The organism is Polynucleobacter sp. SHI8 (assembly GCF_027944005.1).
GTDB lineage: Bacteria > Pseudomonadota > Gammaproteobacteria > Burkholderiales > Burkholderiaceae > Polynucleobacter.
In genome coordinates this window covers 1843698-1901368 of sequence record NZ_AP027204.1, presented here as the reverse complement: position 1 = coordinate 1901368, position 57671 = coordinate 1843698, and the positions used below count along the sequence as shown (strand labels likewise).

The 57671-nt window shown below is 40.4% G+C and carries 60 protein-coding genes (2 of these 60 cut by a window edge); 21 read left to right on the top strand and 39 right to left on the bottom strand.

The genetic code is table 11. The features are described from left to right. The 7 genes from flhF to flgA all read right to left on the bottom strand — a co-directional run. On the bottom strand, window positions 1–108 hold the start of the coding sequence (gene flhF, locus QMN06_RS09555; protein ID WP_281969895.1) for a flagellar biosynthesis protein FlhF. It extends 1110 nt beyond the left edge of the window; 108 of the gene's 1218 nt are visible here — the first part of the coding sequence; its start codon is at window positions 106–108; the stop codon falls past the left edge of the window. Next, window positions 105–2180, bottom strand: a complete 2076-nt coding sequence (gene flhA / locus QMN06_RS09550) for a flagellar biosynthesis protein FlhA (protein ID WP_281969894.1) — start codon at window positions 2178–2180, stop codon at window positions 105–107. The genes flhF and flhA overlap by 4 nt, the downstream gene beginning before the upstream one ends. Beyond that, entirely contained in the window at window positions 2180–3349 is a 1170-nt protein-coding gene (flhB, locus tag QMN06_RS09545) for a flagellar biosynthesis protein FlhB (RefSeq protein WP_281969893.1), read from the bottom strand. The genes flhA and flhB overlap by 1 nt, the downstream gene beginning before the upstream one ends. Before the next feature lie 137 nt (window positions 3350–3486). Beyond that, window positions 3487–4131: a response regulator transcription factor gene (locus QMN06_RS09540; protein WP_281969892.1), complete on the bottom strand. Its 645-nt coding sequence runs from the start codon at window positions 4129–4131 to the stop codon at window positions 3487–3489. A 67-nt stretch (window positions 4132–4198) separates the two neighbouring features. Next, complete coding sequence (locus QMN06_RS09535) at window positions 4199–4666, bottom strand: flagellar protein FlgN (protein ID WP_281969891.1); 468 nt, start codon at window positions 4664–4666, stop codon at window positions 4199–4201. A 14-nt stretch (window positions 4667–4680) separates the two neighbouring features. Continuing rightward, window positions 4681–4989 carry a flagellar biosynthesis anti-sigma factor FlgM gene (gene flgM, locus QMN06_RS09530; protein ID WP_281969890.1) on the bottom strand — a complete coding sequence of 103 codons (309 nt, stop codon included), beginning with the start codon at window positions 4987–4989 and terminating at the stop codon, window positions 4681–4683. An 87-nt stretch (window positions 4990–5076) separates the two neighbouring features. Further along, on the bottom strand, window positions 5077–5790 hold the full coding sequence (gene flgA, locus QMN06_RS09525; RefSeq protein WP_281969889.1) for a flagellar basal body P-ring formation chaperone FlgA: 714 nt from the start codon (window positions 5788–5790) through the stop codon (window positions 5077–5079). Between the two features lie 165 nt (window positions 5791–5955). Here flgA and flgB point away from each other — a divergent pair, with 165 nt between their 5' ends. From flgB to flgL, 11 genes are all read left to right on the top strand, one after another. Beyond that, entirely contained in the window at window positions 5956–6351 is a 396-nt protein-coding gene (flgB, locus tag QMN06_RS09520; protein WP_281969888.1) for a flagellar basal body rod protein FlgB, read from the top strand. Window positions 6352–6356: 5 nt separating this feature from the next. Then, window positions 6357–6761, top strand: coding sequence for a flagellar basal body rod protein FlgC (gene flgC, locus QMN06_RS09515; protein WP_281969887.1), 405 nt, complete (start codon window positions 6357–6359; stop codon window positions 6759–6761). Between the two features lie 9 nt (window positions 6762–6770). Further along, window positions 6771–7460: a flagellar hook assembly protein FlgD gene (locus QMN06_RS09510; protein WP_281969886.1), complete on the top strand. Its 690-nt coding sequence runs from the start codon at window positions 6771–6773 to the stop codon at window positions 7458–7460. Window positions 7461–7485: 25 nt separating this feature from the next. Continuing rightward, window positions 7486–8889 carry a flagellar hook protein FlgE gene (locus tag QMN06_RS09505; protein WP_281969885.1) on the top strand — a complete coding sequence of 468 codons (1404 nt, stop codon included), beginning with the start codon at window positions 7486–7488 and terminating at the stop codon, window positions 8887–8889. A 21-nt stretch (window positions 8890–8910) separates the two neighbouring features. Continuing rightward, window positions 8911–9657, top strand: a complete 747-nt coding sequence (gene flgF / locus QMN06_RS09500; protein ID WP_281969884.1) for a flagellar basal-body rod protein FlgF — start codon at window positions 8911–8913, stop codon at window positions 9655–9657. Between the two features lie 14 nt (window positions 9658–9671). Next, on the top strand, window positions 9672–10454 hold the full coding sequence (gene flgG, locus QMN06_RS09495; protein WP_281969883.1) for a flagellar basal-body rod protein FlgG: 783 nt from the start codon (window positions 9672–9674) through the stop codon (window positions 10452–10454). Window positions 10455–10474: 20 nt separating this feature from the next. Continuing rightward, complete coding sequence (locus QMN06_RS09490; RefSeq protein ID WP_281969882.1) at window positions 10475–11170, top strand: flagellar basal body L-ring protein FlgH; 696 nt, start codon at window positions 10475–10477, stop codon at window positions 11168–11170. 76 nt (window positions 11171–11246) lie between these two features. Continuing rightward, the gene (locus QMN06_RS09485; protein WP_281969881.1) at window positions 11247–12308 is read left to right on the top strand and encodes a flagellar basal body P-ring protein FlgI; all 1062 of its coding nucleotides are present in this window, start codon (window positions 11247–11249) and stop codon (window positions 12306–12308) included. Between the two features lie 11 nt (window positions 12309–12319). Beyond that, complete coding sequence (gene flgJ / locus QMN06_RS09480; RefSeq protein WP_281969880.1) at window positions 12320–13264, top strand: flagellar assembly peptidoglycan hydrolase FlgJ; 945 nt, start codon at window positions 12320–12322, stop codon at window positions 13262–13264. A 63-nt stretch (window positions 13265–13327) separates the two neighbouring features. After that, window positions 13328–14986 (top strand): flagellar hook-associated protein FlgK, encoded by a 1659-nt coding sequence (gene flgK, locus QMN06_RS09475; RefSeq protein ID WP_281969879.1) that lies wholly within the window; start codon window positions 13328–13330, stop codon window positions 14984–14986. Between the two features lie 13 nt (window positions 14987–14999). After that, window positions 15000–15950: a flagellar hook-associated protein FlgL gene (flgL, locus tag QMN06_RS09470; protein ID WP_281969878.1), complete on the top strand. Its 951-nt coding sequence runs from the start codon at window positions 15000–15002 to the stop codon at window positions 15948–15950. Here flgL and fliR read toward each other — a convergent pair. From fliR to fliF, 13 genes are all read right to left on the bottom strand, one after another. Then, window positions 15943–16728 carry a flagellar biosynthetic protein FliR gene (gene fliR / locus QMN06_RS09465; protein ID WP_281969877.1) on the bottom strand — a complete coding sequence of 262 codons (786 nt, stop codon included), beginning with the start codon at window positions 16726–16728 and terminating at the stop codon, window positions 15943–15945. The two genes, flgL and fliR, sit on opposite strands and share 8 nt — an antisense overlap. A 12-nt stretch (window positions 16729–16740) precedes the next feature. Beyond that, entirely contained in the window at window positions 16741–17010 is a 270-nt protein-coding gene (gene fliQ, locus QMN06_RS09460) for a flagellar biosynthesis protein FliQ (protein WP_281969876.1), read from the bottom strand. Window positions 17011–17014: 4 nt separating this feature from the next. Beyond that, window positions 17015–17707 (bottom strand): flagellar type III secretion system pore protein FliP, encoded by a 693-nt coding sequence (gene fliP / locus QMN06_RS09455; RefSeq protein ID WP_281969875.1) that lies wholly within the window; start codon window positions 17705–17707, stop codon window positions 17015–17017. Between the two features lie 64 nt (window positions 17708–17771). Beyond that, window positions 17772–18098 carry a flagellar biosynthetic protein FliO gene (gene fliO, locus QMN06_RS09450; RefSeq protein WP_281969874.1) on the bottom strand — a complete coding sequence of 109 codons (327 nt, stop codon included), beginning with the start codon at window positions 18096–18098 and terminating at the stop codon, window positions 17772–17774. Then, complete coding sequence (gene fliN / locus QMN06_RS09445) at window positions 18098–18469, bottom strand: flagellar motor switch protein FliN (protein ID WP_281969873.1); 372 nt, start codon at window positions 18467–18469, stop codon at window positions 18098–18100. The genes fliO and fliN overlap by 1 nt, the downstream gene beginning before the upstream one ends. 27 nt (window positions 18470–18496) lie before the next feature. Further along, a complete protein-coding gene (gene fliM / locus QMN06_RS09440; RefSeq protein ID WP_281969872.1) occupies window positions 18497–19459 on the bottom strand; it encodes a flagellar motor switch protein FliM in 963 nt (320 codons plus the stop codon). Window positions 19460–19464: 5 nt separating this feature from the next. After that, the gene (gene fliL, locus QMN06_RS09435; protein WP_281969871.1) at window positions 19465–19968 is read right to left on the bottom strand and encodes a flagellar basal body-associated protein FliL; all 504 of its coding nucleotides are present in this window, start codon (window positions 19966–19968) and stop codon (window positions 19465–19467) included. A gap of 38 nt (window positions 19969–20006) precedes the next feature. Further along, window positions 20007–21623 carry a flagellar hook-length control protein FliK gene (locus tag QMN06_RS09430; RefSeq protein ID WP_281969870.1) on the bottom strand — a complete coding sequence of 539 codons (1617 nt, stop codon included), beginning with the start codon at window positions 21621–21623 and terminating at the stop codon, window positions 20007–20009. Then, window positions 21620–22063 carry a flagellar export protein FliJ gene (gene fliJ / locus QMN06_RS09425; protein ID WP_281969869.1) on the bottom strand — a complete coding sequence of 148 codons (444 nt, stop codon included), beginning with the start codon at window positions 22061–22063 and terminating at the stop codon, window positions 21620–21622. Before fliJ ends, QMN06_RS09430 begins: the two co-directional genes overlap by 4 nt. Window positions 22064–22102: 39 nt before the next feature. Beyond that, window positions 22103–23497: a flagellar protein export ATPase FliI gene (gene fliI, locus QMN06_RS09420; protein ID WP_281969868.1), complete on the bottom strand. Its 1395-nt coding sequence runs from the start codon at window positions 23495–23497 to the stop codon at window positions 22103–22105. Then, complete coding sequence (locus tag QMN06_RS09415) at window positions 23494–24171, bottom strand: FliH/SctL family protein (protein ID WP_281969867.1); 678 nt, start codon at window positions 24169–24171, stop codon at window positions 23494–23496. Before QMN06_RS09415 ends, fliI begins: the two co-directional genes overlap by 4 nt. Further along, the gene (fliG, locus tag QMN06_RS09410) at window positions 24164–25156 is read right to left on the bottom strand and encodes a flagellar motor switch protein FliG (RefSeq protein ID WP_281969866.1); all 993 of its coding nucleotides are present in this window, start codon (window positions 25154–25156) and stop codon (window positions 24164–24166) included. The genes QMN06_RS09415 and fliG overlap by 8 nt, the downstream gene beginning before the upstream one ends. Continuing rightward, entirely contained in the window at window positions 25149–26861 is a 1713-nt protein-coding gene (fliF, locus tag QMN06_RS09405; RefSeq protein ID WP_281969865.1) for a flagellar basal-body MS-ring/collar protein FliF, read from the bottom strand. Before fliF ends, fliG begins: the two co-directional genes overlap by 8 nt. A gap of 222 nt (window positions 26862–27083) precedes the next feature. Here fliF and fliE point away from each other — a divergent pair, with 222 nt between their 5' ends. Next, a complete protein-coding gene (fliE, locus tag QMN06_RS09400; protein WP_281969864.1) occupies window positions 27084–27443 on the top strand; it encodes a flagellar hook-basal body complex protein FliE in 360 nt (119 codons plus the stop codon). Between the two features lie 7 nt (window positions 27444–27450). On the opposite strand, the gene QMN06_RS09395 is transcribed toward fliE, so the two are convergent. The 15 genes from QMN06_RS09395 to QMN06_RS09325 form a co-directional block, all read right to left on the bottom strand. Next, window positions 27451–27747 carry an EscU/YscU/HrcU family type III secretion system export apparatus switch protein gene (locus QMN06_RS09395; RefSeq protein WP_281969863.1) on the bottom strand — a complete coding sequence of 99 codons (297 nt, stop codon included), beginning with the start codon at window positions 27745–27747 and terminating at the stop codon, window positions 27451–27453. Beyond that, the gene (locus QMN06_RS09390) at window positions 27731–28756 is read right to left on the bottom strand and encodes a flagellar hook-length control protein FliK (protein ID WP_281969862.1); all 1026 of its coding nucleotides are present in this window, start codon (window positions 28754–28756) and stop codon (window positions 27731–27733) included. Before QMN06_RS09390 ends, QMN06_RS09395 begins: the two co-directional genes overlap by 17 nt. 14 nt (window positions 28757–28770) lie before the next feature. Next, window positions 28771–29112: a flagellar protein FliT gene (locus tag QMN06_RS09385; protein WP_281969861.1), complete on the bottom strand. Its 342-nt coding sequence runs from the start codon at window positions 29110–29112 to the stop codon at window positions 28771–28773. Continuing rightward, window positions 29112–29585 carry a flagellar export chaperone FliS gene (fliS, locus tag QMN06_RS09380; RefSeq protein ID WP_281969860.1) on the bottom strand — a complete coding sequence of 158 codons (474 nt, stop codon included), beginning with the start codon at window positions 29583–29585 and terminating at the stop codon, window positions 29112–29114. The genes QMN06_RS09385 and fliS overlap by 1 nt, the downstream gene beginning before the upstream one ends. Before the next feature lie 33 nt (window positions 29586–29618). Next, window positions 29619–31655: a flagellar filament capping protein FliD gene (gene fliD, locus QMN06_RS09375; protein WP_281969859.1), complete on the bottom strand. Its 2037-nt coding sequence runs from the start codon at window positions 31653–31655 to the stop codon at window positions 29619–29621. 13 nt (window positions 31656–31668) lie between these two features. Next, window positions 31669–32046 carry a flagellar protein FlaG gene (locus QMN06_RS09370; protein WP_281969858.1) on the bottom strand — a complete coding sequence of 126 codons (378 nt, stop codon included), beginning with the start codon at window positions 32044–32046 and terminating at the stop codon, window positions 31669–31671. A gap of 179 nt (window positions 32047–32225) precedes the next feature. Further along, entirely contained in the window at window positions 32226–34448 is a 2223-nt protein-coding gene (locus tag QMN06_RS09365) for a flagellin (RefSeq protein ID WP_281969857.1), read from the bottom strand. Between the two features lie 115 nt (window positions 34449–34563). Further along, window positions 34564–35892 carry a flagellin gene (locus tag QMN06_RS09360; protein WP_281969856.1) on the bottom strand — a complete coding sequence of 443 codons (1329 nt, stop codon included), beginning with the start codon at window positions 35890–35892 and terminating at the stop codon, window positions 34564–34566. Between the two features lie 362 nt (window positions 35893–36254). Continuing rightward, window positions 36255–37538 carry a flagellin gene (locus QMN06_RS09355; RefSeq protein WP_281969855.1) on the bottom strand — a complete coding sequence of 428 codons (1284 nt, stop codon included), beginning with the start codon at window positions 37536–37538 and terminating at the stop codon, window positions 36255–36257. A 130-nt stretch (window positions 37539–37668) separates the two neighbouring features. Beyond that, a complete protein-coding gene (locus QMN06_RS09350) occupies window positions 37669–38982 on the bottom strand; it encodes a flagellin (protein WP_281969854.1) in 1314 nt (437 codons plus the stop codon). Window positions 38983–39008: 26 nt separating this feature from the next. Next, window positions 39009–40157: a flagellin gene (locus QMN06_RS09345; RefSeq protein WP_281969853.1), complete on the bottom strand. Its 1149-nt coding sequence runs from the start codon at window positions 40155–40157 to the stop codon at window positions 39009–39011. Window positions 40158–40389: 232 nt separating this feature from the next. Further along, complete coding sequence (locus QMN06_RS09340) at window positions 40390–41685, bottom strand: flagellin (RefSeq protein ID WP_281969852.1); 1296 nt, start codon at window positions 41683–41685, stop codon at window positions 40390–40392. 232 nt (window positions 41686–41917) lie between these two features. After that, complete coding sequence (locus QMN06_RS09335; RefSeq protein WP_281969851.1) at window positions 41918–43072, bottom strand: flagellin; 1155 nt, start codon at window positions 43070–43072, stop codon at window positions 41918–41920. A gap of 524 nt (window positions 43073–43596) precedes the next feature. Then, complete coding sequence (locus tag QMN06_RS09330; protein WP_281969850.1) at window positions 43597–44931, bottom strand: flagellin; 1335 nt, start codon at window positions 44929–44931, stop codon at window positions 43597–43599. Between the two features lie 252 nt (window positions 44932–45183). Further along, window positions 45184–46308 (bottom strand): flagellin, encoded by a 1125-nt coding sequence (locus QMN06_RS09325; protein WP_281969849.1) that lies wholly within the window; start codon window positions 46306–46308, stop codon window positions 45184–45186. A 602-nt stretch (window positions 46309–46910) separates the two neighbouring features. Between QMN06_RS09325 and flhD the strand changes: the two genes are divergently transcribed. The 8 genes from flhD (at window position 46911) to QMN06_RS09285 (ending at window position 53439) form a co-directional block, all read left to right on the top strand. Beyond that, window positions 46911–47228, top strand: coding sequence for a flagellar transcriptional regulator FlhD (flhD, locus tag QMN06_RS09320; RefSeq protein ID WP_281969848.1), 318 nt, complete (start codon window positions 46911–46913; stop codon window positions 47226–47228). Between the two features lie 66 nt (window positions 47229–47294). After that, window positions 47295–47861, top strand: coding sequence for a flagellar transcriptional regulator FlhC (gene flhC / locus QMN06_RS09315; RefSeq protein ID WP_281969847.1), 567 nt, complete (start codon window positions 47295–47297; stop codon window positions 47859–47861). A gap of 10 nt (window positions 47862–47871) precedes the next feature. Beyond that, window positions 47872–48696, top strand: a complete 825-nt coding sequence (locus QMN06_RS09310; RefSeq protein WP_281969846.1) for a class I SAM-dependent methyltransferase — start codon at window positions 47872–47874, stop codon at window positions 48694–48696. After that, on the top strand, window positions 48693–49127 hold the full coding sequence (locus QMN06_RS09305; protein WP_281969845.1) for a CBS domain-containing protein: 435 nt from the start codon (window positions 48693–48695) through the stop codon (window positions 49125–49127). Before QMN06_RS09310 ends, QMN06_RS09305 begins: the two co-directional genes overlap by 4 nt. A gap of 92 nt (window positions 49128–49219) precedes the next feature. Beyond that, on the top strand, window positions 49220–50092 hold the full coding sequence (motA, locus tag QMN06_RS09300) for a flagellar motor stator protein MotA (protein ID WP_281969844.1): 873 nt from the start codon (window positions 49220–49222) through the stop codon (window positions 50090–50092). 2 nt (window positions 50093–50094) lie between these two features. After that, window positions 50095–51309: a flagellar motor protein MotB gene (gene motB / locus QMN06_RS09295; RefSeq protein ID WP_281969843.1), complete on the top strand. Its 1215-nt coding sequence runs from the start codon at window positions 50095–50097 to the stop codon at window positions 51307–51309. 110 nt (window positions 51310–51419) lie between these two features. Beyond that, window positions 51420–52466: an amidohydrolase family protein gene (locus QMN06_RS09290; protein ID WP_281969842.1), complete on the top strand. Its 1047-nt coding sequence runs from the start codon at window positions 51420–51422 to the stop codon at window positions 52464–52466. Between the two features lie 94 nt (window positions 52467–52560). Then, window positions 52561–53439 carry an NAD(P)-dependent oxidoreductase gene (locus tag QMN06_RS09285; protein WP_281969841.1) on the top strand — a complete coding sequence of 293 codons (879 nt, stop codon included), beginning with the start codon at window positions 52561–52563 and terminating at the stop codon, window positions 53437–53439. Here the strand turns inward: QMN06_RS09285 and mnmH are convergent. Then, window positions 53427–54488 (bottom strand): tRNA 2-selenouridine(34) synthase MnmH, encoded by a 1062-nt coding sequence (gene mnmH / locus QMN06_RS09280; protein ID WP_281969840.1) that lies wholly within the window; start codon window positions 54486–54488, stop codon window positions 53427–53429. The two genes, QMN06_RS09285 and mnmH, sit on opposite strands and share 13 nt — an antisense overlap. Before the next feature lie 87 nt (window positions 54489–54575). On the opposite strand from mnmH, the gene selD reads away from it, so the two are divergent. Further along, window positions 54576–55640, top strand: coding sequence for a selenide, water dikinase SelD (selD, locus tag QMN06_RS09275; protein WP_281969839.1), 1065 nt, complete (start codon window positions 54576–54578; stop codon window positions 55638–55640). On the opposite strand, the gene QMN06_RS09270 is transcribed toward selD, so the two are convergent. The 3 genes from QMN06_RS09270 to ccmI all read right to left on the bottom strand — a co-directional run. Next, complete coding sequence (locus QMN06_RS09270) at window positions 55627–56826, bottom strand: MFS transporter (protein WP_281969838.1); 1200 nt, start codon at window positions 56824–56826, stop codon at window positions 55627–55629. The two genes, selD and QMN06_RS09270, sit on opposite strands and share 14 nt — an antisense overlap. Before the next feature lie 50 nt (window positions 56827–56876). Continuing rightward, a complete protein-coding gene (locus tag QMN06_RS09265) occupies window positions 56877–57428 on the bottom strand; it encodes a cupin domain-containing protein (protein ID WP_281969837.1) in 552 nt (183 codons plus the stop codon). Window positions 57429–57503: 75 nt separating this feature from the next. Further along, on the bottom strand, window positions 57504–57671 hold the final stretch of the coding sequence (gene ccmI / locus QMN06_RS09260; protein ID WP_281969836.1) for a c-type cytochrome biogenesis protein CcmI. The gene runs 1026 nt beyond the window's last position; the window shows 168 of its 1194 coding nt (coding positions 1027–1194); its start codon lies off the right edge, out of view; the stop codon is at window positions 57504–57506.

The following is a 57671-nucleotide window of genomic DNA, read 5'->3' as shown; positions in this document are numbered from 1 at the left end:
CTGAGCCACGGTTCGATTGGACAGTATCATGGCTTCAGGTCCTAGCGCCATTCTGACTAGTCCAAGCGCTTCGCGCCCATTGACACCTATAAAACGTTGAACTTTCATCCAAGTGCTCCTACAAGGTTAGTTACTTTAATTGATCGGTTATCAGGAAGTTCTGCTTGTGATAGAACACGTAATTGTGGAAGTGTTCTACGTAAAAACTTTGCTAAAGTGTTGCGCAATTGATGAGGCACTAAAAGGACAGGGGTATGCCCCAGCTGTTCTTGGATCTGAGCAGCCTCAATGGTTTGACGTACTAAGGTATCAGCTAGGCCAGGCTCTAAACCCGTATCTCCAGCATTATTCGTTTGCAGATTTTGCAGTAAAAGTTTTTCTAATCTGGTGTCTAGAGTCATTACTGGCAATTCTGAATTGCCAGGCGCTAATTGTTGGACGATTGATCTGCCTAAAGCAACACGCACTTGTGAAGTTAGGGCATTGGTGTCTTGACTTTGAGGAGCGTATTCAATCAAAGTTTCAACAATGGTGAACATATCGCGAATATTGACACCCTCAGCCAATAAGTTTTGCAATACTTTATGAACAACGGTTAATGGTAGAGCTTTTGGTGTAAGGTCATCTCCGAGCTTAGGTACTTCTTTATTGAGATGATCAAGTAAAGCTTGTAATTCTTGTCTTCCTAATAATTCAGAGGCGTGTATCGAAATTAAGTGATTCAGGTGTGTTGCAATCACAGATCCTGCATCAACGACCGTATAGCCTAAAGCTTGGGCTTGATCACGAATATTTGCATCAATCCATATCGCCGGTAAACCAAAGGCTGGATCAGTTGTTACAGTACCATCGAGTTCGCCAGAAACCATACCAGGATTAATCGCCATAAACTGACCCACGTGTGCTTCACCAGTCCCGATTTCAACACCCTTTAAAGTAATTCGATAAGCAGTCGGACGAAGTTCTAAATTGTCACGAATATGAACGGAAGGAGGAAGAAAGCCAATTTCTTGAGCAAATTTTTTCCGAATCCCTTTAATACGACTTAATAATTCACCATTTTGATTTTTATCAACGAGAGAAATTAAGCGATAACCCACTTCAAGTCCAAGAGTTTGGATGGGCGTGACATCTTTCCAAGTAGCTTCTTCTAACTCGGGGGATGCTACAGGAGCTTTAACGGGTGTTTCAGTTAACTTTTCAGCCGCCATTTTTTTCGCAAAGTAATAGGCAGATCCAGCCAAGATCAATGCTAACGAGAGGAAAGAAAAGTGGGGCATTTTAGGGATGAGACCCATGATGCCAATAATACCGGCAGTAATATAGAGAACTTGCGTGCGTTTAAAAATCTGGTTGACCAATTGGCTGCTGATATCTTGATCACTCGCTACTCTTGAAACTACCGCACCTGCCGCAAGAGAAATCACTAGAGAAGGAATTTGCGCCACTAAGCCATCACCAATTGCCAAAAGAGTATAGGTTTCAAGAGCACGAGAAAACTCTAAATTATGTTGCATCATACCGACTAACAGACCACCAATCATGTTCACGACAGTAATCACGATACCCGCAACTGCGTCACCACGAACGTATTTACTAGCACCGTCCATCGCGCCATAAAATTCAGCCTCTTGAGCAACTTCCGTTCTTCTTTTACGCGCATCAGCTTCACCGATTAAGCCCGCATTTAAGTCAGCATCAATCGCCATTTGTTTACCAGGCATCGCATCGAGTGCAAAACGAGCGCCTACTTCAGCAATACGACCAGCACCCTTAGTCACCACCACAAAGTTAATGATGGTCAGAATAATAAATACAATAAGACCAACCAAATAATTGCCGCCGATTAAGAAGTGACCAAAAGCCTCAATCACTTTACCTGCAGCATCAGGGCCGGTATGACCTTCAGTTAATACAATACGAGTAGATGCTACGTTTAGAGATAAACGTAGCATGGTTGTGACCAACAAGACAGATGGGAATGCCATAAAGTCTAGTGGTCGAACAGTATACAAAGCTGTTAAAAGAACAATGATGGATAAGCCTAAATTAAAGGTAAAGAAAATATCGAGTAAGAATGCTGGTATTGGTAAAACCATGAGCATCAAAATGATGATCACAATCAAAGGCGCTGTGAGCGCCTTTGCATTTAAATTCCTCATGACTTTATTAAAATCCATTATGCAGTCTCCGTCATGGTGGCTTCAGGCTTGATTGCATCGTATGGATCCAAACCGGTTGGTAGATCTAATAATTTCGGGAAATCAGGTACAGCCTCACCAGCGTCTTTCGACATACGCAGTTGAAACACATATGCCAATATTTGTGCGACGGCATTGTATAAAGTTGGGGGGATTTCTTCATCTAGATCAGTAATCGTATAAAGCGCACGAGCAAGTGGCGGTGCTTCCACAATCATTACTTGATGTTCTGTAGCAAGTTCACGAATGATCATCGCAATATCATCAACACCTTTTGCAACAACAATCGGTGCGCGATTCGAATTCTCAGGATATTGAAGCGCAACTGCATAGTGGGTTGGGTTGGTGATTACCACATCTGCCGTAGGAACTTTGGTCATCATACGACGACGCGCCATTTCACGTTGTTGTTGACGAATTTTTGCTTTAATTTCAGGATTACCTTCAGACTCTTTTGCCTCATCTTTAACCTCTTGCTTAGTCATCTTGAGTTTTTTGTTATAACTCCACAACTGATAGGGCACATCAATCATCGTAATCACAGCCAAGGTACCGACTAAGACAGAAAGACTCAGGAGGATTAATTCCATTTGATGTGCACCACCGATTTCAATTGGCATGGACATGAGAGACATGACTTCAATCAAGTGTGACTCAATTAAGTACCAAGCTGCGAAGCAAATAAAAATCACTTTTGCAATTGCCTTAATTAATTCCACTAAAGAATTGATTGAAATAATTTTTGCTAGACCGCTCATGGGATTTAATTTGCTAAATTTGGGAGCTAAATTACCTGCAGTAAATGACCATCCGCCAATCAGCATGGGGGTAACTAAGGCAGTGATCATCACGATGCCAATAAATGGGGCGAAAGTAACGACTAAGTCAAACATCATTTTTGCGTAATTGATGATGAGTTGTTCTGGGTCAAGCTGAGGGGCGCTTTTAAAGCTTAAACTTTCTCGCATGTGTTGACGTAAATGAATGAAGAGTGATTGCCCAACCATCCAAAATCCGGCAGTTGCCGCTGCAAGAATGGAGAAAGTAGCTAATTCTCGAGAGCGAGGGATATCTCCAGCTTCTCGAGCTTTTTCTATTTTTCGGGGCGAGGCCGATTCGGTTTTTTCCAAATCGCTTTCTTCAGCCAATTCTCTTTCCTCAAACTTTCTAATCGATTAAAACAATTACTAACAATTAGATTATTCAGGAAATTAGAACGATTTAAGCCTTGAAAAACTAGGTAAATTGACTGCAATTCAAGCCTTCAAGTTTGAAGGTGAAATATTCAGTCTAAGAGATTGTTTTTAATTGCAAAACTGATCAGCTCAGAATTATTTTTGAGCTTTAATTTTTGCAAAATACGACTACGATACATGCTGATAGTTTTGACAGAAAGAAACAATTTTTCAGCAATATCTGAAACAGTTAGACCTGATGCAAGCATTTTGAGCGTTTGAAACTCTCTAAATGACAATTTATCTTGCGGGCTTTCATCATCGCCGGAGTGGATACGATCAGCAATGAGCTGAACCATGGTTGGACTGAGGTATTTTTTACCTCCAAGAACTGTTTGAATCGCTTCAATATATTTCTCAAATGATTGATTTTTATGCAAATATCCGGCTGCTCCTGCTTTGATTGCGTGCATGGCATATAAATTTTCATCATGCATAGAAAAAATCAATACAGGCAGCTTGGGGATTTCTTTTTTAATTTGTTTGATGAGCTCAATACCATTGGTATTCGCCAAAGTTATATCCAACATCAGTAAGTCGGGTTTTGATTTAACACATAAATCAACAATATTATCGGAGCCGTCGCTTTCTGCAACGAGTTCTAGATGATCATGTGAGTTGATCAGTAATTTAAGACCTTGACGGACGATGGCATGATCATCAACTACAGCAATATTGTATGAATTATTTTGCATTTACAGCTAAATCCTTAAAGTTACTAATATCTGACAAAAGTATTAAATTTTGTATTAATTTAAATTATTAACCAAGAATATTAAATTTTGAAATATTTGAAGATTCACTTCCAGGACCATAAATACTTTGTGTTGGATCTTTACCAACTAAAATTTGCAAGGCCGCACGGTTCGATGAACTCAACATTTGAATCATCTTACCATTTTGGTTGTTGATTTGTTGGCAACTTTGGAGAATTTGGATTAATTTATCCCAAATTTGGTGCAATTCTGGTGAATTTTGTTCTTGAATCCAATGTGGAATTAGAGATTCATCCTTTGGAATAGAAAAGGAAGTCAGCCCTTGATTACGCTGGGTTTTTAATTGTAAGAAAGCTTGAACCAGAGTATTTTTCTTTACAGTAATATCAGGTAGCTCTTGTAAAAGCTGTTGTGTCAAAGCCCCTTCTTCCTCACTTAAGAGGGTAAGAAGTTCGTTTGACATTTCCAGTTCCTTCTTAAAATGCTCAAGAAGGGTATTACGATTTTCACCCAAGGGACACTAAATCCTTATGCTTTATTCGAGCGGGATTGAATTAAGTCCTTTACAGATGCGATTAAACCATCAGCGACCATTTCAGAGTTAACCTGAAAACGGCCTTCAGATATCGCTGCCTTGATATCAGCAACTTTTTTCGCATCAAATACAGCGCTAGATGAAGAAGCTGAAGCAATGCTTTTCGCATCTTCAGAAATCTGCACTGAGTCTGAACTCTGTGCGACATCATTTGCTCCATCAACAGATTTTGCCGATTTGGCATTACCCGATCCAACCTTTGCGCTAGGGATATTAGCAACTAATTGATCGATTTTCATCATATTCTCCAAAAAAACATTACGTCTTAATCACTTTAACGACCACCTTTAGAAAACCTTTAGCATTTATTTCATAAAAATTTAAAAAAACTACTTCAGGACCTCTACAAGGCCTCCAGAACGGGCAATTCCATTAATAATTTGTCCTGAGGCCATCTTCACCTGAACATTTTGCCCTAATGCGGCACTGTTCATGGCTTTTCCCTCAGCGTTAATTCGAAATCCAGATCCACCGATTGCTACTTTGACGGTTTGACCGAAATTGATGATGTATTCATTTTTTAGGCCGGTTCCTATCATCGGAGTTCCAGCTTCTATAGTACTGATCACGGCTTTACCGATGATTTGTTGAGGGTCACTGACCGTATTAAATGGAATATTTTCAGGAAAATCTTTTTTAGCCATCAAATCAGCCTCACCAATAATATGACCTGACTCTAATCTGACTTTATTGACGTAATAGATCTTTTTTTGCGAAACGCTAGCATTTAGATAAATTGTCCATGGTTGTGGTGAAAAACATTTTGCAGAGACACGCACATTACCATTTGCCCCAGGATTGCTAGAAGGGGTAAAAAATTCTAGCTTTTTACATTCAGGAAGGTTCAGATTTTCTTCTGGTACTTGAACCTGTACTTTGGAATCATTGTTATTACCAAACTTCATTTTTAAATATTGCTCTGCTTTCGAGACGAGGTCTCCCATATCTTGAGTGTCAGTGTTTACTCCGTAACCCACCTGTGAAGATAAGATTAGTACCGTAAAAAATACTAATTCTAAAAAATATTTATAAGTTCTATACATGCTTCCATTCTAAGGGAAAGAGTAGAAAATAGGGGAACATTAAAGCATTAAAGAAAGAACAAATTAGGGGTCTTATTACGCATTTAGTTCACAAAATTCAACATATGATTCAAGTTATGGAAATTCTTGTCGTTAACAAAAATTTTTTATTTTGGTAAATTGAAAATGCAAACTAGATTAGATCGAGAAATTGGATTCATGGAGCAGGGACTGAAGTTGCGTTCACAACGCCAACAAGTCTTAGCTACGAATATTGCCAATGCTGATACGCCTAATTATAAAGCACAAGATATCGACTTTAATCAAGCCTTGAAATCTGCCCTCAGTGGATCAAGCACAAGTTCTGGTTTAGTTGCTACTAACCCACGTCACGTTACAGATGCATCAAGCGGCAATGCTCAGGTTCAAGCAAGAAAGCAACTCCAAAGCAGTGCAGATGCTAATACAGTAGATATGGATGTCGAACAATCGCAGTTTGCTGAAAACGCATTGCAATATGAAACTTTAGTCACATTGATTAATAGTAATTTTAAAAACATTAACAGCGTCATGCAAGGATAAAAGTTATGTCATTACTTAATGTCTTTCAAATATCAGCTTCCGGAATGTCGGCACAGTCATTGCGTTTAAATACGACAGCTAGTAATTTAGCCAATGCGGATAGTGCAAGTGCGCCAGGTGGAGTACCTTACAAAGCTAAGCAAGTACAGTTTATGGCTGCGCAATTACCCAATAGCAATGCTCTCGGTGTAAAAGTAGATAGAGTGATTGAAGATACAGCACCACCTAAATTAGTTTATATGCCAGGTCATCCACAAGCTGATGAAAAAGGGTATGTTGCAATGCCTAACGTCAATCCTGTAGAAGAAATGGTCAATATGTTGTCCGCATCACGTTCATATCAAACCAACGTCGATACGATGAATGCAGCTAAGTCGATGTTGTTAAAAACATTAACGATCGGTCAATAAGGATAAATCATGCCTACATCTGTTATCACGAGTAATAATTACAACGTAACTCCTGCTTCAAAAGCACATAGTACAGTTTCTTCATCAAGTACCAATGATCCAAATAGTGTTGCAGCACAACAGGACACTTTTTTGAAGTTGCTAGTTACACAGATGCAAAATCAAGATCCATTAAATCCAATGGATAACTCTCAAATGACGAGTCAGATTGCGCAGTTAAATACAGTGCAGGGTATTAATAAACTTAATACGACAGTTGCAGCATTGCAAACACAATTGCAGGCATCTCAAAACTTACAATCTACAAGCTTTATTGGTAGAATAGTTTTGGCACCTGGATCAAGTTTAAGCCTAACAAATGGTAGTGCTCAAATGGGGGTAGATTTAGCCTCAGCCTCTGACTCAACCATGATTCAAATTAAAGACATTAATGGCAGTGTAGTGAGAACATTTGGAATTGGTGCTGGCGTTGCGGGCACTAATCAAATCACTTGGGATGGAAAAAATGATGCAGGTCAAACCATGCCCGATGGCCAATATAAATTTGCAGTATCTGCTTCGGCAAATAATCAACAAGTTCAAGCAGCGACTCTTGCTTACAGCTTAGTGAATAGCGTTTCGATGAGCAGTACAGGAGTTAAATTAAACACAAATCATTCTGGCGACGTTGATGTTAATAGCGTTCGTCTAGTTAAGTAATTTTTGAATATAAGGGAGCATTCAAATGGCATTTAAAATTGATCCATCAGTATTAAATTCAGCATCTTTAAGACTTGCTGTGATTGGTAATAATATTTCAAACTCAGGAGTTACGGGATTTAAAGGCTCTGACTTCTCGGATGTTTTAGCCAGCAGTTCACCATCAGGCGGGTCAAATGGAGTTCGTGTAGCGGGTTCACGTCAACTCTTTACTCAAGGAACGGTTCAAACATCTAGTAATAGTTTAGATATGGCAGTCAACGGTAAAGGTTTTTATCGTTTATTTAGACCCAGTGACAATAGTTATGGATACACAAGAGATGGCTCATTTAATTTAGATAAAAATGGATATATTACGAATCCATCTGGAGATATTCTGACTGGATATGGAGTTGATGCAAGTAGTAATGTGAGTGTTGGTACTCTGAAGCAATTGCAAGTAGACACGCGCAATTCTGCTCCTAAAGCCACTGAAAATGCAACTATGAATCTACTTTTGGATTCGCGTTACCCATCTATTTCAAATGCACAACACCCATTTAACCCAGCAAATGCTGATACTTATACTAGTACCACTATTAGTACAATTTACGATCAACAAGGTTCATCGCATACTTTGCAGTCTTATTATGTGAAGAGAAGTCCAGGTTCGTGGGATTTATACACAAGCATTCAAAGCACTGATGGTAGCGTCACTCAGTCAACTAACTCAATCTTTACGCCTGGCACTCCAGCTTCTGGAACGCTAGGACAACCAGGATATGTTCCTGCAGTTCCAGCGAGTACGGCGTATTCACCTACAGCGACGTTACAGTTTGGTCAATCAGGCACATTGAGCGGATACCAACTGTATCAACCAGGTGGAACTGGTTATGTTCCAGGAACGCTAGTACCGGTAAGCATAAATAATGAAAATCCCACGCGGATTCGCCTTGGACTTGAATATACGGATAGCTCAGTAGTAGTATCGCAAACATCACAACCTAATGCACAATTCAATCTTGATATCACAAGAACTCAACAATATGCTTCAGATTTCTTGGCATCGACGCAACAAGATGGCTTCCCAACTGGTCAATTTCAGAGTGTTTCTGTTGATAAAGACGGAACTTTATATGCAAATTACTCGAGTGGTCAATCGCGTATTGTTGGAGAGGTAGTATTAGCCACTTTTCCAAGTGAAACGAATTTAGCGCAAGATCGCAACAATCAGTTTGTTGAAACTGCCGCTTCAGGATCGCCAATTATTAATCAGCCGGGTAAAGGTGGTGCAGGTCAGGTATTAGGTTCATCGATTGAAACTGCTGGTGTTGATCTTACCTCAGAGATGATTAAGTTGATTTCTGCACAAAGAACTTATCAAGCAAACTCTGAAGTGGTCAAGCGTCAAGACCAAGTGATGCAGACCATTATTGGTATCGGTCAGTAATTTAAGAGCGCATAAGAAGCTATGGATAAGTTAATCTACACTGCAATGACTGGAGCCTCCCAGGCCATGGAACAGCAGGCTACGACATCACAAAATTTAGCGAATGCTAATACAAATGGATTTCGTGCGCAGATTGATTCATTTCAGGCGATACCTGTAATGGGACCGGGATCTTTAAAAACAAGAACTCAAGTATCTAATGCTACGGTTGGTACAAGCTTCTCTATGGGGCCGATATCGCAAACTGGTCGTGATCTAGATGTTGCCCTACAGGGGCCAGGCTGGATTGCCGTTCGATCAGAAGATGGCTCTGAAGCCTATACCAGAAATGGTTCATTTGAGGTGTCGCCAGCTGGCATTTTAATCACGCAGGCAGGATTGCAAGTGGTTGGGGATGGTGGTCCGATTACGATTCCACCTGACTCTAAGTTGATTGTTGGTAAAGATGGAACTTTATCCACATTAATACCTGGGATTGTGCCAGCGGCTGTAAATGCCTTAGGCCGTATCAAACTGGTTAATCCTCCCGAAGAAAATATGGTTCGTGGTGATGATGGATTGTTCCGTTTAAAACAAGGTGGTGTAGCTCCGTTAGATCCTAATTTGACATTAGTCGGTGGAGCATTAGAGGGTAGCAATGTCAATTTAGTAGATTCGATGGTAAGAATGGTGAATTTGGCAAGGTCATACGATACACAAATCACCATGATTAAAACTGCTCAAGATAACGCTGCAAAATCTTCGCAGATTATGAATTTGAACTCTTAATTTAGGAAAACGCAATGATACGATCATTATGGGTAGCTAGAACGGGAATGGAATCCCAGCAAGCACAAATGGATACAATTACCAATAATTTGGCGAACGTAAGTACCAATTCATTTAAAAAATCCAGAGCCGTTTTCCAGGATTTGCTTTATCAAAACGTACGTCAACCCGGTGGACTTTCTTCTCAGCAAACCATATTGCCTTCAGGTTTGCAAATGGGAACAGGATCAAGAGTAGTAGCCTCTGAGAGAATTTTTACGCAGGGTAATCTACAGCAAACTTCGAATGATTACGATATGGCTATTCAAGGTAATGGATTTTTCCAGGTACTGATGCCTGATGGTACATTGAACTATACGCGTGATGGAGCCTTTCAAAAAGACAACCAAGGGCAATTAACTACAGCTAGTGGATATATTGTTCAACCAGCAATCACTATTCCAATTGATGCCTTGTCATTAACTGTCTCTAGAGACGGAATTGTATCGGTTACACAACCCGGAACAACAACCCCAAATCAAATTGGGCAGTTGCAGTTAGTTTCTTTTTTAAATCCAGCTGGACTGCAAGCGAATGGTGAAAATTTATTCTCAGAAACTAATGCATCTGGAACACCGGTTGCTAATATTGCTGGCACGAATGGTTTAGGAACGATTTCTCAAGGTTATGTAGAAACATCGAATGTAAACGTGGTAGAAGAGATGGTCAATATGATTACTGCCCAACGCGCCTATGAACTGAATAGTAAAGCAGTAACCACCTCTGACCAAATGTTACAAAAATTAAACGACCTTTAATTGAATAAAAGGAGAAGCTAATGAAAATTTCAATACCAAATCAAAAAACAATTCAATGGATGAGTTTAGGACTTGTGATTGCTTCATTAGTTTCCTGTGCAGGTGTTACGCCGACCACTATTACAAATGGCCCATCTACTTCAAAACCAGTTCCTGAGATTGTGTATAAAAATAATACTGGTGGGATTTATCAAGAGAGAACTTTTAGACCTTTATTTGAAGATAAACGTGCGCGTTATGTTGGTGACACGATTACGATTATCATGACTGAAACCACATCTGCTAATAAAAAGAATAATGCAACCTTGAACAGTACGGGTAGTGTTGCTATTAAGACAACAAATTATCCTGGGGAAGGCAGTACGAATGATCTTGCCAATTTAAGCCCACAGGGTGGCGGTACTCGTAAGTTAACTGCGGAAGATTCGGGTATTGCGCAAAATGCCTTTAATACCACTTTAGCTGTAACAGTCAATGAAGTTTTACCTAATGGAAATCTAATTGTGAGTGGTGAAAAGCAAATTGGCTTTGATAAGAGTACTGAGTTCATCCGCTTCTCTGGCGTGATTTCTCCCGCTTTTATTTCAGTTGGCAATACCGTGGCTTCAACTCAAGTTGCGGATGTGCGTGTTGAATATCGTACCAATACGAATGTAGACAAGTCTGTCATTGCTAACATGATTAATCGTTTCTTCTTCAGTATGTTCCCACTCTAATATGAAGATAAATAAACCCTTTTTTCAATCCCGACAACTCACGACGAATGGTTTCGTTGGGATTCTTTTCTTTCTGATGTTATGTGTGCTTCCCGTCGGTTCACATGCTGAACGTATCAAGGATATTTCGAATATTCAGGGTATACGTGATAACCAATTAATGGGTTATGGTGTAGTAGTTGGTTTAGACGGTACAGGCGATGTTAGTCCATTAACTACACAGGGAATTATCAGTGCGATGATTCAGTTGGGTGTTAAGTTACCACAAGGCGTGAACTTAAATGCCAAGAATATTGCTGGTGTTGCAGTCACTGCAACATTACCCCCATTCGCCCAGACTGGACAAACCATGGACGTAACAGTTTCTTCATTGGGTAGTGCAAAAAGTCTGCGCGGTGGAACATTATTATTGACAGCATTAAAAGGTGCTGATGGTCAAATTTATGCAGTTGCTCAAGGTAACTTATTAGTGGGGGGCGCTGGCGCTTCTGCTGGTGGCAGTTCAGTTACTGTGAATCATTTGAATGCTGGACGTATTGCTGGTGGTGCAACTGTTGAAAAAACGGTTGAAGTTGCTGTTGGTCAGGGTGATACCGTTACTCTAGAGCTTAAGGATGCTGACTTTACAACTGCCAGTCGAGTGGTAGCAGCCATCAATAATCGATTTGGACAAAGTACAGCTGCTGCAATTAATAGTCGTGTGGTTGCCGTAAGAGCCCCGATGGATTATGACAGTCGAGTCAGTTTTATGAGTGATTTGCAATCACTCAATGTGAAATCTGCGGATGTTTTAGCAAAGGTTATTTTGAATGGCCGAACTGGTTCAGTCGTCATGAATTCATCAGTAACAGTTAAAGAATGCGCAATTGCCCATGGTAATTTATCCATCGTCATTAGTGCAACGAATGAAGTTAGCCAGCCAGGAGCATTTTCTGGTGGACAAACTGCCGGTGTGAGTAATGCACAGATTGATATTACTAGTCAGCCTGGTTTGGTTGTGCGCTTACCAAATTCAGTCATGTTGGCAGATGTCGTTAAAGCTTTAAATTCAATTGGTGCAACACCACAAGATTTGTTAGCAATCTTGCAGGCTATGAAAGCTTCGGGTTCTTTAAATGCTGAATTAGAGATTATTTAAGGATTTAGACCATGTCAAGTTATCCAATGAGTCCTGACCAAAGTAATTCTTTAGCTATTGACGTCAAGAATTTAAGAGGCATTAAGACTGCTGCAAAGCAAAATTCTCCTGAAGCCCTAAAAGCAGCCGCAAAGCAGTTTGAGGGTTTGTTTATCAATATGATGCTGAAGTCGATGCGTGATGCAGTGCCAAAAAGTGGTATGAATGAAGGCCCAGCACAAAAAACATACACTTCCATGTTGGATCAGCAATTAAGTCAAAACATTGCCCAACGAGGTATTGGCATTGCAGACATGATGATTAAGCAGTTAAAAGCGCGTGAAAATACGATTGCACCCCCTGATGCGTCTAATTTAGGAAAAACCCCACAAGCCCAAGTGAGTGCAATTACGAATGAACAAAGTCCCATTGCGCAGATGGCTAAATACCAGGAGCAATTGGCGATTCAAGCAGCAAAAGAAGCTTCTGAGCGACCATCTTTGGGACAGCGTTTCTTTAATGGAGTTCAAGATTTTGTGAATGGTGTTGCCGATGGGGCGCGGGTTGCCAGTCAATTGACAGGCATTCCAGCATCATTTATTACAGCCCAAGCAGCATTGGAAAGTGGTTGGGGAAAGCGTCAAATTTTGAACCAAGATGGATCTACTAGTCATAATTTGTTTGGTATCAAAGCTGGTGGTTCATGGACAGGAAAAGTTGCTAAAGTATGGACAACCGAGTTTATTAATGGATCATATCAAAAAGTTTTAGCGGATTTTCGTAGTTATGACTCTTATGAAGAGTCTTTTAAAGATTATGCTTCATTATTGACGAATAGCCCAAGGTACAGGGGCGTCATCGCTAATGGCGCAAATCCAGCAGGATTTGCTGAGGGCTTGCAAAGTGCCGGATATGCAACTGATCCGAATTACGCTTCCAAATTAAAGAGCATTATTCAGAATATTAGGGTATCTTAAATGCTAATTAGCCCTTATGTTTTCATTCAGTTTGCCGTAAATAGTATTACTGAGGAGTAAAAAATGCCAGATCTTTTATCGATTGCTAGTACTGGGATTGCTGTTTCACAAACAGCGATTAATGTAACTGGTCAAAATATTGCTAATGTTTCGAGCACGGGATACACTCGTGAAAAATTAGATCAGACTTCTGCAACAGTTGGTCAAGGTGCTCAAATCCTTGGAATTTCTAGAGTTTATAACCAATTTTTAGCTGCTCAAGCTAATGCCGCAACAACCGCCAATAGCTCATCTAGCATTCAGTACAATCAAATACAGTCACTGAACGGTATTTTGACTGATCCAAATGCAGGTATATCACCTGCAATGTCGAATTTTTTTAATTCTTTACAAGATGTTTCCAATAGTCCTTCAGATATAGCTCCTCGTCAAAGCGCCATTGGCTCAGCGCAAAATTTAGTTAGTTCAATGAACTATCTTCAAAGCACAATTGATAATATCAATATAGATATCAATACCCAACTAGCACAAAGTGTTTCAAGAATCAATCAATATGCTGATCAAATTGTGACATTAAATAAAGAGATTGTTGGTATAAAAGATCAGTCCACCCTAAATTCTTTAAAAGATCAACGTGATACAGTAGTTAATTTGTTAAGTAAAGAAGTCAGCGTATCAGTTTCGAATCAAAATTCAGAGTATTTTGTTTCTATTGGAAGCGGTGTGCCTTTATTGGATTCTACGAAAAGCTTTCCTGTTAAATTAAGCAGTAATCCCTTAAATTCTTCCCAGTCAGAGGTTGTTATTAGTGGTACTAGTAACTCTATTTTTACATCTAAAAATTCTCCAGGTGGGATTATTGGTGGCTTGATTAATTTTCGCTCGAATATCCTGAACCCAGCTACAAATAATATTGGTCTTGTTGCGTTGGGTTTAACTACCGAAATTAATAACGCACAAACACAGGGTAGTTCCTTAAAATCAGTTACGCCCCCAACGGGAACCGCATTATTCGATGTAGGTGATATTCTTGTTAAAGGCAATTTGAATAACACATCTACCAACTCTATTACTGTTGTGTTTAATTCTTCATTAGCGGCAAATCCTGGGAATCCTTTAGCATATTTGAAGAATGTCACTACTAGCGACTATACATTTGCGTTTGATGGCACAAGTTATTCACTTACAAGAAATTCCGATGGTAATGTGATTACCCAATCTACAACTGCAGATATGGTGGCAGATGGTATGAAAATTTCGATTCCAAATGGAATCGCAGCTGGCGACTCATTCAGGATTAGTCCAACTGCCAACGCAGCAAGGAATTTTAGTTTACTTACAAATGACCCTTTATCTTTTGCAGCCGCTGCAAGTGGTGCGGCAACCCCTAGTGATGTGAAGAGTGGCGATAACACGAATATGATTAATTTATTACGTGCGCAAACCAACACCAATTTAAATAGTGGTTCAAACACAATAACTACTTTGTTTAATCAGTTTGTAAGTAATATTGGAAGTCAATCTCATGCACTTAAGGTACAAAATGCCTTTGATGAGAGCGTTGCACAAAAATCTTCACAAGCGCTAGAGAATGATTCAGGCGTTAACTTGGATGAGGAGGCTGCCAATTTGATTCGCTTTCAACAGGCTTATCAAGCCTCAGGAAAAGTCATCCAAATTGCTAAGCAAATGTTTGATTCCATCTTAAATATCGCTCAATAAATTAGGATAAATCATGAGAATCAGTACCTCTAATTTTTACAACAATACAACCACACAGTTGAACGAATTACAAAGTTCGATTTCAGATTTGTCTACGCAAGTATCTACTGGAAAAAAAGGTATTACACCTCAAGATGATCCAGCAGCCTCTGTGCAAATATTAAGTCTTTCTCAAGTGTCGTCTGCTGATGCTCAGTTTACAAAAAACCGTATTGCCTTGAAAAGTACGATAGGAAGTGCTTCTTCTGCCTTAAATGGGATGGTTGAAACCTTGCAAGGAGTAAATGAGCAGGTGGTTTATGGTAGTACAGGATCTTTATCCAATCAAGATCGAGCAACAATTGCCACTTCATTAAAAGGTCAGTTGAATCAGTTAGTGTCATTAGCAAACTCGAATGATGGAGCTGGCCATTACTTATTTGCAGGTTTTAATGTGGCAAGCAATCCATCAGCCGTAAGTCTTTCTACTGGCTCAGTGAGTATTAATGGAACACCGGTTACCTATGACGAATACACCTATCAAGGAACTACTAGCACAGCACAAATTCAGGTTGATGTGGGGAGAACAGCAGGGCTTGATGTGACTATCCAAGATTTATTTGGCTCTGATGCGAATAATTTCATGAATAAATTAAACAAGGCTATCACTGTTTTAAGTAACCCAAATCAAACGGCTACTGATGTAACAAGCGCATTAAATGATTTAGCAGGTTCTTTCAAAACAACATTTGATAATGTCTTAAAAGCTCAGTCTAAGGTTGGTATCACCCAGAATCAGTTGGAAAGTATTGATACTTTGAGTGTTAATAAAGGCAATAGTACTGCGAAGGTTTTATCTGCACTTCAAGATACAGACTATAACAAGACTTTATCTGACTTAGCGCGTCAGCAAGTTCAATTACAAGCTGCCCAAAAATCATTTCAGCAGATCAGTAGCTTATCTTTATTTAACTATATTAATTAACCATTGCCGAAGTGATCATTCTGATAGTTTCAATACCATCAGCTAAGGTTTTAATAAATGGTTTAATCATATAAGGTAGGCTAACGAACATCATCCCGAGTCCTACAGCCATTGTTATTGGAAAACCAATCCCGAAAATATTCAGTTGTGGAGCAGCTTTGGTTAAAACCCCAAGAGCGATATTGGTAATGAGTAGAGCAGTGACGATAGGAAGAGAGATTTGTAGACCAATGCTAAATATTTTGCCACCTAAAAAAGCGATGTCTTTAAAACTCTTGATGTTGAGACTCACTTGATCCATGGGGACGATATAAAAACTTTGGATTAGACTATCAATCATCAGTAAGTGTAAATCGGTAGTAACAAATAAAAGAATTAACACAGCAGAGAAAAATTGACTAATGACCTGAGTTTGAGACTGTGTAAGGGGGTCAAAAAAACTAGCAAAACTCATACCCATCGACATACCAATTAAATCACCTGTCATTTCAATAGCCGTAAAAAATATCCGCATGACAAAGCCAATCGAAATACCTATGATGAATTGGTTCACCAAACTGGCAAGTCCCGCGAATGAAAAAGGATCAGTAATTGATTGAGGAGGCAAAATGGGCGCAACTAAGATCGTAATTGCAAGTGCCAGACCAACTCTGGCCATCATTGGAAAGTTAGTTGTGCTGAATAAAGGAGAACTGCTAAAAAGTCCTAATATGCGGGAAAGTGGCCACATAAAGGCAATGACCCAGCCCATCAATTGATCCGTCGTAAATTGCACCATCAGATAAGCTCTTTAACCGCCAAAGTTGGCAATGCTACTGATGGTGGCTCGAAAGTAATCAGAAAATATCGAAAGCATCCAGGGGCCGACTACAACTAAAGTGACCATGATGCCGAGTAATTTAGGAATGAAAGAAAGGGTGGCCTCATTAATTTGCGTTGCGGCTTGAAAAATACTCACAATCAAACCAATGACTAGAGCAACTAACAAAAGAGGTCCTGCCATGTAGATAGCAATCTCCAAAGCATGACTAGAAAGGGCGAGTGTTTGTTCAGGCGTCATTTGGTTATGTAAAGCTTTGTGCTAAAGATCCAAGTAAAAGCTGCCAGCCATCGACTAAAACAAAAAGCATCAGTTTAAAGGGTAAGGAAACAATTGAAGGAGGAACCATCATCATCCCCATCGCCATTAAGACACTGGCAACCACCATATCAATAATTAAAAAAGGAATAAAGATCGTAAAGCCAATTTGAAAGGCGGTTTTAAGCTCACTCGTGACAAATGCTGGTACCAAGATGGTAAAGGGCACATCATTTGCATCCTTGATATCTGCCGAATTTGACATTTTGATATAAAGCGCCAAATCTGTTTGGCGAGTTTGTTTGAGCATAAAATCTTTTAAAGGAACAGCCGCTCTTTCCATTGCTTCCGTTGTAGAGATTTGATTCGCAGAGAGAGGTTGATACGATTTTGAATAGATTTCATTTAAGACTGGGCTCATAATGAAAAAAGTCATAAATAAGGCAAGACCAATTAATACTTGATTAGGTGGAGAGCCTTGGGTTCCAAGAGCAGAGCGCAGTAAAGAAAGAACAATGATGATGCGAGTAAAACTGGTCATCATTAAAATAATGGATGGTAAAAACGTTAAAGACGTCAGAAGAATCAGTAGTTCAATCGATAAACTATATGTTTGACCACCGCCTGGACCTTTGCCTACATTCAGACCTGGAATACCTTGAGCAAAACTTTCAGGCATGAAAAATATCAGACAGACAAAGAGTAACGCGATATATTTGAGACGACTTAATCTTTGCATCGTATTAACCATTGGTATTCTTTTTTGTCGTTAAGTACGTCTGTAGCCATGATGGATTTACAGTATTTATCTCTTCGTTGATGTTAGGCGGATTTTGTAAAGTCAAAATATGATTGATGGATGAGCCAGTAATGCCGATGAGAATCCACTCACCATTGACTTCGATAAGAGCTAGGCGTTCTTTAGAGCCCAGTGCAATCGAGGATTTGATATGAATCAAACTTTGATTGCCTGGTAGCTTTAATTGCACACGGCGAATCACATAGGCAAAGCCAACAATGACGCCTAAAACCACTAAAAGCGAGAGACTCGTTTGAATGAGGGGATTCATTAACGATTGAGCTTCCTAATACGTTCAGCAGGCGTAATAATATCTGTTAAACGAATACCAAATTTATCGTTAATTACAACAACTTCCCCTTTAGCAATTAAGGTGCCATTTACTAAAACGTCTAATGCTTCTCCAGCTAAGCCATTGAGACCCACAACAGATCCTTGAGAGAGTTGCAGGAGATTTTTAATTAGAATTTTAGTCCGACCTAATTCAACAGTTAATTGAACCGGAATATCTAAAATAAAATTGATATCTTGAGCACTTTGATTTTGGCTTGCATCAGCAGAAAAATCCTGAAACACATTTGCTCCAGCTGCTTCAGGCGCTTGACCATTTTCCGTTTCGTTTGCAGTTTCTTCAGCCATCATTTTTCCTTTTCAAACCTATCAGATTACTTATTCATTAATTTTGATTAAATTTTCAACACGTATTGCGTACTGATCTTCAAATTGACCATAACTTCCATTGAGAATTGGAACACCATCTATCTTGAGCTCTATGAGCGAATTTAAATTCACAGGAATGATATCTCCCACCTTCATGTTCATCACTTTTCGTAAACTAGTATTCACTGTACAAAGATCAACAATTGCTTCAACTTCAGCAGATTTTAATTGTTGTTGCATGAGCATTGTCCAACTATCATCGACATTTTCAGGTTGACCTTGAAGATCATTTGAGAGTAATTCTCTGATCGGTTCAATCATGGAGTAGGGAAAGCAAAAATTCACCAAGCCACCAATGGCACCAATGTCGATACGGAATGTCGTAATAGCTACTAATTCTGTGGGACCGGCAATGTTCGCGAATTGCGTATTAATTTCTGAGCGCAGGAACGACATACTGATCTTATAAACTGGATCCCAGGCCTTGGAGTAGCTATCAAAGATAATATTGAGAACTCGCTGAATAGTCCGTTGTTCAGTTGGAGTAAATTCTCGACCAGTACCCTTAACTTGGAAACGGCCATCACCACCGAAAAAGTTATCCACAAAGAGGAAAATGAGATCAGGGTCAATTACAATTAAAGCCGTACCGCGTAAAGGCTTAATTTGAATCAAATTAATATTGGTTGGTTGAGCCAAGGTTTTTAAAAATTCACCATACTCCGTCACCTTAATCGCACCAGAAGAAACCTCTGATGAACGTCTTAAAAAGTTAAATAGTCCAATACGGAGAAGACGTGTAAAACGTTCATTAATGAGCTCTAGAGTCGGTAATCGACCACGACCAATATATTGCTGTTCCGCAAGATTAAACTCGCGAACTTCACCATCGTATAGTTTGTCATCGCCTGAAGTAGAGATACCCTCTAAGAGGGCATCTACTTCATTTTGGGACAATATACTTTCAGCCATGGCAATTATTGAATGACGAAAGCCGTAATGAGAACTTCAGCTAATTCTGGAGGAGTAGCTCCCTCAGCTAACGGCTTTTCGATTGCTTCTTTAACTTGTAGTTTTAGAGCTTCTTTACCTTCTTCCGTGCCAAGCTCTTCAGCGGTTTTGCTACTGAGTATTGAAAGTACCCGACTTCTGACGGAGGGTAAATAAGTTTTCAGGCGTGCGCCATCTTTGTCGCCTTTCATTTGTAAGGTAATGGCCGTTTGTAAATACTGACCACCACCACTGAGATTCACGGTGAAAGGGTCTAGAACGACATAAATCGGATCTTTTGGCTCCGCAGCTTTTTTTACTTCTTCCCCTTGCGGAGCCTCTTTTTTCATTCCAAGGAAGTAGTAACCTGCACCACCGCCAATGAGTAAAACAAGAACACCAATAATGATAAATAACATCTTTTTTGATTTTTTTGGAGCTTCATCTCCATCAGCAGCTTTTGGATCTTCTTTTGGTTTTGCGTTTGCCATTTGTATAAATTCTCTAATAAAAGGTTAATAAAATTCTGTTAAGCGTAGGTATTTATTAAACCAATTCCTTGTGACGATTCTGTGGAAGTGATCTCGGGAAGTGAGAAATCTTGGCTATTTCCTTTTTTATTGGCTGTAGAGCCATATTGCTCTGAACTAGATTGGTTTCTAGCGCCAACATCGGCTTGACCTAATTGCAAACCGCTTTGCGACATCATTTCACGTAAAGTGCCTAGATGGTCCGTAATGGCTTGTCTAACTTCCGGATTATTTGACATAAATTGTACGGAAGTTTGTTGTGCTTGATCCGTTTGTAATTTGACCTCAATTTGACCCAGATGAGGAGGATTAATTGTGATCGTGGCATTTTGCATCTGATCTTTAATCATCCAAGTGACACGTTGATTGAGGGCTGGGCCCCAATCAGGACTTTGAAACGGTGTTTGAATGTGATTCTCTGAAGCAGTAGAAGCCTGATTCGCTGAAACCTCATGATTTTTCTGGGTAAGATGCTCAGCAAATTGCATCCCAGTACTTGAATTATTGACTAATGAGGCATTCTCGAGCCCATTAGTAATCGTGGATGATTGATCTTTCGCTAAAAATGAAAAGTTATTTTCTGAGATTGTTGAGTTGGATACTTGATTCACGACATTCGGGGTAATTGGTGATATGAATGGACTAGAAGTATCGCGATTTGCTCCTGAATTACCCAAATCATATTTAGACTGTAATTGTGAGAGTTGTTTAGTAATTTCTTGATTTTTAGTTTCAGATAAACGCGCTTGTATCTGGGCGGGATCGAGAGTCAAATCTGCATTCTTTACAGATACATCTTGTGAATTTTGATTTTCAATCTTATTTAAAGCATCTTTCTGAAAAGAGTTCATTTGGTCAGACGATTGCTTATTTAATGAAGAATTGAATGACTTAGCAGGTAAAAGCGTTTCGTCTTCAGAAAGTTGTTGGGGAGTATTGTTTATTGTTTGAGCATTGGATTGTGACATTAATGAAGCGAGCATCATTTGCGCACTTGTAACATTACTTGGATCTGCTGCCTGAAGATCTTTTTCTGTCCTGATTTCTATTGGGTTGAAAACATTGGACAGAGTTGGATCAATCGTATTTTTTGAGCTTACATCATTCAAAAGAATGGGTTGTGACTTACTTGCAATGAGTAAATCTTTGTTAAGAGGTTCCTTAGTAGTTAGTTCTTTCGTTTGATTATTTTGATTCGAAAGATCCTTAGTAATTAATTGTTTTAATGATTCAACTTCGTTTTGTGCCGCAGGTGCTTTATTACTTGATTGGGTTAAAGCATTTAATAAATCGTTCATATTCAATGTATTACTTGCAGGCGCTTGGGCACTGATTGAATTATTTTTTACCAATAATGACGGAATAGTTTCATTTGCCACAACTAGAGAAGGCATATCAGATTTAGTACCAACTACAGGGGCAACTGCAGGAGTAACTACAGGAGAAGCTATAGGTGTGACTGCAGTAGAAGCTGAAGGCGTCTTATCCATACTTTGCATGGCATTACTTAAAATATTCCCAAATGAACTCGCACCATCTGAAGCAATTTCAGTAGTCGCCTTAGGAGAGATCATTTGTGTAGCAGCAGAAACAGCGGTTGAGATTATTGGGGTCATAGCATCCTTGCTGAAGCAAATTTTCTTGCGGCAAATTCATCAGTATTTTTTTGGTCAAGACGCGCTTCGATAAGAGCCGTTTTTGCTTGCGATCTTTTAATTAGGGCCTCAAATGTGACAGACTTTCTTTCACATTCTTGCCAATGTTTTTTGGCCAGTTCAACTTGATTTTCAGAATGAATAATACTGTTTTCTTGTTGCTTGATAGCAAGTTCAATCTGTTGCATGAAGTTTTGACTATTAATTAATTGTGCAACCTTCAAGCCCATTAACATTTGTTGTTGAAGCTTAGCTCGATAGTCATCGAGGTAATTTGTTAAAAGATCCGCCTTCCCGCGTGCCTCATTTAGAGCGGCGATTTCCTTGGCTAAAGCAGTTGCTGCAGCAGTCGATTGCTGGCGCGCTAAATTTTCGAGGGTTTGAAGGACATTGAGATTCATCGTGAATCTATTATGGTGGAACTTTAGGGTATTTAAAGCTTAGAAAAGAGAGGAAAGTTCCCCTAAACTCTGAGGAATGGTTACCTTTTCTAAAATACCTTGCTGTAAAAATGCCTCAATTTGGCTATTTTTGGCAATTGCTTCATCTAAAACGGGGTCGCTACCAGCGCTGTAGGCCCCAACATTGATTAAATCCCTATTTCTTTGATAACGTGAGACCAGTTGTTTTAACTTGCGCATGAGTTTTTGTTGATCTTCACCCGTAATCGTGTGCATGCTACGACTAATTGATTTCTCAATATCGATAGCGGGGTAGTGCCCAGCATCCGCCAATTCTCTACTTAAAACGATGTGACCATCCAAAATCGCCCTTGCAGAGTCTGCAATCGGATCTTGCAGGTCATCACCTTCAGTCAGAACCGTATAAAAAGCAGTAATCGAACCCCCACCTTCTGAGCCATTGCCCGCACGCTCGATCAGAACCGGGATTTTTGCAAAAACGGATGGCGGGTAACCTTTTGTAGCTGGAGGTTCACCAATCGCTAGAGCAATTTCACGTTGAGCCATACCATAACGGGTTAGTGAGTCCATAATTAATAAAACGTTTTTACCTTGATCCCGAAAATATTCAGCAATCGCCGTTGCATAAAAAGCGCCTTGTAAACGCAATAGGGGAGGATTATCTGCTGGGGCGGCGACCACTACAGACCTTGCTAAACCATCCTCTCCTAAAATATCCTCGATAAACTCCTTCACCTCTCGACCCCGCTCACCGATTAAGCCGACGACTACGATATCTGCTGTGGTGTATCTGGCCATCATGCCAAGTAGCACGCTTTTGCCAACACCCGATCCTGCAAATAAACCCATGCGTTGCCCTTTACCCACCGTCAAACAAGAATTAATGGCACGGATTCCGACATCTAACACCTCTTTAATTGGCGCTCTTCGAAGTGGGTTGATGGGAGGAGAATACATCGGGGCGGTTACAGACCCATCAATTGGAGGGCCTAAATCAAGGGGTTTGCCAGTAGCATCTAGAACACGCCCGAGAAGGTGATCGCCAACGGGTAATCCCCTTCCTTTAACACTCGCACTTTGGATCTCTTGAGTGATTTGATCAAAATGAATGGGTGTTGGTGGGGGTTCAGAGGGAACAACTACTGCCCCTGGTTTGACACCTTCTACATCACCAAGAGGCATTAAAAATAATCGACCACCTTCAAATCCTACAACTTCAGCTTCAACACGCTTTCCATTGGGTAAAGGGATATGGCAAGGACTGCCGATTGGTAACTGCAGTCCAACCGTCTCCATCACCAAACCCGCTACCCGAACGATCCTACCATTGACCTGAAATAAGTTCGTTTGAGCAACTTTGCGTTGACAATAATTGAGGAAAGATTTGAGTTCAAACTCATCTTCAGCGATCATTGCTCTGAACCCGAGAGTAGGGAGGGGTCTTTACCCAGTGCTGCCATCATTTTTTCGAAACGTTTTTCAATCGTGGCATCCACATCATGACTACCTGTTTCCAGACGACAACCACCACGAGAAATACCATGATCGTGCACAATGCGCCATCCAGCATCACTTAAAGATCGCCCCTGATTTGCTTCAATGAGAAGAGCATCTTGAGGATTTAAGAGAAGTTTTGCTGGCAATTGAAGGATAGGGACTTGCTCGAGCGCTTTTTCTACCACATCGAAAATGATATCGGGCTGTTTTTCAATGGATCGTAGTGTTACTGCCCGCGCTAAATCAATCGAAAGGTCAATGATTTCTTGAGAGATATGCTCTCTTGAATACGCATATAGCTTTTGTAAGTTAAACGTGATTTCAGATAAATAATTAACCGCTTCTTGAATGTGTTGTTGACCCTCCAACATGGCAGTATTCAAACCCTCAGAATGACCTGCTTGTTTGCCATCTTCATAGCCTTTAGAAAAACCTTCTTGGACAGCTTTTTCTTTACTATCAATCAGCTCTTGAGCCAATTTAGCAATCAGAGGATTTTTGGATAAATCCTGCTTATTTTCTTTTAAAGTGTTGAGTTCCCAGCGTGTTGCTATGAATGGTGGATTTTTTTCTAATGGCGTATTAGACATAATCATCATCTGTTACTTTGAGGTTGATTTTACCTTCCTCAATCATGCGATTAATGACTTGTAAAATCTCCCGTTGTTGCGCTTCTACCTCAGCCACACGTACAGGACCTTTTGTTTCTAAATCTTCCCTTAAAGTTTCTGCAGCGCGTTGCGACATATTATTTAGAATTTTCTCTTGTAACTCATCTTTAACGCCTTTGAGAGCGATCACCAATACATCAGAAGAAACCTCTGCCAAAATCGATTGAACATTTTTATCATCTAAAGTCATAATGTCTTCAAAGACGAACATATTATCTTTGACCAACTGGGCAAGTTCTGGATTAAATTCTTTGAGACCATTCATCACTGATGATTCTGTGTCGCCATTTAAAAAGTTCATGATTTCAGCAGTTACACGAACGCCACCAAGGTCACGTTTTTGCGAGTTATCGCTAATGGTAAGTAATTTAGTTAATACGTCATTGAGCTCGTTCAGAGCAGCAGGTTGTACACCATCTAGGGTAGCAATTCGTAGAACTACATCATTACGCACATGCAAGGGTAACTCTGCCAAAATAGCACTCGCTTGGAAGCGAGGTAAGTGAACTAAGATAGTAGCGATAATTTGCGGATGTTCATTTTCAATCAAATCGGCAACTGCTTTACTTTCCATTGATTTCAAACTGTCAATACCAGTAGATCCCCGACGATCTAAAATTCGGCCAATCAAAAATCCAGCATCTTCTTCACCTAATGCTGAAGTCAAAACCCCACGAATATATTCCTCTGAGTTGATCCCCAAGGCTGTGGTTTTTGACATTTCATCACTAAATGAGTCTAGGACATCATTCAGAGTGTCTTCACTGATATTGGACATCACCGCCATTGCAGAACCGACCTTCTGTACTTCACGGCTATCTAAGTATTTCATGACCTCGGCAGCACGATCCTGACCAAGAGCGAGCATCAAAACAGCAGCTTTATTGATTCCGTTTTCACTCATTTTCGTTTACCCAATTTTTGATGATTCCAGCAACAATCTTCGGATCTTGAGAGGCCATTTCTTGAGCAAGTTCTAAACTATCTTTACTTTGTTTGACAAAATTACGTCTTGAACGTTGAGGAGTTACCTCATTGCCACTCGCATCAAATTGAGGGTTTTGAGAAGGCTCATTTGGTTCATTGTTACCCATTGACTCAGTATTCGTAACACCAGGAGCACCACCTGCAGTAGCTAGTTGAGTCGAACCTGCCGACGTACCAATCCCGTCTTCATTAATTCTCTTTAGTAATGGTTTTAGTACCTTACTGTACAGAATGAATAACACAATTGCCGTAATTAAATACTGAAAAATTGATTTTGCATTAGACATCGTTGCATATGGCTTCCAGATTGGATCAGGTTTTACTTCTTCTTTTTCTGGTTCGGTAAATAAACTGTTGACGACATTTAAAGAGTCACCACGATCCTGATTAAAGCCCATAGCATCTTTAACAAGAAGGGTGATTTGATTCTTTTCATCATCATTGAGAGCGCGATATGTGGCTTTGCCTTGGTCATCCACCTCTTTTTTATGGTTTACTAAAACTGCAACACTTAAACGGTTGATACCACCCATCGATTTAGAAACATAGTTGACGGTTTTATCAAGCTCGTAATTAACCGTATTATCTTTTTGTGTGTTCGTTGGAGTTGGTTGGGCGGTGGTTACCGGTGCAGTACTTGCTTTATTTGCAGGGGCTTTACCCGCTTGATTTGATGCCGCACCTGGAATGCCAGCTGCAGTAACAGGCTCCATACTTGCAGCTTCTTTCGTTTGCAGACTTCTAACCGAACTCGTTTCAGGAGTAGCATTTGGTTTATAAGATTCAGTAGCTTGTTCACTTCTCGTGAAATCAATTTCCGCAGTTGCTTGAGCATGGACATTACCATCCCCCACCATTGGAATTAAGATGGATTCAACTCGTTTTCTAATACTATCCTGAATCTCTTTGACGTATTTCATTTGTTCGGGGTCAAGTTGGGCGGTATCGTTCGCTGATTTATCATTTCCCGATAGAAGTTTGCCGGTTTGATCCACAACGGTCACTGCATTGGAAGTGAGTTCAGGTACGCTACTAGAAACCAGGTGAATGACCGCATTGACTTGTTGTTTATCGAGCGTTCTGCCGGAGTTGAGGTTCACTAATACAGAAGCCGTAGGGGTTTGTTTCTCCCGCACAAAAACTGACTGTTTTGGGATAGCAAGATGAACACGAGCCCCTTGCACGACCCCAATTGAAGAAATCGTTCTTGCTAACTCACCTTCTAAAGCACGTTGATAATTCACCTGCTCAATGAACTGAGAAGTACCCATTTTTTGGTTCTCCATCAGTTCAAACCCAACATTACCTCCACGCGGTAAACCCTGTGCAGCTAATTTAAGACGAGCATCATAGACCATCTCTGCAGGCACTAAGATTGCATTACCACCTTCAGAGAACTGATAAGGAACGTTCATGGTCTGAAGGGAGGCGATGATGGCACCACCATCTTTATCTGAGAAGTTGGTAAGCAAAATACCATAGGTAGGTTTTTGACCCCACAGAAACACCCCCGCCATGATCGACAAGACCAATGCAAGGCCTGCCCCTAAGGCAAGATTTCTACCTAACGCCGATTGAAAAAATCCCATAAAGCTATTGGGTGATGGAGGATTTGTAGCCATTTATAATGTTCTAGTTCAAAATATAAGTTAGTTCAAAAAGCGTAAATCATTCAAGAAAATAGAAAGATTTAATTTTCAGACCCTATTTTGCCTAATTTGCATGAACTTGTTGAGATGAATAAGGGGCAGAAAAGGCCTTTAATCGTTGACTTAAATCTAGAATGCTTGGCTATGATGATATCCATTGGAGAGTAATGACTTATTTGATATGAGGAAATCAAGATGGTGACAGCAATTGGAAGTGCGGCGATTCAAGAAATGCTTGCGCAGATTCGCTCTACTGTTGATCAAACTAAAAATGCAAGACCCATTAACCCTATGGGTAATGGTGATTTAGGTGGAGTTTCCAATGCTCCCCGCGCAGATTTTGCACAAGCACTCAAAGCACATCTTAGTGAAGTCTCCAGCATGGAGAAGAACTCCAATGATTTAGGAAAGCGTTTTGCCCTAGGCGACAACAATGTCAATTTATCAGATGTCATGATCTCAAGTCAAAAGGCCAATATCGCTTTGCAATCAACGGTTCAAGTCAGAAATAAGTTGGCTTCTGCATATCAAACCATCATGAATATGCAAATTTAAGCAGGCTTTATTTTGAACCTGCTTTGAGAGCTGGGGGAATCGCAGCTTCAATTTGATAGAGCCAAGCAAGAAGTTCTGCAACTACTAGATATAGATTTGCTGGAATTTCTTGGTCAAGATCAATATCCATCAAGAGTGCAACTAGTTCTTTTGATTCATGGACATAAACCCCATTCTCTTTGGCGAGTTGAATAATTTGTTCAGCAATGACGCCTTTACCTGAGGCAACCACAACCGGAGCTTTAGAGCCTGCGCCATAAGCCAGTGCCACCGCATTTTTTAAGTTTTTAGGACTTTGATCCATCTTTTTCAACTAAGAATTGGGTCATTTGAGTTCCTGTGGCTTCTAATGAGAGATGTAATTGATCTTTTGCTTGGATGAGAAGATTGGCTGAATCTGGTTGTTGAGCTGAAATCCTAAAACCAGCAGAGTTACCCGCTAAGTTAATCACCGCATGTATTTGTCCGAGTTGTGGCAGATGAAACTTCACCGAAGTTTGCCAAGATTTTTCCTCTGGAGCAACTGTATTGGAGGATTGCTTGGGAGTGTCATCCTTAATTTGCCATTCAAAAGCTTGCCCTGGAATTAATTCCCCACGCCAAATAAATTGCCGATTTTCTTGGGCATTGAGTTGTGCTGGAATGAGTTGCGTTTGGGGTGATTCAATGGGTTGATCAGGCGAGTTTTTGAGGAGCGCTTTAGTTTGGTTTTGTGGTTCTTGTTTGACGAGTTCGAGTGAGCGTTCACCGTTTGCCCATTCTTTTAGGTGAGACTCATAAAAAGCCCCGCTGAGTTGGACTGCTTGATGTAAATGGCCTGGTAAATCACTCGCCATTTGTTTGATATCAGTAGGCGTCATAGGCAGTAGTGATTGATTGCCCTTGATGTGATTCGTTTGAGGATTATTTGGATCCGCAGTTTGGAGTAATTGGTTTAACAGTTTTGCACCTGAGCTTAAATCAACACTTTCAGGATTGGAGGATAAGCTTGGATTGTTCAGTTGAAATGCAACATCGGGAGCGGGCTTGACTAATTTTAATTGGATCGTATCTCCAACACCAAGTCCAGGAGGAAGCTGCATTTGTAACTGTGTACCCTGAGTTTGGGGAGGTATAGGGCTAAATTGCACAGTTGCCTTACCATCTTGCATCATGGAAGTAATGACTGCTTGGAAAGATTTGCCAACTTCGAGTTGGTCAAAACGCATTTGCCCTTCAATCCTTGCGTCGCCAATAACAGCGGTACTCCGCAGGATTGCAGTAGAAGAAACGCTTGGAGCACTTACCAGATTCAAATTTGGCAAGTCAGCCATATGAACTCCTTAAATTAGTATGCTCCTGAATTGTAAGCGATGTCTAATTTCATGGATGATGAGTTATTTTTAAGAAGCGATTCAATTTGTTGCATCCATGGCTCCGTTATTTTCCGAATCGCACGGTCAGTTCCTAGAATACTTTGTACCAACTCAAATTTACGATCGAGTAACTGACCAGAGAGCTTTGCAACTGCGTCGAAGCTTTTAAGAGTATTGACCTCTTGATCGCATTGTTTACCTAAGAGATAAAACTCTTCCCAGTTTTTCATCTGAGCAGCTAAGAGCATTTCATGGGTAATCGTTTGGACGTTTTCGTACAAATGAATCACAGTTTCTTCGTTCATTACGTTCATTACGCGCTCGCAGGAGTAAAGGTACTTGTTTGAGGAGCGCTGCCAGCAGCAAATGCATTTGCTGAGAGAGATTTACTTTCTGCCCGAGGAGCAATGGCATCCCAAGTATTTTTCAACTCTAGTAAAAGAGCGTAGATTTCTTTTAACTTGTTCACATCATTATGTAAATTACACATGATCAGTTGTTGACACATATAGGAGTAAAGGGCGTGTAAATTTTGACCAATTTCACCACCTTCTTCCATATTTAAACTAGCATCCAGACCCATCAAAATAATATCGCTAGCTTTGGAGATGGCAGCACTTTTTTCCATCACATTATTTTTTTTCATATGATGTTCAGCTTGAAGGATCGCGATTAAGGCGCCTTCATACAACATGGCAATTAATTTATGCGGGTTTCCTGCAATCGCATTCGACTCGATATTGGTCGAGGCATACGCTTTAGCGGGATTTTTATAAGTGTTAAACATGTCTAATTTCCTTAGTTAGTCATATGAATTAATTTATTTTCTAGATGCTATCGAATTCGATGTTGCAGCAATTGAACTTAACTGACCAGTTAAATAAGTCGACGTTGAGTTCAAGGTTGCCATCGTAGTGTCAAGAGCTGAATAAATGGATTGATACTGTTTTTGTAATATGTTTAGATGCGCTTGCATTTGAGTCTTTTGAGACTCAATTTGTTTAATGGTTGTATTTAAACCAGTTGTACGAGTAGTAATTAAGCCATTCGTACCTGAGAGAGAGTTTATTAATTGGTTTAATTGATACGCTACACCCTTGGTATAGGTAACGCTTCCTCGGGCACCAGTTGTCCCACCGATGACTTGTAATTTAAGACCGGATTGCGGCGTATTCAGAGGACCTAATAAGAATTGACCAGAGGTAAGTGCAGAAGCACCGTTGAGAGTTGCCACCATATCTAAACCAGTAGTCGAAGTGCCAGAAGTTCCACCTAATAAGTTAGATGAAGCATCACCACTGAGGGCTACTGAAGAAGCTCCACCATAACGATTGGATACAAAATTTAACTTACCAGTTCCATCAGCAGTCACACTAATTGACGCGCCTAGATTAGTAAATGCTGATGTACCGTTAATTTGCGCTTGAACGGAGGCAGCCAAATCAGAGATATTGGCATATGTAGCATTCGTTAACTGAATCGTTGAAGCAGTACCATTTAATGTTATGGCTAAAGAATTATTCCCTGCCCCAATCGTGAGACTAGACGGAGCTGCGCCAGCAATTAGTTTTCCTTGGGTGGGCATCGTGCTGACATTTACAGGGTAAGAGCCTGGAGCAGTATCTGATGTCGAGCTAGTAAATTGTATGAGAGAGTCTGAAGCCGTTGCATTTGCCGCAAATAAATTAGCAACTGCGCTGTAATTTGAGCTAATTGCATTGTTGAGCTTCATGTTATCGACCGCTAAAGAACCGTCTTTTTGAAAAGTAATACCGATGTTATTAAGTACCGTATAGCTATTGGAGCCAGCGGGTAAGGCTGATAAAACGACATTTTTAATTTGACGTTGTATCGCGGTAATCGTTGTCTCACCATAAAGATCTGCACCTTTTCGGGTAGTGAGATCATAGCTTGTTAAGCTCTTTAATGATGTATTAAGAGAGTTATACGAGGAAACTAAGTTGGTGATGGAAGTTCCAAGCCCACTTGAATTATTGGTGAGATTGAGATTGACAGTGCTACCAACATTGGTTTTATTCAAAGTCATCGTCACACCTGAGATTGCGTCGGTAATGACATTCGACGCTTTGGTAACAGCAACCCCAGAAATTGTTAAATTTGCATTTTGTGCTGCAGTTGTTTCTTGGAAATTTTGACCAGTAGGATTTGCAGGGTCTTCAGACAGAAGACTTGATACAGAGGCATTCCCACTAACCGAGATGCGCATACTGTTGGCAACGCCAGTTTGGTTATTCGTTAACAGTAAGCGATAGGGGGAGGTGCTACCATCATTAATAATAGAAGCTGTTACACCCATACCTGCGGCATTAATTGCATCGCGGATACCACTGAGCGTATTGTTGCTCGAGTCAATGGTGATTGACTTACTGGCAATACCATTGGAAGTAAACGTTGTCCCAGTGTCATACTTAGAGTTGGTTTTAGTGCCGGAGATGGTGCCAAAATCGAAAGTTACTGTTGAAGACCCAGAACCAATCGCGGCTGTGGAGCTAGACTGACCGTTGCTGACCAATTGCTGTGACTGGGCTAATTGATTTACCGTAATCGCATAATTGCCAGCTACAGCACCAACGCTCGTGGTGGCACTCAGAATCGAGGTATCGGAAGATGTGGCGTTAACCGTCTTTAGAGTATTAATATTACTAAGACTTAGAACACTAGACTGAAATTGAGATAAGCTACTTTGAACTTGGCCATAGGCAGTGATTTTGGTTTGATAACTATCTTGGGATTTAGTCAGTTGGTTGAGGGGAGTCGCCTCAACCGCCATTAGCTTGCTGACAATACCTGCAGTATCTAAACCAGAACCAATACCTGGAGATGAAATAGTGGCCATGTATCCCTAAGACTTAAGCTGTCGTATTAATTGATTGAGCAGCAGCAGGTTGGGCGTCCAATTGTTTGACCTGTGTTACTGAAATCGGCGAACGAATTTGACGAATAACCGTATTATCATCTTTTGAAATGACGCTTACAACTGCTTTTCCTGACTCAGGATCTGCGTCAAATTGAACACTCGTCAAACCAGTAGCCTGGATAGACTGAGCCTTTGGAGAGAGATTCACTTGTGAAGAAGGAGCCTCATCTTTTGGTTTTGCTTCTAAAGGCGTGGAGAGACTATTCTTGACCTTATTTTCGATATTCGACACTACGGGCTGCACAGTTGCTGTAGTTGCCCCCATTGTTTTAACAATCGCATCCATATCATCCTCCCAGTAAAAAAACATTTATATATATTCTTTTACGGTATTTAATTACGTTTCTTTAATCTTATGAAGATTTGATGACAATTCAATCTATCAGGGGATATTGCTTCAATTCTCATCTGTACTTCAGATAAGAATCATTCTGACAGATATAACGACTATTAATAGCCTAATTAAAGGGTAAAAATGACTTAATTTGATCAGTTCAATTGCATGCCATTTGACATCAGGTTACCCGAGCCTCCTAAATTACCAGAGGGGAACAATTCCGGCAAAAGTGAGTTGGCTGCGATCGAGTCACTTGGTACCCCACTTTGTAAGAGTGAAATCACTGCTTGAGGAGTAGAGTTAGCCTGAGCTAACATCGCAGACCCGGTATCGGACAATATCAAATTTTTCGCTAAATCAGTTGTTTCTTTTGCAAAATCAACATCTTGAATCCGACTTTGGGCTGCCGATTGTGAAAGGCTGAAAGTTCTGAGATCATTAATCACTGCCGTTAATCGATTTTGGAAAGCGCCTTGTTGCGCACTCGCAATATTGATTTCATTTAAAGCGCTATCAATAGTGTTGACTGCTGTCGTGCCATTTTGTGTGGAAGTGACACCTGTTGGAACTACGCGAAGTTGAGAGTTCGTGCCACCAGTAACTTGGTAAGAAGTGGTGGTACTAAATGGTCCAACTGATCCTGTAGCTCCTATACCAAAAAGTTTCTGCATGTCTGAATTAAATTGTGGGACAGTGGTATTTGCTCCCGAAGGGTAATTCGATTGATTATATAAATTGGTAATTTCGGTATTTAAATTCGATTGCACACTGCTTGAAATAATTCCTGAACTAGCTAAATTAGTAATTTGCATCATTGCTGCGGTATATATTGCTGAATAGGTAGGCGTTGCACTGTTAATGGCATTACCAATCAAAGTATTTGGCGTTGAGCCAGCCGTACCCGCGATAGCGCTGATTCCTGCGGCACTTAAAGTTACCGATGTGCCAGATGGAGAAACTGTTCCATTGGTAATCAAATTTTGTAGATTTGTTTTGTAATTCCCAAAACTCATTCCCACATTCGTAGCAAAAGTAGACAAATTACCAACGGCTGTAACTAAAGATGTTTTTGTGGCGCTATCTAGGGTTGAGGAGTTAATTGAACTCACAAAAGCAGTTTGCAATAAGCTAACCGTATTTTTACTTGCATCGTTCATGACTGATTGCATCGTATTTGGTGTTGCATCCGTGTACCATGCATTTGCTTGTTCAATCGCGCGATTACCAGAGGTCAGGCCGTCTATCATCGTTACAGAGCTTGGAGTAACAGTATTGGAACCAAGTAAAACGTTTTGTACATTACTGACAAATCCTGAAACATTAGTCGAGTTCTGATATTGTGTATAGAGCGAAGTGACCGCATTCGCAATAGAAGTTTTGCCAGTCGTGGAAATATAAGGATTGTTCTGGATGCCATCGATGATAGTCTTTGCAGCACCTACCGATCCAGCTGATTGTGCTGAGGTCAAGACATTCGAAATACTTCCACTAATAGATGGAATGGAATTTATAGTACTTAGAGAAGCTCCTGAAATCGATGCATTAACCGGACTTGCCGGAACAAAAGCTGCGCCAGAGATGCTAGCGCCCATTAATCGATTTAAATCATTTGCATATGTTGAAACACCGGCGTTAATCGATAGTTCAGTTGTGTATAAATTATTAACAATATTTGTTAATTCAGCTTTTTGCGAAGTGTTAATCTTGTCCGCAGAATTAAGTGCCTGAAGAGTTGCGTCGCGCACAGATTCATAGGTGGCGGTAGATTGACCAGATCCATCGACTGTAGTTTTGGCAGCATTAATTACTAGCCCTAAATCATAGGCCTCTGTCGTTGTTGGGGTTTCCGTAAGACGCGTTGTACTTACAGCAGTTGTATTTGTTAAAGCTAAGCTATTTAGAGAGATACGATCTTGGAGGTTATTTCTGTACCCTACTTGAATGGTTGTGCAAGTAGTATTAAAAACAGCTTTATTGTTAAAAGAGGTCGTTGCTTGAATCCGCACATTTTCAGCGAGCAGTTGGTTGTATTCTTGTTCGAGCAAACCCTTGTCAGCATTGGAGTAATCGCCATTTAGTGATTGAATCGCAAGTTCGCGCATTCTTTGTAAGTTATCACTCAATGAACCCAGGGCGCCAGTCACAGTTTGTGAGTAGGATATCCCGTCATTTGCATTGCGAACAGAAGTCGAAAGGCCACTAATAATGGACGACATCCGATTAGAGATTGCATAGCCCGACGCATCATCAGCCGCCGAATTAATCCTTAGGCCCGATGATAATCTTTGAATCGAAGCTTGTAGTGAGTTATCCGTTTTGTTCAGTTGATACTGAGCAAGTAACGAAGTCACATTGGTATTTACAGATAAGGTCATCAATAACCTCTTATAGTTAATTCTTCAAACATGCAATACAACTTGCATATCTGGATATTAAAAAATGGGGGGAGGTTATCCCCCCTAAACTCTTAGGTAAAACTTTTCAAACCAATTACTTCAGTAGTGTCAAAACAAAACTTGGTGATTGGTTTGCTTGCGCCAACATCGCTGTACCAGCTTGCTGCAAAATTTGATTCTTTGCAAGTTTGGAGGTTTCAGCGGCAAAGTCAGCATCAACAATACGACTTCTTGCAGCTGACTGGCTCAAGCTAAATGCAGACAAATTACTAATAACAGCAGAGAAGCGATTTTGAATCGCACCCTGAATTGCACTCGCATTATTCGCTTCTGTAAGAGCATTATCAATCGCAGAAATGGCAGCTAATGCATTCGTTTGACCGTTAGCAGCTGTATTACTTGTGTAATTTAAAGTACCTGCAGTCGCAGCCACTGAAGCAGCATTGACATTAATGGATAAAGCTGCAGAGCTTACAGCTTGCGTAACAGGGTTAGTTCCAAGAGAATCTGTGGCAAATGTTGTGCTTGGAATGCTTGTGCCGTTAGCAACTGCTAATGTGATATTCAATGTCTTTGCACCTGCAGTAGCAACTGTACCAACACCAGCAGCTACAGAACCAACGACTTTGCCTGTATCAGCATAAAAATTTGCCGTAGTAACTGTTGCAGCAGTGAGGCCAGAAGAGTTATAAGCACTGTTGATTGCAGACAATGTATTGAGGATATCGTTTTTTGCTGTAAATGAAAGCTTCTGATTGGAGTTCACTGCGTCAACTGTAGCGTTATAAACATATGCAATTTGGTTAGCAGTTCCTGTAACCGATGCTGCGGCATAAGTATTTGCAATGGAAACAGCAGATCCAATATCCAAATAAGATGCGGTTGCAGAACTGTCTGTAATGGTAGTAGTGCCTAATGCTTGAGAACTAACTAATGCATTACTAACCATATTAACGCGATCATTTGATGATGTACCAAAACCGATTTGAAATACTGTATCTCTGTTTTGGAAAACGTTTACACCATTAAATGTTGTGCTTTGTTGAATACGATTTACTTCCGTCTGCAATTGGTTAAATTCTTGATTGAGTAACGATGTATCTGATGAAGAATTTGATCCGTTTGCAGCTTGTACAGCCAGTTCACGCATACGTTGTAAATTATTCGTAATTTGTGAAAGAGCCCCAGTAGTAGTTTGTGAGTATGAAATACCATCATTGGCATTTCTGGAGGCAACTGCCATACCGCGAATGAGTGCGTCCATGCGGTTTGAAATTGCATATCCAGATGCATCATCGGCTGCAGTGTTAACCCTGAGTCCTGATGATAAGCGTTGAATGGTAAGTTGTAATGCATCTTGCGTCTTTGATAAATTATTCTGCGCAATTAATGATGTGATGTTAGTACTGATGACAGCTGGCATAGTAAATCTCCTTCATTACTGGTACTTCGACGAATGGATGAGGCTTACTAACATTAACGACAGGATGCATGGGAACTTTAGTAAAAATATAAACTTTTTTAAAAGTATTAAGTTTTTTTCTTTAGGGCTAAACCCTTTATTTATATAGATATTTTGGAGAAAAATTGTCAAAGAATTAGACAAGTAGTAAGGCTTACTTACTATTACGGCAAAGCATAAGAAAACTTTAGGTTAAATAAACTAAATAAATAAAAATATAGTTAAGTCGCATTAAAAGATTATTCGAGATGAACATATAAAGAAGTCTAAAAATAAAAAAAGAGACCCGTAGGTCTCTTTCAAATCATATTGATGGATAGGGCTTATAGTCCTTTGAGTAATGCAAGTACGTTAGAAGATGATTGATTAGCTTTAGTGAGCATGGCAGACCCAGATTGCTGCAAGATTGAATTTGAGGAAAGCTTGGCAATTTCTGTAGCAAAGTCGGCATCAACAATTCTGCTCTTGGCGGCTATCTGACTTTGTGAGAAAGCTGTTAGGTTACTAATAACGGCTGATAATCTATTTTGTACTGCGCCGTGTTGGGCATTTGCTGTATTAACTTCTGTTAGAGCTAAATCAATCGCCGCTATGGTAGATAGCGCATTAGATTGTCCAGTGGTGATGGAGCTTGCGGCCGCTTGATTCAGGCATCCGATACCAATGCCCGCTTCAACACCATTTAATATCTCAGAACTGCCATCAGTAGCCCAAATACGTACATTGGGCGCCTCAGGTACATTGCCTGTCGTTAAATAAGATTTAACTGCAAGACTAGTCCAAGTCCCTGGATTACGTTGTACAACAAAAATATTTCGAGCATCATTTACAAAAAGTGCCAGACTTACTGTGGATTGTCGGACAGATGCACTAAAGTATGCATTTTTCAAGTTTTCAAGTTTGTAGAGTGCGGCATCCTTTGAACTTAATGATAGTTTTTGACTGGAGTTAATGGCATCTGTAATTGTGTTGTACATAAAGTTAATCTTATTGGATTCACTTCCTGCGGCAATGGAATTAGCGGCATTGATTGCATCATTGATATCACTGGCGGTGTTTGTGGTTGTGCCATCCGTTATTGTTTTGCTAACTAATGCCTTGGTGCTATTTAGTGCAGTACCCTGAATATTGACACGGTCATTAGCAGTTGTGTTCGCACCAATCTGGAATACTGTATCTGAAGCAGTAAAGACGCTCACGTTGTTGAACGTTGTGCTGCCTTGAATACGAGAAACTTCAGTTTGCAACTGGCTAAATTCTTGGTTCAGTAAAGAGGTATCTGAAGCAGAGTTAGAGCCGTTAGCAGCTTGAACAGCAAGTTCACGCATACGCTGCAAGTTATTGGAGATCTGTGAAAGAGCGCCAGAAGCTGTTTGTGAAAAAGAGATCGCATCGTTTGCATTACGTGTGGCTACAGCCATACCGCGGATTTGCGCATCCATACGGTTTGCAATTGCAAAACCAGAAGCATCATCAGCAGCATTGTTCACACGTAAGCCAGAAGACAAGCGTTCAATGTTCACTTGAAGTGCATCGCTCGTTTTTGTTAAATTACTTTGAGCAATAATTGAGGAGATATTTGTGTTAATCACTGATGGTATGATCAATTTCTCTAGATATTCATTAGTACATTCATTAGTTATGTCAAATTTAAATTTAAATTAAAAAAATAAAAAATAGGCTTTTAAAAAAAGGGGTCCGAAGACCCCTATCAACTAACTACTAAGGATTCTGATATTACTTAAGTAAAGAAAGTACGCTAGAAGGCAACTGGTTCGCTTGAGCAAGCATTGCAGTACCAGCCTGTTGCAAGATTTGATTCTTTGATAACTTCGCAGTTTCTGCAGCAAAGTCAGCATCCACGATACGGCTTTTCGCAGCTGTTTGGCTTTGTGAGAAAGCTGTTAAGTTACTAATGACTGCTGAGAATCTATTTTGCAAAGCACCTTGGGTTGCACTGGCTGTATTGACTTCAGTTAAAGCATTGTCAATTGCGCTGATTGCTGACAAAGCTAAAGACTGACCAGAAGTAGCAGTTTGTGTGGCTAATAAAGTACCTGCTGTACCAGTCGCTCCAACGGATATCGCATTGACGTTAATTTTTAATGATTGAGAAGCATTCGTGTAAGTTACAGGGTTGGTTCCTAATGAATCCGCCTGATAGGTTGCTCCAGTCGCACCACCCCAAGCACTTGGTAACAATACTGATAAAGTTATTGGACCCGCCGCGGCAGTTGCACCAACTACCTTTGAAATATCTGTAAAGTAGTTTGCTGATGTGGCACTTACAGTTGTAACTCCAGAACTGTTATAAGCGCTCGTAATTGCATTCAGTGTATTGATGGCATCATTTTCAGCAGCAAAAGATAGTTTTTGGCTACCTAAAATAGCACCAATAGCAGCATTACTGATGTAATTAATTCTGGCGGAATCTGTTGAAAATCCATTACCTGCTGTAGCGTATGCACTAGCGGCTGCAAGAGCAGTACTAATATCATTTTGAGCTGTGGTTGCCGCACGATCAGTAATGGTTTGAGTACCTAAGGACATTGTTGTTGTCAAAGCAGTACCCTGCATATTGACACGGTCATTAGCAGTTGTGTTCGCACCAATCTGGAATACTGTATCTGAAGCAGTAAAGACGCTCACGTTGTTGAACGTTGTGCTGCCTTGAATACGAGAAACTTCAGTTTGCAACTGGCTAAATTCTTGGTTCAGTAAAGAGGTATCTGAAGCAGAGTTAGAGCCGTTAGCAGCTTGAACAGCAAGTTCACGCATACGCTGCAAGTTATTGGAGATCTGTGAAAGAGCGCCAGAAGCTGTTTGTGAAAAAGAGATCGCATCGTTTGCATTACGTGTGGCTACAGCCATACCGCGGATTTGCGCATCCATACGGTTTGCAATTGCAAAACCAGAAGCATCATCAGCAGCATTGTTCACACGTAAGCCAGAAGATAAACGTTGAATCGTTGTTTGTAAAGCATCGCCAGTTTTGGTCAGATTGTTCTGTGCAATCAGCGATGTGATGTTGGTATTAATAATCGACGGCATGGTAAACCTCCTAAGAGAAAATTAAATTATTTGAGTAAAGAAAGTACGCCTGAAGGTAACTGGTTAGCTTGAGCAAGCATTGCAGTACCAGCTTGTTGCAAGATCTGGTTCTTCGATAACATCGCAGTTTCTGCAGCAAAGTCAGCATCGACGATACGGCTCCTCGCAGCTGTTTGGCTTTGTGAGAAAGCAGTTAAGTTACTGATCACTGCTGAGAATCTATTTTGCAAAGCACCTTGAACTGCACTTGCTGTATTAACTTCAGTTAAGGCATTATCAAGTGCGGTAATTGCGGATAAGGCTAAAGACTGACCAGAAGCAGTAGTTTGAGCAGCAGTTAACGAAGTATTATCCGTTGCAGTAACTGGGCCACCGGTACCTGTACCAATAATGCCATAAGCAGTGGCAGTGTTTAAATTAGTAAATAGAGCGGTCAGTGTTGCAGAGTTATTAACGCCGTTTGTGACAGCAGTTAACATATTGCCTTTTGTCGCAAATGAAATCTTCTGGCTGCCGTTAATTGCATCAATTGCAGCATTTTGTAAGAAGCTAATCTGATTGGCTGTGCCAGAGAGTGCGTTTGCTGTTGAACTTGCTGCTAATAATGCCGCAGCAATATCAGCCCCGCCAGTAATGTTAGTACGATCAGTAATGGTTTGAGTACCTAGGGACATCGTCGATGTCAAAGAAGTACCCTGCATATTTACACGATCGTTTGCAGTTGTGTTCGCACCAATCTGGAATACTGTATCTGAAGCAGTAAAGACGCTCACGTTGTTGAACGTTGTGCTGCCTTGAATACGAGAAACTTCAGTTTGCAACTGGCTAAATTCTTGGTTCAGTAAAGAAGTATCTGAAGCAGAGTTAGAGCCGTTGGCTGCCTGGACAGCGAGTTCACGCATACGCTGCAAGTTATTGGAGATCTGTGAAAGAGCGCCAGAAGCTGTTTGTGAGAATGAGATTGCATCGTTAGCGTTACGAGTGGCTACAGCCATACCGCGGATTTGCGCATCCATACGGTTTGCAATCGCAAAACCAGAAGCATCATCAGCAGCATTGTTAACGCGTAAGCCAGAAGATAAACGTTGAATCGTTGTTTGTAAAGCATCGCCAGTTTTGGTCAGATTGTTCTGTGCAATCAGCGATGTGATGTTGGTATTAATTATTGACGGCATGGTAAACATCCTAAGAGAAAAATTGTTTTTTTAAACCTAGTCTGCTTAACTTCTTAATCATTTAAATAGAAGGCAAACATGACTGCAGTTATTACTTATAACGAACAAATTAAAAATAACTTAAGTAAAAAAATGATTAAATAATTAATTTAAATACTTAAATGACCTTAGTTCATTGTTTTAAAAAAGGGGCCCGAAGGCCCCTGTCAACTAACTACTAAGGATTCTGTTATTACTTGAGTAAAGAAAGTACGCCTGAAGGTAACTGGTTCGCTTGAGCAAGCATTGCAGTACCAGCTTGTTGCAAGATCTGGTTCTTCGATAACTTTGCAGTTTCTGCAGCAAAGTCAGCATCAACGATACGGCTCTTCGCAGCTGTTTGGCTTTGTGAGAAAGCAGTTAAGTTACTAATCACCGCTGAGAATCTATTTTGCAAAGCACCTTGAACTGCACTTGCTGTATTAACTTCAGTTAAGGCACTATCAAGAGCTGTAATTGCTGAAAGAGCGTTTGATTGTCCACCAGAAGCTGTTTGAGTTGCACTTAATTGTCCTGCACCAGTTCCGTTTGCAACAGCACCAGCACCAAGTGTTAATTGAATTGCTGTAGCAGATGAGAACTTGATAAATTTAGTGCTACTCCCATTTGCATCAGGGGTATAAACGTTACCGACCGTACCACCAGTACTTGTGATGGTGAGTGTAATCGGTGTGGCTGGCGTTGTTGAGGCAAAAGCTGCACCTGAATCAGTTACAAATGCTGCAAGTGTAGCCCCAACTGTACCTGTTTGACTGTAGGCATTTGATAAGGTTGACAATGTACCGAGCGCATCGGACTTAGCAGTAAAAGATAATTTTTGGCTACCATTAATTGCATCGATAATTGCGTTTTGCATATAACTAATTTGATTCGAAGCACCACTAATGGAGCTATTTGCATAAGCACTAGCAGTGGCAATTGCAGCAGCAATATCGGCCTGTGCTGTAGTTGCTGTACGATCAGTAATGGATTGAGTACCTAAAGACATTGTGGTTGTCAAAGCAGTACCCTGCATGTTTACACGATCGTTTGCAGTTGTGTTCGCACCAATCTGGAATACTGTATCGGATGCAGTAAAGACGCTAACGTTGTTGAACGTTGTGCTGCCTTGAATACGAGAAACTTCAGTTTGCAACTGGCTAAATTCTTGGTTCAGTAAAGAAGTATCTGAAGCAGAGTTAGATCCGTTGGCTGCCTGGACAGCGAGTTCACGCATACGCTGCAAGTTATTGGAGATCTGTGAAAGAGCGCCAGAAGCTGTTTGTGAGAATGAGATTGCATCGTTAGCGTTACGAGTGGCTACAGCCATACCGCGGATTTGAGCATCCATACGGTTTGCAATCGCAAAACCAGAAGCATCATCAGCAGCATTGTTAACGCGTAAGCCAGAAGATAAACGTTGAATCGTTGTTTGTAAAGCATCGCCAGTTTTGGTCAGATTGTTCTGTGCAATCAGCGATGTGATGTTGGTATTAATAATCGACGGCATGGTAAACCTCCTAAGAGAAAAATTGTTTTTTTAAACCTGGTCTGCTTAACTTCTTAATCATTTAAATAGAAGGCAAACATGACTGCAGTTATTACTTATAACGAACAAATTAAAAATAACTTAAGTAAAAAAATGATTAAATAATTAATTTAAATACTTAAATGACCTTAGTTCATTGTTTTAAAAAAGGGGCCCGAAGGCCCCTGTCAACTAACTACTAAGGATTCTGTTATTACTTGAGTAAAGAAAGTACGCCTGAAGGTAACTGGTTCGCTTGAGCAAGCATTGCAGTACCAGCTTGTTGCAAGATCTGGTTCTTCGATAACTTTGCAGTTTCTGCAGCAAAGTCAGCATCGACGATACGGCTCTTCGCAGCTGTTTGGCTTTGTGAGAAAGCAGTTAAGTTACTGATCACTGCTGAGAATCTATTTTGTAAAGCACCTTGAACTGCACTTGCTGTATTAACTTCAGTTAAGGCACTATCAAGAGCTGTAATTGCTGAAAGAGCGTTTGATTGTCCACCAGAAGCTGTTTGTGCTGCAACTAATGCAGTATTTTCAGTAGCTGTCACAGCTCCGCCAGTACCAGTACCAGTAATACCGTATGCCGTTGCAGTTGTTAATGCAGTAAAGAGTGCTCCGAGAGCTGCTGGGTTAGCGGTAACGCCAGCATTTAAGGCGTTTAGCATATCATTTTTAGTCGAGAATGAAATCTTCTGGCTGCCGTTAATTGCATCAATTGCAGCATTTTGTAAGTAACTAACCTGAGCGCTACCTGCTGCAACTGAGCTATTTGCATAAGTACTTGCTACTAATAGTGCTGCAGAGATATCAGCACCTGCAGTTCCTGCTACACGATCAGTAATCGTTTGTGTGCCTAAAGACATCGTCGATGTCAAAGCAGTACCCTGCATATTTACACGATCGTTTGCAGTTGTGTTAGCACCAATCTGGAATACTGTATCTGAAGCAGTAAAGACGCTCACGTTGTTGAACGTTGTGCTGCCTTGAATACGAGAAACTTCAGTTTGCAACTGGCTAAATTCTTGGTTCAGTAAAGAGGTATCTGAAGCAGAGTTAGAGCCGTTAGCAGCTTGAACAGCAAGTTCACGCATACGCTGCAAGTTATTTGAGATCTGAGTTAAAGCGCCAGAAGTTGTTTGTGAGAATGAAATCGCATCGTTAGCATTACGAGTGGCTACAGCCATACCGCGGATTTGCGAATCCATACGGTTTGCAATCGCAAAACCAGAAGCATCATCAGCAGCATTGTTCACACGTAAGCCAGAAGATAAACGTTGAATGGTTGTTTGTAACATATCGCCTGTTTTGGTCAGATTATTCTGAGCAATCAGAGATGTGATGTTGGTATTAATTATTGATGGCATTTTAAACCTCCTAAGAGTTAGTAAATTTAGTTAAATTTCACTTGATCGATTTACCTTTAATTGGTTTATTTAAAGGCTAAATTGACTTCTGTTAATATCTTTAACGAACGTTTATAAAAAACCTTGATACAGTTAATATTTAAAACATAAAAATACATACAAATTTGACTCTTGTTTGATCGATTGATAATTGGGGTGAATTCCTCCAGCACCTTAAAGAAATACTTTTTCAATCAGGCGTTCTTTTATCAATTTAAAAATCTAATGAATCAGCATTTCATACTTAGAAAAGCGATTCATCATGATTCGATCATTGCAACGTACATCTACTTATTGGCTACATGTTGAGGGTGAGTTTTTCCTGTAACTTGATGATTCATTGATCCAAGAAAGTTTTTTCTCAATTGACCTACTGCCCAATAAATAGGTATTTCATCTTAAAAATAAAATACCTATTTACTCGTTTGCTTTTTTAGATAGAGGGGGTATCCCTCCCCCTCTTATCCACGTACTGCAGTTATAAATTAGCCGTTCTTGAGTAAAGAAAGGATTCCGGAAGGTAGCTGATTTGCTTGAGCAAGCATTGCAGTACCAGCTTGAGATAGGATCTGGTTCTTCGATAACTTCGCAGTTTCTGCAGCAAAGTCAGCATCCACGATACGGCTTTTCGCAGCTGTTTGGCTTTGTGAGAAAGCTGTTAAGTTACTAATGACTGCTGAGAATCTATTTTGCAAAGCACCTTGTGTAGCACTTGCTGTATTGACTTCAGTCAAAGCATTGTCGATAGAAGCAATTGCACTTAATGCGAGTGATTGTCCAGAAGCAGCAGTTTGTGTGGCGAGGAGTGTACCTGGCGAACCGGCAAGTCCTACTGAAGCTATTTGAACGTTCACTTTTAGAATTTTCGCACCAGTCGTCTGGGTCACTGGGTTTGTTGGACTATTCGGTGTGCTGTCTGGAGCGAAGGTGCTAGTTGTAGCTGCATTTGCTGTTAGTTGCACTGTTAGAGTTAAAGGTGTTGCAACTGCAGCTCCTGAGCCAACAACTTTTTGTATATCTGTAACAAAGTTTGCAAGGTTTGCACCGGTAAGAGCAGTTGCAGCAGGATCAACACCGGCACTACCATATGCATTATTAATTGCAGTCAGTGTGTTTAAAGCATCGGCCTTTGCTTCAAAAGATAATTTCTGACTTGAATTAATTGCATCGATAATAGAGTTATTCATAAATGCAATTTTTGCAGCATCATTTCCTGTGAGTGAAGCTGCTGTTGCACTTGCTGTAGTAATCGCAGCTGCAATATCAGCACCAGCTGTAGTTGCTGTGCGATCAGTAATGGTTTGAGTACCCATAGCTTGTGTGCTTGTGAGTGGTGAACCTTGCATGTTGACGCGGTCACCTGAAGTCGTATTAGCGCCTACTTGGAACACAATATCATTCGCCTGGAACACATTCACATTATTGAAGTTAGTACTTGACTGAATACGCGCAACTTCAGTTTGCAGTTGGTTAAATTCTTGGTTCAGTAAAGCGGTATCTGAGCCAGAGTTTGAGCCGTTAGCTGCTTGAACAGCGAGTTCACGCATGCGTTGTAAGTTATTAGAGATCTGTGAAAGAGCACCAGTAACAGTTTGTGAAAATGAGATACCGTCATTAGCATTGCGTGTTGCAACAGCCATACCGCGGATTTGAGCATCCATACGGTTTGCAATTGCGTAACCAGAAGCATCATCTGCTGCTGAGTTCACACGTAAGCCTGAAGATAAGCGCTCAATCGTTGTTTGTAATTTTGCCTGTGTCATGCTCAAGTTATTTTGAGCAACAAGTGAGGTAATGTTTGTGTTGATAATAGATGCCATTTTTACTACTCCTTAGATATTTAGTTAATTAGTTAGTTAAAACATTTCTGCAGTCTATTGAAGTTACTTAATCGCCGCAGTTATATATCTATTAACGTGTAGTTCAAAAAATTCTTTATCACTATATTTTTTTTATTTGCTATCAAGTTTTTCTAAAATCAATTACAGAATGGTTTAGAGCAAACAGAACGATCAAAAATAAAAAAGGGGAGACAAGTCTCCCCTAAATGACCTAAGAGTTTAGTTTTTTAATTAGCCATTCTTGAGTAAAGAAAGGATTCCGGAAGGTAGCTGATTAGCTTGAGCAAGCATTGCAGTACCAGCTTGTTGTAGGATCTGGTTCTTCGATAACTTCGCAGTTTCTGCAGCAAAGTCAGCATCGACGATACGGCTCTTCGCAGCTGTTTGGCTTTGTGAGAAAGCAGTTAAGTTACTGATCACTGCCGAGAATCTATTTTGTAAAGCACCTTGAGTTGCACTTGCTGTATTAACCTCAGTTAAAGCATTGTCAATTGCAGAGATTGCAGAAAGCGCTAATGTTTGGCCTGAAGCTGCTGTTGCAGCCGTTCCAACTGGTGTTGCATCAATACCTCCGGCTGTTCCAATAATATTAGTTGCAGTTGTTGTCACAAGAGCAGTATATAAACCAGCTAATGTTTGGCCACCAACTGCTGCAGATGTATTAACTTGATTTAAAAGATCATTTTTAACTGCGAATGAAATTTTTTGACTTGAGTTAATCGCGTCAATTGCAGCATTTTGAAGACTTGTAACCGAAGCTCCAGAGATTGCACTAGCAGCAGCGAGAGCGGCACTGATATCTGCACCTGCAGATAATATTCCACGATCAGTAATCGTTTGTGTGCCTAATGTTTGAGTATTGTTCAAAGGTGAACCTTGCATGTTGACACGGTCACCAGAAGTAGTATTTGCACCTACTTGGAACACAATATCATTTGCCTGGAATACGTTCACATTATTAAAACTTGTGCTTGACTGAATACGCGCAACTTCAGTTTGGAGCTGGTTAAATTCTTGGTTCAGTAAAGCTGTATCTGAAGCAGAGTTTGAGCCGTTAGCTGCTTGCACAGCAAGTTCACGCATACGCTGTAAGTTATTAGAGATCTGTGAAAGAGCACCAGTCACTGTTTGTGAAAATGAGATACCGTCATTGGCATTGCGTGTTGCTACAGCCATACCGCGGATTTGAGCATCCATACGGTTTGCAATTGCGTAACCAGAAGCATCATCTGCCGCTGAGTTAACACGTAAGCCTGAAGACAAGCGCTCAATCGTTGTTTGTAAAGTAGCTTGTGTCATGCTCAAGTTATTTTGAGCAACAAGGGAGGTAATGTTTGTGTTGATAATAGATGCCATTTTTACTACTCCTTAAATATTTAGTTAATTAGTTAGTTAAAACATTCCTGTGGTCTGTTGTGTTGCATTCGCCGCAGTGATATTCCTGTTAACGATGCGAAATAAAAATCCTTAAGAAGAATAAATTTACGCAAGGGGGCTAAAGTTTCCTAAAAACGGTTTAATTTCCGATTTGCTAAAAAAGCAGTTAAAAACGTAATTTTAAATATTTAATAAATTCAATAACTTATGGATTCATTCAATAATTGTAATTACGAGTAGACGCCAAATAGGGTATCCAGAGGGGTCCAAAGCGATGAATTGAGGGTATTTTTGGCCTCTTTTATTTTTTTTAATTTTTTTCCTAAAGTTTGCAAAGGTGTAGTCGTTAACCATGTACAGGCTAATGAAATGTAACTCCCTTTATCTTTCATGAGTTTGATTTGTATAGATTTTTTTTATTCCTTGTTGGTTTGGTTGAATTCGTGTAAGACGAATTCTGTAACTTTATGCATGGAATAACTGTTATTAAAAACATCATTTGTCTAATTGTTGAAACTTTTTATAAGCTTCACAATGGCTTCAAGTTAAGTTCATATTGAATTTATTTAAAGGGAGCCAAAATGAATACAGATGAAATATTATCCGAGATCCGCGACGCTAATTTGCAATACTTGTTATTAGCTCAGCAAATGATTCGTCAAGACTTACCAACTGCCATCTATCGTTTAGGTATTAGCGATAAAGTTGCCCAGTTGATTTCAAGCTTGACAACATCTCAAACCATGAAATTAGCTGCGAACGTGACGATGCTCACACGTTTTCGTTTTGATGATAGCGCAATTCTTGGCATGTTGACACATGACAATAAAGAGAGCTTTCAGTCAAAAGCGCACGCTGCGATTTTGTTGGCTAGCCAACCAGTGGAAGAGTTTGCTTAATTAGCAATTCTAAAACTGTCGTAAACCAACAGTATCCTTTGAGAAACAACTCAAAGAAATAGGCGCATGAATAAGAAAAATAAAAGTATCTTAGATGAGTCTAAAGATATACAACTCGCAATCGAGCTGATTCAATTAGGCGCGCGGTTGCAACTTTTAGAATCGGAAACGGCGCTCTCCCGTGACCGACTCGTCAAACTCTACAAAGAATTACGTGGCGTTTCCCCTCCTAAGGGGATGTTGCCGTTTTCAACTGATTGGTTTTTAACCTGGCAGCCAAATATTCATTCTTCATTATTTCTGGGCATTTTCAAGCAGTTAGAACAAAATACCCCACTTGAGGGTATCCAACTGATTTTAAAATCTTACAAATTGTATTTAGAGCAGTTACCCCCTGAAGAGGGTGAAGAACCAGTACTATCTCTTACAAGAGCGTGGACTCTTATGCGCTTTATGAGTAGCAATATGTTAGTAACGGCTAAATGTAAAACCTGTAAAGGTGATTATGTTGCGCAACCACTCATGACACGTCAATATATCTGCGGTCTATGTGATGTTCCTTCTAGAGCCGGTAAAACGCAAAAAGTGATTGATGCGAATTTAGCTGAAAAGCAATCCAAAACATCTACCTAACATAACGCCGATGAACACAACTTCAACTCTGTTCATCAAGAAAGATGTTGTCCAGAAATATCCACAGTGGGTATCTTTGAGTTTATTAGTCCTCGCAACCATGTTCAGTTTGATGATTTCTCCATTTTGGGAAAATGCGAATCAAGACAAGCACTTCATTTATATGGCTTTATCGATTGGGCTCATGGCTGGTGTGATGAGTTATGTGATCCATTTACCCATTTGGTGGCAAAGAATCAATTCTTGCTTTGCGCTCACGATCTTGATCTTTTATAGTTTGCATCTTCCAGGATGGTTGTATTTCTTGGCATTGATAGCCATGTTGGGCTTATATTGGAATACTCTCGTTACGCGCGTACCGTATTATCCATCAAATCAACTCGTTTGGGAGGCTGTTGCCAAGCTACTACCAGATCAGCAACTGTGTCGTGTGCTTGAAATCGGCAGTGGTTTAGGTGGGTTTTCACGCTACATATCTAAGCATCATGCGCATGTTCAATGTCTGGGACTTGAAACTGCCCCCATTCCTTGGTTGGCTAGCATGGTGCTGTCGAAACTAGAACGTGCCAACTGTTCTTTTTACAGAAAAAATTACGAGAATGAAGACTTTTCGCAATATGATCTGATTTTTGCATTTTTATCTCCAGCAGCTATGCCATCTTTATATGCAAAAGCAGAGCAAGAATTACAGCCAAAAGCGCAAATCATCAGTTATATGTTTGCCTGGCCTGAAGAGGCACTGCCAAATTTGCAAACGATTCCACTGGCTAATGGTGAGTCTCTTTATGTCTACTCAACATTACATTCCAACAAAAATATTACTGGAGCATTATGAATATCTCAGAAATTATGTCATCCCCCATTAAAAGTGTCACATTGGATGATTTTTTAAAAGATGTAAAAGATATTTTTGACTCAAATGATATTCGGCATCTGATTGTGATTGAAGAGGGTGAACTCATAGGGATTGTCAGTGAGAGGGACCTTCTCAAGAATATTAGCCCTTATCTCAATTCAAATGTGTACACCACGCGTGATTTAGCAACACTTAATCAACGTGTCATTCACATCGTGACGCGAAATCCAAAGTTTTTAAATCTGCAAGCATCAGTAGCTGAGGCAATTGAGTTATTTAATACTGTCAGAATTGGTTGTATACCGATCGTTGATGAGAATCACGCTCCTGTAGGTATTGTTACCAGAGGTGACATTATTAGAAATTTTTATCGGATTAAAGAATCGTTACCAAGTCATTCTTTAGAATAACTGAAATGAGTCGTAGATAGATTTAATGTGGATTATAAAAGCAATGGTTCATCGTCAATTTCAAAATACTTATTGAATAAAGGGATTTCCAAATGTTTGTCATCATTGGATACATAGTAGTTTTTGGATGTGTTTTTGGAGGATTTGCTATTGCTGGAGGGCACTTAGGTTCTTTATTCCAACCAGTTGAGTTGTTGATGATTGGCGGAGCTGGACTAGGTGCTTTTCTCGTTAGTAATACTGGGAACACAGTCAAAGCAACTTTGAAGGGATTTGGCACTTGTTTTAAAGGCTCTAAGTTTAATAAAGCGCTCTATTTAGAATTGATTCTCTTGTTGTATGGTATTTTGTCGAAAATCCGAGCTGAAGGAATGATTGCGATCGAAAAGGATGTGGATAATCCAGAAGAAAGTGAAGTTTTTAAAAAGTATCCATTGATTTTAGGTGATCATCATATTATTGAATTTATCACTGACTATATGCGTTTAATGGTTTCTGGAAATATGGACCCATTTCAAATTGAAAATTTGATGGATAACGAAATTGAAACGCATCATCATGAAGCATTAATTCCAGCGCATACCATCGCCAAAATTGCCGATGGACTTCCAGCTTTTGGAATTGTTGCGGCAGTCATGGGGGTAGTACATACAATGGAATCTGTAGGTTTACCTCCTGCCGAGTTGGGTATATTAATTGCTAATGCTTTGGTCGGTACTTTTTTAGGTATTTTATTAGCCTACGGGGTGGTTGGACCATTATCCACACTGCTGGAAAATAAAACCGAGGAAGAGGCTAAGGTCTATCAATGTATCAAGGTTACTTTATTAGCATCACTCAATGGCTATCCTCCAAGCATTGCAGTGGAATTTGGACGTAAGGTTCTATATTCCACAGAAAGACCAAGTTTCACCGATTTAGAAGCTGAAATCAAAGCATCAAAGAGCAGGGCTAAAGCAGAATAATTATGAGTGCAGACGATTTACAACGTCCGATCATTGTTAAGCGCATTAAAAAGGTGGCTAGTGGCCATCACGGAGGTGCTTGGAAAATTGCGTATGCAGACTTTGTAACAGCGATGATGGCGTTCTTTCTGCTCATGTGGTTATTGGGGAGTGTCGATGGAGGTACTTTGAATGGTATTTCTGAATATTTCAAGACGCCGTTGAAAGTTGCCTTGCAAGGCGGTTCCAAAAGTGGTGACTCCAAGGTGGTCATTCAGGGGGGGGGCTTGGACATTACTTCTAAAGATGGACAAACCTCTCGTTCTGATGCTCCTCCTGGTGAAAATGAAGCACAAAATGAAGAGAAGAAATTTGAGTCATTGACTGAGTCGCAAAAAAAAGCCGCCATCAAACTTCAGCAGGCACAAGAAAATGCCAAGATGAAAGCGATACGTGAAAAGTTAATCAATCAAATTGATAATAGTCCTCGTTTAAAAAAGTATCAAAGCCAATTAAAAATTGATGTAACTGATGAAGGTTTACGTGTATTGATTACTGACGAAGCCAATCGTCCTATGTTTGCTAATGCTAGTGCGGAAATGCAAGCTTTTGCTCAAGACATTATTAAGGCGATGGCTCCAACATTTAATGATTTACCGAATACGATTAGCATATCTGGTCATACGGATAGCATGCCATACACTAATAATAATGGTTCTTATACCAATTGGGAACTTTCTGCTGATCGCGCAAATGCTGCAAGAAGGGTGTTGTTGGCTGGGGGATTGGATGCCAAGCACATGTTAAGGGTCACAGGTTTAGCAGATGCGGTTCTTCTAGACCCCCAAAATCCAATGAACCCAATCAATCGCCGCATCAGTATTATTTTGTTGAACAAAGCTGCTGAGCAAGCTGTTCGTAATGAAGGAAAACTAAAGACAACTGTGCTTGATCCTGCTATTAAAGAAATTGATAAACCTAGTAATTTACCAAGCTTTATCCCCGAGCCAAAAGCGCCTCCCATAACTGAACAACCAAAGGTCGAACCTGAGGTCAAAGTAAAAGAGCAATCTCCGACTCCTCCAAAACCAGCTGCCGCAGTTGTTCCATCACAGGTAGATAAGCCGATTCCTTCTGCAACAACACCCGCAAGAACAGAAAGTAAACCACCGGCATTTCAGCCGATTCAAAAAAAACAAATTATTCAGCTAGAAAAACCAGTTCCAAGCAAAAACTAAGTTGATACTCTACCTTGATTAGGTAAGTACTTACACTAGTTGGTCTTAACCCTCCATCTTTGTGATAATGTGGTAATACATTATTTTAAAAACAACCAAGGAGAGCCATTTTGTTTAAGCCATTGTGTGGATGTACTGTTTCAAGAAGAGGTTTTTTAGGCGGTATTGCTGGATTAGGAGCAAGTACTTTATTACCAGCGCAAACGAATGAGCCCACTGTTCTTGGCAATAAAAATAGAATTGATACGCATCATCATTTTTTCTCACCAGGCCTTAATGCAGTCATGGCTGAGAAAAAAGTTATCCAGCCACCGATGATTAATTGGTCTGTTCAAAAAACATTAGATGACATGGATGCCGCTGGTACGGCAACCTCCATTCTTTCTGCTACCACACCACAGGTTAGCTTTTTAGATGAAGAGTTGGGCAAAAAAATGGCCCGTGAGAATAATGAGTACGCAGCAAAATTACGCAGTGATCACAAAGGACGGTTTGGCTCTTTTGCGATGCTCCCCATGAAAAATATGGATGATGCATTAAAAGAAATGGAATACGCTTTAGATGTGTTAAAAGCACAAGGTATTGGATTGTTAACCAGTTACGGTGACAAATGGTTGGGGCATCCCATGTTTGCTCCAGTGATGCAAGAGTTAAATCGTCGTGGGGCGATTTTGTATACGCATCCAACATCCGCCAACTGTTGTAATAATTTAATTCCAAATACGCCACCGACTGTCGTTGAGTATGGAACTGATACAACACGAACCATTGTTGACATTGTTTTCTCTGGTACAGCTGCTAAAAATCCTAATATTAAATTTATCTTTTCACATGCAGGAGGATCATTACCATTCCTGACCGAGCGTTTAGAAAAAATGCCAGTCATCGATCCGAAGCTAAAAGAAAAAGTTCCTAATGGTGTTTTGCATGAGTTAAAGCGTTTTTATTACGATACGGCATGGGCAGCAAATCAATATACGATTCCATCGCTATTGCAGTTAGTGAGTAAAGACCAAGTCTTATTTGGCTCTGATTATCCTTACAGAACAAGTGAAGATAATATCAAGGGATTGATTAAGTATGGATTTAATACCGCAGATTTGAATCAAATCACACGTGGCAATGCCCTTAAATTGATGCCAGGACTTGCTGGCTAGTATATTTGTTAAGAACTCTCTTGCGAACTTCGCAAGAGAGGTTTCTCATCTGTGTGGCAAAATAAATGTTTATTAATTGATGCAGAGAGAAAATATGAGTTCTTTACCGAATATAGTTTCTATTGGATTTGTTGGCGTTGGGATTATGGGCCAAAATATGGCTGGTCATTTATTGGCCGCTGGTTATCAAGTTAATTTGTATAACCGTACAAAGTCTAAAACGGATGCGCTGGTTGCAAAAGGTGCTAAGTGGTTCGATACCCCAGGAGAAGTTGCCGCACACTCCAACATGATCATCACGATGGTTGGTTATCCATCCGATGTTGAAGAAGTATATTTTGGCGAAAAAGGTATTATTGCTTCAGCTAATAACGCTATTTTGGTGGACATGACAACCTCGAGTCCATCATTAGCCAGAAAAATCGCAACAGAAGCTGCCAAAAAAGGCTTAGCTTCTTTAGATGCACCTGTTTCCGGTGGGGATATTGGGGCAAGAGATGCCAAATTAACCATTATGGTCGGTGGTGACAAGGCGGTATTTGATCATGTTCTGCCTATTCTGCAAAAGCTAGGCACGAGTATTATTTTGCAAGGTGCTGCTGGTATGGGTCAACATACCAAAATGTGTAATCAGATTGTGATTGCTTCAACCATTATGGGAGTTGCTGAAGGCTTATCGTATGCCAAAAAAGTTGGCCTTGATCCCGCAGTTGTATTGCAGTCCATTGGCGGGGGTGCAGCCTCTGGATTTCAGCTTAATGTATTAGGTGCCAAAATGATTGTGGGTGATTACGCCCCTGGTTTTTACGTGGAGCATTTGATTAAAGATCTTAAGATTGCTTTAGCAGAGGCTGAGCAAATGCATCTGAACTTGCCAGGTCTTGCACTTGCTAAATCTTTGTTTGAGAAAATGGCAGATCGTGGATTACAGCGCAATGGGACTCAAGGAATCTTCCAAATCTATTTGGATTGATCCATCATGCGCTGAATTTGGCTGGCGATGTTTTGAATACCAGCCTTTGATAGATCATCTGATTGAATCGAAGGGGCTTTTTCGTAATTATCAAAATTACGTAATTGCGAACGATCGTATAAGCGGTCATAGTGCAGTTCAAGTAGAGAACGAATTAACCCTGGCCAATCCCGCTTTGCAATCAGTTCATACCAAACATTTAACTGTTCTTGACCTACAAGCGCTTTGAGATGTTGTAGTTTTTGTAATAAAAAAGTCGGTTGCTCAATGAGATAACGATAGTCCTCTTCAAGGAAGGCTACACGGGCTTTTACACTGGCGTCAATGCGAATACAAGGACTTGAGCGGATGCATTCCATTAGAGTATCGGGAACCTGTAAACTACCCACCTTTTTGCTTTCAGCTTCGATGAAGACAACTTGATTGGGATTAAATTTTTTTAGACTTGAGTTAATGAGAGTTTCGAAATATTTTTGACTAGGTTGTTCTGAATCGAGACTAGCTCCCAAAACTGAACCTTTATGGTTGGCTAGTTCTTCAAGGTGTAAGACTTGGCATCCTAAAAGGACGAGATTTTCTAGTACTCGACTTTTAGCACTGCCAGTCCGCCCTGAAATGACCCGAAACTGAAACTGCTTGGGGAGTTCCTGAAGACTTTGAAGCACATGTGACCGATAGGTTTTATAGCCGCCCTCTAATACGTGAGCATCCCAGCCAATCTGGCGAAGAATATGTCCCATGGCGCCACTGCGCTTACCACCCCGCCAACAATAAATGAGGGGACGCCAGTTTTTAGGGCGCTTAGAAAATTCGGTTTCAATATGGTTGGCAATGTTTCGTGCGATGAGCGTTGCACCTAATTTTTTTGCTTCAAAGGACGATTCTTGTTTATATTTGGTGCCTACAATGACGCGATCTTCATTGGACAGAACAGGAAAATTGACAGCCCCAGGAATATGATCAAGCGCATATTCGGCAGGTGTTCGCACATCAATGATCTCATCATATTTAGAGTCATCGTCTAGAGTGGATATAGTGGAGGACTTCATTGAGCAAAGTGCATAGTCATGAACTCTATTTTCTCATGAATCGCAACCAGTTCGTCTTGACACTCTAGACTCTAGTGGTATCCTTGCATGGATTCCTTTGGAGAAAATAGTATGTCTTATAACGGTAGGTTAACCTCTTTGTCGCATGGTGGTGGCTGTGGATGCAAAATTGCCCCTGCAGTGCTTTCAAAAATATTGCAGTTTTCGCCGTTTGTAACCTTTGCCCCACAGCTATTAGCGGGCAATCAGAATAATGAAGATGCGGCTGTTTATCAAATCAATGAGCATCAGGCTATCGTTGCAACTACTGATTTTTTTATGCCGATTGTGGATGACCCCTTTGACTTTGGTCGAATCGCCGCTAGCAATGCAATTTCGGATATCTATGCGATGGGTGCTAAACCACTTTTTGCGCTTGCGATACTTGGTATGCCCATTAATGTATTACCGATTGAGATAATTCAGCGGATAACCGCAGGAGGCCAAGCGGTTTGTGCTGCCGCAGGAATCCCTATAGCAGGTGGTCATTCAATTGATTCAGTAGAGCCTATTTATGGACTGATTGTGATTGGTATCGTAGATCCGAAGAAATTCAAAAGAAACAAAACATCTCAAATTGGCGATAGCATTATTCTGAGTAAGCCCATTGGCGTTGGTATTTTGAGTGCGGCTTTTAAACAAGAAAAGATATCAGAAAAAGCGTATGCCAAATTGATTGATTACACCACTCAACTCAATACCCCAGGGATGACTTTAGTTGAAAACCAGCACGTTCACGCGATGACTGACGTCACTGGATTTGGCCTAGCCGGACATCTCCTAGAGATGGCGCAAGGTGCAAAGTTACAGGCTAATCTGCAATTTAATCTCATCCCCTTCATTGAAGAGGCACTGGAGTATGCACAAGATAATATTGTGACAGGTGCTTCTGGTAGAAATTGGCAAGGTTATGTAGAACACATTCACGCTGATGCGGAGTTGCCAATGTGGCAAAAAAATCTATTGAGTGATCCTCAAACGAGTGGAGGATTATTAATTTCTTGTGCACCAGAAGTTGAAGATGAGGTGTTGCAATTCTTGCATCAAGCTGGTTTTATCTCAGCGAAGAAGATTGGATATTTTGAAGCAGGTGCTGGGATTAAGATAGTTTGATGATCAATCGTTTTTGATACATCACCAGCCAAATAATAGCCCCACTGACGATTACGGTTGGTACTAGTGTGCCGATATTTAAGAACTGCCATCCTTGGGTTGTGACTAAAGCACCTGAGCTAAATGAGCTGATCGCCATGGTGCCAAAAACGCAAAAATTGATAGTAGCTTCAGCCTTATTTTTCTCTTCGGGTTTAAAGGAAGAGATTGCCAAAATCGTTGAGCCATTAAACAGAAAATTCCAAGCCACACCCAATAAAAATAGAGCAGCAATAAAGTGTGGCAGATCACTACCAGACAGCATAATAAAAATACTAATGAAGTTGAGTGCGGCACCAATCGTCATAATCGGTATAGGACCATAGCGCTTGACGAGGTGGCCTGTAAAAAAACCTGGAGCAAACATACCAATGACGTGATATTGAAGCACTTGAGCTGTATTGGGAAAATCAAAGCCACAAACCTGCATTGCAAGAGGCGTACCCGCCATCATTAAATTCATGACTCCATAACCCAAGGATGCACAGATTAAGGCAACTAAAAAAGTGGGTTGCAAGATAATCTCTTTCAGAGGCCGTCCAGTATGGCTGGGCTGATTGGTTCGATAGTCATCCGGAAAGTCAATAAGTTGCATGATCAAAATACCCATCACGCCAGCAATTGCTAAGATCAAATAAGCACCCAAAAATTGGGTATCAAAGATGTTTTTACTCCAAGAAGATAAATTAGGTCCCAAAACAGCCCCAATAAGACCACCAGCCAAAACGATAGAAACCGCCTTTTCTTTTAAACTAGGTTGAGTCAGTTCAGGAGCAACAAAACGGTAGAGAAGGCCATTGGCGCTATAGTAGCCAGCAATGGCAGTTCCTATAATCAAGAGGATGAAACTTTTACTATAGGCAGCGCATGCGCATACTAAAGATGCAAATATCACAACTAGCAAGGCGAATTGGAACGATTTTTTTCGACCATATTTTTCTTGAACTTTGGCAACAATGATCGTTGAGATAGCGGCCCCTAAAACATAGGCCATCAAGGGAAGGGTAGCCATCCAAGGAATTGGTGTTAAGTTAAAGCCAACTAGACCATTGATGGCTAAAAAGGTCACATTATTGGTGAGATAAAGTCCCTGGCAAATCGCTAAAAGAAGAATATTTTTATTGAGTAAACGAACTTTGGAAGTCATACACACCGATCAAGAATGGTATGACTTTAGCATATTAAGCAAGTTGATTATTATTTTAGGAGTCCAGCAGCTCTTAACGTATCTTTAGCTTTTTCACTAAAGTCGACCTCTGGTGCATCACCACCAATCACAAACATTAACCAATGGGTTTTGTCGGGTTCATCAAAAGTAACATTTTCAAAACGGCGTTGAACACCGGCAGGAAAAGAACAGATATCCCACTGACCCACATCAAAAAACTCTACTTGACCATCAACTTCCCATGAGCAACGCCATGTACCAGTCATTGGGATAAAAGTTTCATTCGTATCGTGATTGTGCATCATGGGGCCAAAGCCAGGCTTGCACTCACAAAAACCAATATTAAAACCCTCACTGATTTTGATGGCAGAGTTTTCTGATGCATTCGTACCCACTGGCGACTCAACTTCAGGGCCACCTTTACCTCTTGGTGGTTGAAAGCCAACAGCATTGAATAACTTGCGATAGGCCGACGGGAACTCACTATCAATCAGACCCGTATCAAACCCTTTTAAATCTTTGAAATACGCTACACGCGCCCGCATTTCTTCTTTTGTTACACGAATTTCCGGTAAGCCCATGATGTTCTCCAAGTTATGAATATTGTAGGGATAGTTTATAACTCTTTTACAAACAGTTCAATTCTTGGGGGCAGACTAAGGTTGGACCTTGTTAATCACCAATGATATATTTTTTGTTCCCAATGGCACGTGTTCGATTTCACCAATCAGATCACCGGGTTGCGCTATAGCATTGCCACTTTTCGAAATTCTGCCAACAATCGTGAATTCATTAAATTTTGACAAAGCCATTTGCGGCGACAT

What these genes read in the sequence shown, in the direction of transcription:
- flgC (WP_281969887.1), top strand. Translation starts at nt 6,357, where the DNA reads ATGTCATTACTTAATGTCTTTCAAATATCAGCTTCCGGAATGTCGGCA.
- QMN06_RS09310 (WP_281969846.1), top strand. Translation starts at nt 47,872, where the DNA reads ATGAACACAACTTCAACTCTGTTCATCAAGAAAGATGTTGTCCAGAAA.
- fliQ (WP_281969876.1), bottom strand. Translation starts at nt 17,010, where the DNA reads ATGACGCCTGAACAAACACTCGCCCTTTCTAGTCATGCTTTGGAGATT.
- flgL (WP_281969878.1), top strand. Translation starts at nt 15,000, where the DNA reads ATGAGAATCAGTACCTCTAATTTTTACAACAATACAACCACACAGTTG.
- QMN06_RS09390 (WP_281969862.1), bottom strand. Translation starts at nt 28,756, where the DNA reads ATGGCTGACTTGCCAAATTTGAATCTGGTAAGTGCTCCAAGCGTTTCT.
- motB (WP_281969843.1), top strand. Translation starts at nt 50,095, where the DNA reads ATGAGTGCAGACGATTTACAACGTCCGATCATTGTTAAGCGCATTAAA.
- flhD (WP_281969848.1), top strand. Translation starts at nt 46,911, where the DNA reads ATGAATACAGATGAAATATTATCCGAGATCCGCGACGCTAATTTGCAA.
- QMN06_RS09485 (WP_281969881.1), top strand. Translation starts at nt 11,247, where the DNA reads ATGTTATGTGTGCTTCCCGTCGGTTCACATGCTGAACGTATCAAGGAT.
- flgK (WP_281969879.1), top strand. Translation starts at nt 13,328, where the DNA reads ATGCCAGATCTTTTATCGATTGCTAGTACTGGGATTGCTGTTTCACAA.
- QMN06_RS09430 (WP_281969870.1), bottom strand. Translation starts at nt 21,623, where the DNA reads ATGACCCCAATAATCTCAACCGCTGTTTCTGCTGCTACACAAATGATC.
- QMN06_RS09540 (WP_281969892.1), bottom strand. Translation starts at nt 4,131, where the DNA reads ATGCAAAATAATTCATACAATATTGCTGTAGTTGATGATCATGCCATC.
- QMN06_RS09415 (WP_281969867.1), bottom strand. Translation starts at nt 24,171, where the DNA reads ATGTCTAATACGCCATTAGAAAAAAATCCACCATTCATAGCAACACGC.
- QMN06_RS09370 (WP_281969858.1), bottom strand. Translation starts at nt 32,046, where the DNA reads ATGTTTTTTTACTGGGAGGATGATATGGATGCGATTGTTAAAACAATG.
- fliM (WP_281969872.1), bottom strand. Translation starts at nt 19,459, where the DNA reads ATGGCTGAAAGTATATTGTCCCAAAATGAAGTAGATGCCCTCTTAGAG.
- QMN06_RS09395 (WP_281969863.1), bottom strand. Translation starts at nt 27,747, where the DNA reads ATGGATCAAAGTCCTAAAAACTTAAAAAATGCGGTGGCACTGGCTTAT.
- QMN06_RS09510 (WP_281969886.1), top strand. Translation starts at nt 6,771, where the DNA reads ATGCCTACATCTGTTATCACGAGTAATAATTACAACGTAACTCCTGCT.
- QMN06_RS09285 (WP_281969841.1), top strand. Translation starts at nt 52,561, where the DNA reads ATGAGTTCTTTACCGAATATAGTTTCTATTGGATTTGTTGGCGTTGGG.
- flhA (WP_281969894.1), bottom strand. Translation starts at nt 2,180, where the DNA reads ATGGATTTTAATAAAGTCATGAGGAATTTAAATGCAAAGGCGCTCACA.
- QMN06_RS09360 (WP_281969856.1), bottom strand. Translation starts at nt 35,892, where the DNA reads ATGCCAGCTGTCATCAGTACTAACATCACATCATTAATTGCGCAGAAT.
- QMN06_RS09490 (WP_281969882.1), top strand. Translation starts at nt 10,475, where the DNA reads ATGAAAATTTCAATACCAAATCAAAAAACAATTCAATGGATGAGTTTA.
- fliG (WP_281969866.1), bottom strand. Translation starts at nt 25,156, where the DNA reads ATGAGTGAAAACGGAATCAATAAAGCTGCTGTTTTGATGCTCGCTCTT.
- fliR (WP_281969877.1), bottom strand. Translation starts at nt 16,728, where the DNA reads ATGGTGCAATTTACGACGGATCAATTGATGGGCTGGGTCATTGCCTTT.
- flgJ (WP_281969880.1), top strand. Translation starts at nt 12,320, where the DNA reads ATGTCAAGTTATCCAATGAGTCCTGACCAAAGTAATTCTTTAGCTATT.
- flhC (WP_281969847.1), top strand. Translation starts at nt 47,295, where the DNA reads ATGAATAAGAAAAATAAAAGTATCTTAGATGAGTCTAAAGATATACAA.
- selD (WP_281969839.1), top strand. Translation starts at nt 54,576, where the DNA reads ATGGATTCCTTTGGAGAAAATAGTATGTCTTATAACGGTAGGTTAACC.
- flgA (WP_281969889.1), bottom strand. Translation starts at nt 5,790, where the DNA reads ATGTATAGAACTTATAAATATTTTTTAGAATTAGTATTTTTTACGGTA.
- fliL (WP_281969871.1), bottom strand. Translation starts at nt 19,968, where the DNA reads ATGGCAAACGCAAAACCAAAAGAAGATCCAAAAGCTGCTGATGGAGAT.
- flgM (WP_281969890.1), bottom strand. Translation starts at nt 4,989, where the DNA reads ATGATGAAAATCGATCAATTAGTTGCTAATATCCCTAGCGCAAAGGTT.
- flgB (WP_281969888.1), top strand. Translation starts at nt 5,956, where the DNA reads ATGCAAACTAGATTAGATCGAGAAATTGGATTCATGGAGCAGGGACTG.
- QMN06_RS09505 (WP_281969885.1), top strand. Translation starts at nt 7,486, where the DNA reads ATGGCATTTAAAATTGATCCATCAGTATTAAATTCAGCATCTTTAAGA.
- fliJ (WP_281969869.1), bottom strand. Translation starts at nt 22,063, where the DNA reads ATGAATCTCAATGTCCTTCAAACCCTCGAAAATTTAGCGCGCCAGCAA.
- fliI (WP_281969868.1), bottom strand. Translation starts at nt 23,497, where the DNA reads ATGATCGCTGAAGATGAGTTTGAACTCAAATCTTTCCTCAATTATTGT.
- QMN06_RS09335 (WP_281969851.1), bottom strand. Translation starts at nt 43,072, where the DNA reads ATGCCATCAATAATTAATACCAACATCACATCTCTGATTGCTCAGAAT.
- QMN06_RS09340 (WP_281969852.1), bottom strand. Translation starts at nt 41,685, where the DNA reads ATGCCGTCGATTATTAATACCAACATCACATCGCTGATTGCACAGAAC.
- flgG (WP_281969883.1), top strand. Translation starts at nt 9,672, where the DNA reads ATGATACGATCATTATGGGTAGCTAGAACGGGAATGGAATCCCAGCAA.
- fliF (WP_281969865.1), bottom strand. Translation starts at nt 26,861, where the DNA reads ATGGCTACAAATCCTCCATCACCCAATAGCTTTATGGGATTTTTTCAA.
- QMN06_RS09350 (WP_281969854.1), bottom strand. Translation starts at nt 38,982, where the DNA reads ATGCCGTCGATTATTAATACCAACATCACATCGCTGATTGCACAGAAC.
- flgF (WP_281969884.1), top strand. Translation starts at nt 8,911, where the DNA reads ATGGATAAGTTAATCTACACTGCAATGACTGGAGCCTCCCAGGCCATG.
- motA (WP_281969844.1), top strand. Translation starts at nt 49,220, where the DNA reads ATGTTTGTCATCATTGGATACATAGTAGTTTTTGGATGTGTTTTTGGA.
- fliO (WP_281969874.1), bottom strand. Translation starts at nt 18,098, where the DNA reads ATGAATCCCCTCATTCAAACGAGTCTCTCGCTTTTAGTGGTTTTAGGC.
- fliP (WP_281969875.1), bottom strand. Translation starts at nt 17,707, where the DNA reads ATGCCTGAAAGTTTTGCTCAAGGTATTCCAGGTCTGAATGTAGGCAAA.
- QMN06_RS09365 (WP_281969857.1), bottom strand. Translation starts at nt 34,448, where the DNA reads ATGACCTTATCTGTAAATACCAATGTGACTTCGTTACTTGCTCAGTAT.
- QMN06_RS09385 (WP_281969861.1), bottom strand. Translation starts at nt 29,112, where the DNA reads ATGAACGTAATGAACGAAGAAACTGTGATTCATTTGTACGAAAACGTC.
- fliE (WP_281969864.1), top strand. Translation starts at nt 27,084, where the DNA reads ATGGTGACAGCAATTGGAAGTGCGGCGATTCAAGAAATGCTTGCGCAG.
- QMN06_RS09270 (WP_281969838.1), bottom strand. Translation starts at nt 56,826, where the DNA reads ATGACTTCCAAAGTTCGTTTACTCAATAAAAATATTCTTCTTTTAGCG.
- QMN06_RS09325 (WP_281969849.1), bottom strand. Translation starts at nt 46,308, where the DNA reads ATGGCATCTATTATCAACACAAACATTACCTCCCTTGTTGCTCAAAAT.
- fliN (WP_281969873.1), bottom strand. Translation starts at nt 18,469, where the DNA reads ATGATGGCTGAAGAAACTGCAAACGAAACGGAAAATGGTCAAGCGCCT.
- QMN06_RS09345 (WP_281969853.1), bottom strand. Translation starts at nt 40,157, where the DNA reads ATGCCGTCAATAATTAATACCAACATCACATCGCTGATTGCACAGAAC.
- QMN06_RS09265 (WP_281969837.1), bottom strand. Translation starts at nt 57,428, where the DNA reads ATGGGCTTACCGGAAATTCGTGTAACAAAAGAAGAAATGCGGGCGCGT.
- QMN06_RS09305 (WP_281969845.1), top strand. Translation starts at nt 48,693, where the DNA reads ATGAATATCTCAGAAATTATGTCATCCCCCATTAAAAGTGTCACATTG.
- QMN06_RS09330 (WP_281969850.1), bottom strand. Translation starts at nt 44,931, where the DNA reads ATGGCATCTATTATCAACACAAACATTACCTCACTTGTTGCTCAAAAT.
- fliD (WP_281969859.1), bottom strand. Translation starts at nt 31,655, where the DNA reads ATGGCCACTATTTCATCTCCAGGTATTGGTTCTGGTTTAGATACTGCA.
- mnmH (WP_281969840.1), bottom strand. Translation starts at nt 54,488, where the DNA reads ATGAAGTCCTCCACTATATCCACTCTAGACGATGACTCTAAATATGAT.
- fliS (WP_281969860.1), bottom strand. Translation starts at nt 29,585, where the DNA reads ATGTTTAACACTTATAAAAATCCCGCTAAAGCGTATGCCTCGACCAAT.